This is a genomic window from Helicobacter pylori SA213A (genome assembly GCF_000476275.1).
Lineage (GTDB): Bacteria > Campylobacterota > Campylobacteria > Campylobacterales > Helicobacteraceae > Helicobacter > Helicobacter pylori_CL.
Window position 1 is genome coordinate 57,672 of record NZ_CBOM010000002.1, and the last position, 57,671, is coordinate 115,342.

Below are 57,671 nucleotides of genomic sequence, written 5' to 3' on the forward strand. Positions count from 1 at the left end.
TCAAGCTACAGGATCTCAAACAAACCCCAAATTCGCTAAAGACATCTACGCTTTCGCCCAAAACCAAAAGCAAGTCATCTCTTACGCTCAAGACATTTTCAACCTCTTTGATTCCATCCCTAAAGATCAGTATCGTTATTTGGAGAAAGCTTATTTGAAAATAGCCAATGCGGGTTCAACGCCTACTAACCCCTATATGGCAGTTGTGAATTTGAATAAAGAAGTTCAGACGATTCAAAACAATGTGAGTTATTATGGTAACCGGGTGGATGCGGCTTTAAGCGTGGCCAAAGATGTTTATAACCTAAAATCCAATCAAACAGAGATTGTAACCACTTATAACGACGCTAAGACTTTGAGCGAAGAGATTTCTAAACTTCCCTATAACCAAGTCAATACAAAAGACATTATCACACTACCTTACGATCAAAACGCCCCAGCAGCAGGCCAATACAACTACCAAATCAACCCAGAGCAACAATCCAATCTTTCTCAAGCTTTAGCGGCGATGAGCAATAACCCCTTTAAAAAAGTGGGCATGATCAGCTCTCAAAACAATAACGGCGCAATGAATGGGCTTGGCGTGCAAGTGGGCTATAAACAATTCTTTGGCGAAAGCAAAAGATGGGGGTTAAGGTATTACGGCTTTTTTGATTACAACCACGGCTATATCAAATCCAGCTTTTTTAATTCGTCTTCTGATGTATGGACTTATGGCGGTGGGAGCGATTTGTTGTTTAACTTTCTCAACGATAGTATCACAAGAAAGAACAACAAGCTCTCTGTGGGTCTTTTTGGAGGCATCCAACTCGCAGGGACTACATGGCTTAATTCCCAATACATGAATTTAACAGCGTTCAATAACCCTTACAGCGCGAAAGTCAATACTTCCAATTTCCAATTTTTGTTCAATCTCGGCTTGAGAACCAATCTCGCTATGAAAAAGAAAAAAGACAGCGAACATTCCGCGCAACATGGCATGGAACTAGGCGTGAAGATCCCCACCATTAACACCAATTACTATTCTTTTTTAGGCGCTCAATTGCAATACAGAAGGCTTTATAGCGTGTATCTCAATTATGTATTCGCTTACTGAATGGTTTAAACCCTCTTTTTTAAGGGGGTTTAGAAAAATCGCAACATCAAGCTTTTTATCATTGATGATGAAATCTACAAAACCAACGGTGCGACAACAAACCCTAACGCCACGCTCAAAAACACGACTAAAACCCCAGGGATCAAAAACGTATGATCAAACACATAACGGCCCATTTTAGTGGTGCCGGTGTTATCCATAGCGATCGCTCCTAGTAAAGTAGGGTAAGTGGGTAACACAAACAACGCCGAAACGCTCGCAAAAGAAGCCACGATAATATACAAATGCTCGGTGTGATGAGTGCTAATGCCTAAGGCTGTGATCACGCTTGGGATGAGCGCTTTAGAGGTGGCGGCTTGCGAATACAAAAGCATGGAAGCCAAAAAAAGCGCTACGGCTAATAAAAACGGGTAATCAGCGATCAAAAAAGAAGCGTATCGTTTGATTTCATCTATATGATTGCTCACAAAAGTATCGCCTAGCCATGCCACGCCCAACACGCACACGCACGCTTGCATGCCGGATTTAAACACGCTTGAATGAGCGATTTCATTGGCGTTGATTTTGCAAAAAATCACAATGAGAGTCGCCACGCTCAGCATGAAAGACACAATCGCGTAATCTCTGCCTAAAACCACCGGGCTAATCAAAGCGATATTTTTAGAAATCGCGCTCGCATAAAAAATGATCGCTACAACCCCGCCGATAAAAATCCATAGCGATAATTTCGCGCTTTTTGAAGTTTCTTTTTCTTCTTTGATTTTAGGGGGCGAGATTTTGCCCGCTTTCAAACGCTCTAAATAATGCGGATCGCTGTCTAGCTTTAAATCAGTAAAGCCCATCATAAACGCCGTGAGCATGCATGCTAAAAAAGTCGTAGGGATCCAAACCATTAAAAGGGTCAAGTAATTTGCTCCTAAAGGCTCTAAAATACCGCTCATAAACACCACCGCCGCGCTCACCGGGCTTGCGGTAATAGCGACTTGACTAGAAACGACTGCTAAGCTTAAGGGCGCTTTGGGTTTGATGTTTTGGCTCTGACTCACTTCCACAATCACTGGGATCAAAGAAAAAACCGTATGCCCGGTGCCGGCTAGTATCGTTAAAAAATACGCCACGCTCGGCGCGAGGTAATTGATTTGCTTGGGGTGTTTCCTTAAAATTTTTTCAGCGATTTTGACTAAGTAATCCAAGCCCCCCGCTTTTTGCATCGCACTAATAGCGCTAATGACTGCCATGATGATTAAAATCACATCAAAAGGGATTTTGCCCGGATTTAGCCCCAAAAATAAGCATAAAATAAGCACGCCCAAGCCCCCCGCATAGCCCACTCCCAAGCCCCCTAGCCTTGCTCCTAAAAAAAGCGAAAAAAGTAACACGATAATTTGAAAAAAGGCATCCACAACTAACTCTTTTTAAATTTATTTTAACAACGATTCACTATACTACAAAATCTTTAAATCCTTTTATTTTGTTTGAAGGGGCAAGTCATGGCTAAAAATTTACCCACTATCGTTTTACTAGCGACAGGGGGGACGATTGCCGGGAGTGGTGCGAGCGCGAGTTTGGGCCGTTATAAGAGCGGTGAGTTGGGTATCATAGAGCTTTTGAAGGCTATCCCTAATCATCTCATTAAGATCGCTCGCATTCAAGGGGAACAGATTTCTAACATCGGCTCACAAGACATGACTGAAGAGGTATGGTTCAAACTCGCCAAACGCACCCAAGAATTGCTAGATAATAGCCGCATTCAAGGCGTGGTGATCACGCATGGCACGGACACTTTAGAAGAGAGCGCGTATTTTTTAAACTTGGTTTTACGCTCCACAAAACCGGTGGTGTTGGTGGGAGCGATGCGTAACGCTGCTTCTTTGAGCGCGGATGGCGCTTTGAATTTGTATAACGCGCTGAGCGTAGCACTCAATGAAAAAAGCGCGAATAAAGGCGTGTTGGTGGTGATGGACGATAATATTTTTAGCGCTAGGGAAGTGATTAAAACGCACACCACCCACACTTCCACCTTTAAAGCCTTAAATAGTGGCGCGATAGGGAGCGTGTATTATGGCAAAACGCGCTATTACATGCAACCTTTGAGAAAACACACCACAGAGAGCGAATTTTCCCTTTTAGAGCTCAAAACCCCCTTACCTAAAGTGGATATTATTTACACGCATGCCGGTATGACCTCTGATTTATTCCAAGCGAGCCTAAACTCGCATGCAAAAGGCGTTGTGATAGCCGGGGTGGGTAATGGGAATGTGAGCGCTGGGTTTTTAAAAGCGATGCAAGAAGCGAGCGAAATGGGGGTGGTTATTGTTCGTTCTAGCAGGGTAGGTAGCGGTGAGATTAGTTTAGGCGAGATTGATGACAAGACCTTTATCACAAGCGATAACTTAAACCCCCAAAAAGCTAGGGTTCTTTTACAACTCGCTCTAACTAAAACAAATGATAAGGCAAAAATCCAAGAAATGTTTGAAGAGTATTGAAACGCTCTTTTGAATAGTTTGCAACGCTGAAGCGGTTTTAGGTTTTTATTTTTTGATTGGAATTTTAATCTGGTTGGGGGTAGAAGTCGCCTTTAATCGTAAATCCCACGCTTGGCTGATTACCATTCATGTTGGGTAAGCCTTTAAAACTTAAACTCACTTGCTCTATCACATACTGATAGCCAACATCATTTTTTACATTGCACCTAAATCAAAAGGCGTAATATCAAATGCGGAATTGTTGCTGAATACTGCGGTGTTAAATATGCGTGCTAATATTGACATTTCGCTGTTTTGGTTATAAGTGTAAGCCATGGTTTAATCCTTGTAGGATTTTTAATCGTCTTAATTATACCATACTTCATTAAAATAACAAAAATTGCTAATAATACTTTATACAATACTTAAAAGCTTCTATCCCAAACGCTAAAAGCGTTTAGGATTTCTGCTTAAAGAATTTGAAGCTTTGATAGAGAAAGGGGTGTAATTTAAGCTTTATTTTTCATTTTCGCCATGATCATTGTGATCGTGGTCTTTTTTGCCTTGTTCTTTGCCATGTTTATCATGACCACCGTGTTTGTGGTGTTTATGCATTTTCCCATGCTTGCATGATCTCAACCCAAAATCATCATCCATGTCTTCCATGTTGCCTTTTTTAAGCGCTTCTTTAATGGCTTTTTGGCGGGCTTCAAAATCCGCTACGGTCATGCTGTCTGTGTTTTTAACCGCGTATTCATGCAATTGTTTATGGAACGCCTTTCTCTTGTCTTCAGGCATCTTTTTCATGCGCATTTTCAACTCTTTTGTGTAATCCACAATATCCTGCGGAGCGACAACACCAGCCATTTTAGCCAAATCTTCATCGCTCGTTTTGCTGAAATCCTTGGCATTTAAAGCCACAAACAACAACGCGCTAACAGAAAGTATTTTCAACGCTTTTTTCATATTTTTCCTTTTAAATTAAATTTTATCTCACTTAGGAGAGCAATGTTCGTCTTTTTTCTTAACAGCCCTACACCAAACTTTTCTCGTATCGCCACTGCAAACGCTCACATTAAGTCCTTTTGCCTTGATCTCTTCAGCGCTTAGACCTTTGGTTTTTTCTTCTAATTCTTTACGCACTTCTTCACGCATTTTTTTGAAATCCTCTTCACTCATTTTGGAAAGATTCTTCCTAGCGATCCGGCTGAAATTCGCGCGGAATTTCTTAGCGTCCTCAGCGTTTAAAGCTTTAAGGCGTTTAGACACTTCCATGCGATAATCAATCGCTTCATTAGAAGGCAGAGTTCCTGCTAATTCTAAAAGCTCTTTATCTTTGAGTTGCGAAAAATCCCTAGCGCCTAAAACCTGTAATCCAAGCAAAGCTGATAGGCAAAAAGCCAAACTCCTTCTCATTCCCAATTCCTTGTTGTCTAAATTTTTGCCGCATGACGACAGCAAATTTTGGCATTTTACCATGTTAATTTTAACTTATTCTCAAACGACTCTAAGAGCGCTAAAAAATGGGGTTTTTAAATTTCGCGCAAGCCATTATGTATCATCATTTAACTTTTATTTATAAAGGTCGTTTTAAACCCTAAAATTTTAAAATACCATTTTGAATGATTTGGTTGTATGGCGTTAATAGTTTTTGGCTTATTTTGAGTGAAAGGACTTGAGTAAGATGTTTGTGGTTTTTATAGAAGGTTTTGGTTTGGCTATTTCTTTGTGCGCGGCAGTGGGGGCGCAATCCTTGTTTATTATAGAGCGAGGCATGGCTAGGAATTATGTGTTTTTGATTTGCACTTTGTGTTTTATGTGCGATATTGTGTTAATGAGCATGGGCGTGTTTGGCGTGGGGGCTTATTTCGCTAAAAATCTTTATTTGAGCCTGTCTTTGAATCTATTTGGGGCGCTTTTTACCGGGTTTTATGCTTTTTTAGCGTTAAAAACCCTTTTTCAAACCTTTAAAAAAAAGCAAGTCCAAACCCCCAAAAAACTATCCTTAAAAAAGACTTTATTATTCACTTTAGGCGTTACTTTACTCAACCCGCAAGTGTATTTGGAAATGGTTTTTCTCATTGGCGCGAGCGCTTTGTCTTTTAACCTAGCTCAAAAATTTGTCTTTCTAGCCGGCACTTTATCAGCGGCTTTTTCTTGGCTTTTATTGTTATGCGTTTTGTCCTTACGCTATGGCTATAAACTTTTAAACAACCAAAAAATCTTTATAGGCGTGAACCTCTTTGTAACGGCTATCATGGGGACGCTTAGTATTAATTTATTTAAAGATTTTTTAGCGCTATTGAGTAAAACCTAAAAAGGGGCTAGTTTTAAGTCATTTTGCATTACAATACCCCTAAACAAGTTTAAGGATTAAAACCAAATATGCAAGTTTTAGCGTTAAAATACCGCCCCAAACATTTTAGCGAGCTAGTCGGTCAAGAGAGCGTGGCTAAAACGCTTTCTTTAGCCTTAGACAACCAGCGTTTGGCTAACGCTTATTTATTTAGCGGGTTGAGAGGTTCAGGTAAAACCAGCTCGTCTAGGATTTTTGCAAGGGCTTTGATGTGTGAAAAAGGGCCAAAAGCCGTGCCTTGCGATACTTGCACCCAATGCCAGAGCGCTTTAAACAACCACCATATAGATATTATAGAAATGGACGGGGCGTCCAATAGGGGGATTGATGATGTCCGTAACCTCATAGAGCAAACCCGCTACAAACCAAGCTTTGGGCGTTATAAAATCTTTATCATTGACGAAGTGCATATGTTCACTACCGAAGCGTTTAACGCACTTTTAAAGACTTTAGAAGAGCCACCTAGCCATGTGAAATTCCTTTTAGCGACAACGGACGCTCTAAAATTGCCCGCTACCATACTCAGCCGCACCCAGCATTTTAGGTTTAAAAAAATCCCTGAAAATTCTGTTATTTCTCATTTAAAAACCATTTTAGAAAAAGAACAAGTGCATTATGAAGCAAGCGCGTTAGAAAAACTAGCCCACAGCGGGCAAGGGAGCTTGAGAGACACGCTCACCCTTTTAGAACAAGCCATCAATTATTGCGATAACGCTATCACAGAAAGCAAAGTGGCGGAAATGTTAGGGGCGATTGACAGGAGCGTTTTGGAAGATTTTTTTCAAAGTTTAATCAACCAAGATGAAGCTAAATTGCAAGAGCGTTATGAAATTTTAGAAAATTATGAAACCGAGGGCGTTTTAGAAGAAATGATGCTTTTTTTGAAAGCGAAATTATTAAGCCCTGATGCTTATTCCATCCTTTTGATAGAGCGCTTTTTTAAAATCATTATGAGCAGTTTGAGCCTTTTAAAAGAGGGGGCAAATTCTGGTTTTGTGCTGTTGTTATTGAAAATGAAATTTAAAGAAGCTTTGAAACTCAAAGCCCTAGATGATGCGATTTTAGAATTAGAGCAAAGTAAAGAAAACGCTTTAAAACCTTTAAACCAACACGCTAACGCTATCCAACAAGAAAATCAAACGCTAAAAGCCCCACCACCAAAAGCTCCAATAATAGAAATCCCAGTAGCAGAAGTTCCAATAGCAGAAACTCCACAAACTCCCATGCTTTCAGCTAAAGATCGCATTTTTCACAACCTTTTCAAACAAGTTCAAACATTGGTTTATGAGCGCAATTATGAGTTAGGGGCGGTGTTTGAAAAAAATATCCGTTTCATTGATTTTGACAGCCAGACTAAAACCTTGACTTGGGAGTCTTTAGCCACTGATAAAGATAAAGAGCTTTTAAGAGAACGATTTAAAATCGTGAAAGGTATCGTTGATGGGGTTTTTGGTAAGGGCGAAAATATCAAAATCGCTTTAAAAAATCATTTGGAAAATAAAAGCGCTAGAGAAGAAACTAAAGAGGTTAAAGATTTTAAAATTTCTTCTTTAAGGGAAAAAATCTTACCCAAACCAACCACCGAAACCACGGCTGAAACGAAAGAAAAAGAGGTTCAAAAAAACGAGATTAAAGAAAAAGAAATTAAAGAAAACGACACTAAAGAGGTTCAAGAAACCCAACCAAAACAAGCCCCTACAGCCTTGCAAGAATTCATGGCTAACCATTCTAATCTCATTGAAGAGATTAAAAGCGAGTTTGAAATCAAAAGCGTGGAATTGTTATGAGAGCGAATTTAGACGAGTTAGATAAAGTGGCGGCTGCAATTTTAAAAGATGATTTTAAAGGGGTGGTGCTTTTAAAAGGCGTTGTGGGGAGCGGTAAAACGACTTTAGTTCAAGCGTGCTTGAAACGCTTGGGTTTAGACATTCAAGCGACTTCGCCCACCTTTAGCTTGATGCATGCTTATAGCGAGAGCGTGTTCCATTATGATTTTTACATGCGCGATTTAGAGACTTGCTTGGAGCTTGGCATGTTAGAGTGCTTGTTAGAAAAGGGGATCCATTTTGTGGAATGGGGCGATGAAAAATTAGAAAAAATTTTAAAAAAATACGATTTAGCTATTAAGGTTGTGGAAATCAAAACCGAATCAACTAGCCGTTTTTATACAATAAAGATCGCTTAAAGGGTCGCTTGAATGGATATTTTAAAAGCAGAGCACTTAAACAAACAGATTAAAAAAACCAAAATCGTTTCAGATGTTTCTTTAGAAGTGAAAAGCGGCGAAGTGGTGGGGCTTTTAGGGCCTAATGGGGCGGGTAAAACCACCACCTTTTATATGATATGCGGGCTTTTAGAGCCTAGTGGGGGGAGCGTTTATTTAAACGATGTGAATTTAGCTAAATACCCCTTACACAAGCGTTCTAACTTAGGCATAGGCTACTTGCCCCAAGAATCTAGCATTTTTAAAGAATTGAGCGTGGAAGAGAATCTAGCCCTAGCAGGAGAGAGCACTTTTAAAAACTCTAAAGAGAGCGAAGAAAAAATGGAAAGCTTGCTAGACGCTTTTAATATCCAAGCCATAAGAGAGCGCAAGGGCATGAGCTTGAGTGGGGGAGAAAGAAGGCGTGTAGAAATCGCTAGGGCTTTAATGAAAAACCCTAAATTCGTGCTATTAGATGAGCCTTTTGCGGGCGTGGATCCGATTGCAGTGATTGACATTCAAAAAATCATTGAAAGCTTGATTGGATTAAATATCGGCGTGTTGATTACTGATCACAATGTGCGAGAGACTTTGAGCGTGTGCCATAGGGCGTATGTGATTAAAAGCGGCACGCTTTTAGCGAGCGGGAACGCTAATGAAATTTATGAAAACGCTTTGGTGCGTAAGTATTATTTAGGGGAAAATTTTAAGGTGTGAATATGGCGATCTTACGCGCAAACCTTAGCCCCAAAAACAAATTAAACGCTACCTTAAAAGGGTGGCTCCCCATTTTACAAAGCGAGCTTGAAGATTTAGAAGAAGTGTTGAAACAAAACGCCCTAGATAACCCCTTAATCAAAATTGAAAACAAACGCATCAAAAATTTTAGCGATCGTTTTAGCGCTAAAAAGAGCAGCGATCATTTAGAAAATTTCGCAATCGCATCTAAAAGCCTTTTTGAAACTTTAGAATCTCAAATCATTCCCCCTCTCTTTCCCACTGAAACCTCTCAAAAAATCGCTATGGATATTATCAGCGGGCTGGATAGTGAAGGGTATTTTGAAGAAAACATTGAAGAAAGGGCTAGAATTTTAGGGGTAGAGAGCGAAGTTTATGAAAAAGTGCGCAAGCGTTTTAGTTACCTTAATCCCGCTGGCATTGGCACTAGAGATGTGAAAGAGAGCTTTTTATTCCAGTTAGAGAGTAGGGAATTAGACGATAATGAGCTTTATGAAGAAGCGCGAAAAATCATTTTAAATTTAGAAAAACACCATGAATTTTCTAAAGATTTTTATTATGAAAAGGCTTTAAAGATTTTAAAATCCTTTAAAAACCCCCCAGCCATTGAGTTTTTAGAAAAAGAAATAGAAGTCATTCCTGAACTTTTTATTGTAGAAGTGGATAATGAAATCATCGTGCGTTTGAACGATGAGAGCTACCCGACGATCAGTTTAGAAGAAAATCGCTTTAAGGATAGCGATTATTTAAAAGACAAATTAAAAGAGGCTAAAGATTTGATTGACGCGTTAAATTTAAGAAAGGCCACGATTTATAAAATCGGTCTGATGCTTTTGGAGTATCAATACGATTTTTTTAAGGGTAAGGAATTACGCCCTTTAAAGCTATTAGATTTAGCCAATGAGTTTAACCACTCTGTAAGCACGATTTCAAGGGCCATTTCTAATAAATATTTGGCATGCGAAAGGGGGGTTTTCCCTATTAAACATTTCTTTAGCATTGCCTTAGACAATAGCGAGACTTCAAACGCTGTGATTAAAGACTATCTTTTAGAATTGATTAAAAACGAGGACAAAAAAGAGCCTTTGAGCGACGCTAAGATTTTAGAACTCATTGAAGAAAAATTCCACTTGAAAATGGTGAGAAGAACGATCACCAAATACCGACAATTACTCAATATCGCTTCATCAAGCGAAAGGAAAAAGCTCTATTTGATGCGCGCTTGAAATTTTAAACATGATTTTTTAAGATTTATTTATTCTTATTCAATATCATTTGCCCTTGTATGCGTGTGAGTTCGAACTCTTGGGATATTTTAGCGAGTTGGTATAAGCTTTCTGTATTGCGCATGTCTAAAGTCTTAATGTAAGCTTCTTTTTGCTCTTTGGTAATCACAAATGGCACTAAATTTTGCTCTAATACGCTATAAAAGATTAGCATTCTGCCTACCCTACCATTGCCATCGCTAAAAGGATGGATTTTTTCAAACAAAATATGTTGTTCTAAAATAGCTTTTAATTTCTCTTCTTTATCTTGTAGGGCATGCATCTTATAATTGAGATTGTCGCACCATTCTTTCATAGCCATAGGCACTTGAAAATGGGGTGTCGTTTCAAAACTGGCTCCTAAAATGATGATATTATCAGTCGTTTTAAAAGCCCCCTTGTTAGGGAGTAAAAAATTCATTAAAATCCCATGCAACTCTCTTATAAAAAAGCTATCAACACTTTGTCCTCTATTCAGGTTTTCTAATAGAAAAGGGAGCATATTTTGATAGTTTTTCACTTCAAAAAAGGCTCTTTGAGGCATTTCTCTAGGAATGTATTCAGTGGTTAAAATGCTTATGGTTTCAGCAAGGCTCAAAGGATTGTTTTCAATAGCGGTGCTATGGTGCGCCATGCGAATCGTTAAATCCATAGCGTAATCGTTAAATTCCAGTAATTCTTTGTAGTGCATCATTAAATTCTTTTTCGCATATTTATAATCAAATACTGCTAACTGAATTTTTATAGTCTCAAAACTTTGTTTTGTTTAAAACTTATTTTTAAATTTATAATTAACAATATATTAGAATAAAACCTAAATGACTTCAAAAACTATTTAAAATTCCTAAACAATTTCCCTAAATCCACACCAAGTATTTGAGCGTGGGATCGCAATTTTAAAAGATTTTCTGCCCCTTTGATCAAATCGCTGCTAGAAATGCCATGAGAAAGAGAGATTTTAGCTTCTAAAAACGCGCTCAAATGATCGCACACCTTTAAAAGCTCCCCACAAACCCCTTGATAGGTGTCGTGGTTAAAAAAAGTGAATAATTCTTCAGCGTCTTTAGTGAAAACGATTTGATGGGATTTGTCTTTATAGCGGTTTTTGAATTCGTTTTCGGTGAAGTATTTTAAATCTTCTTGAACGCCCAAAGAAACAAAGGAATAGACCTTGTTTTGCATTTCCTTTTTTTCAATCTCTTTAATGCAATGATCAAGCCCTGCAACGCTTTGTTTGATAGGCGTGATAATGTCTCTAGTTAGAATCTCGGGTAAATCATGGAAAAGCCCGCCCAAAAAATGATTGATCCGCATGCTTTTACAAGCTTTTAAATCAAAACTCAATAAATACCCCATAAGCGCCACGCATAAGGTATGCCCTAAAACACTAGTTTGTGGCACTCGTGGGGTTTGACTCCAACGCTTTTGGAAACGCAACTGCCCAAACATGCTCACCAGTTTTTTCAAATCTTCTTTTTCCCCAAAAAGCCCTTCAAACAAATGCTCGTTATTGTGGAGTTGCTTGTCAATCTTTTCTTTAATCTCTTTCACGCCATACATGTTGGGGTTAAAATGATAAATAATATCAAACTCCCATTTAGACGCATAAAAATGCGCGCTCTCTAAAATTTGGGTTTCTAAAATTTGGGGTTTGTGGCTTAAATACTCTTCTAATTCTTGTAAGGAAAAATACACGCCAATTTCATCTTGCAAAATTTGCACAACATAGGAGGCTAATTCCTTGCTATGGGTTTGTTGGAGAGCGTAAAAAATAGGGGGTTTAATATCGGTTAAAACCAAGCGTTCCAAAAATTCAAAGCAAAAATACTTGATTAAAAGATCTAAATCTAAGTCATTGCCCCTATCTTTTAAATCTTTAGCGAGTAAATAAGCGATCATCGCTTTATGGGCTTGTTTGTCTAATTCTACAAAATCCAAAGGACATGCTTGGTCATTCCAGCGCCTAATAGACGCACCCACAAACACACGCCTTAAAAATTTAGTTTTGAGTTTAGGGGTTTTTAGGGGTTTAATAGGATGAGCCGCATACATGACTTTCTTTCTTATATTATTTTGAATATTAAAGCTATGAGCTTATTAAGAAATATTGATTTGATCGCACAAACTTGAAAGCTCTTAGTGCATCGCTATCAATATTAACTTAAATCTTATTATACGAAAAAAAGACAAAAATAAGGCTTTTATTTAAAAAAACATTATTTCTGTCAATGGATTTTGCGCTTAATGGATTTTATATTTAAAAAATCCACCCGTAATTAAAAAACACCTTAAAATGGCCAGCCCCTTCATTGAAAACAAAAGAGTTTGTATAATCGCCGTTAGTAGAAACGACGCTAGCTTTTCTTTGGATTAAAGGAATGCTAATACCTACAGAATATTTAGAATGCTTATGGCGGTAATTCAACCCGGTAGCCACATCTAAATTACCGCTCCCTTTGACTTTGTTTAACACATAGTAGCTGTTATACAAGCCCCTTAACCCACCAAAGATACCAAAAGATGAAGAAAAATTTCTTTTAACCAAAATATCGTTTTGGTTTTTATTGGTATAAGTAGTGATAAAATCAAGCAATAAATCCACCCCACCACCATAGCTTAATTGTTGGACTTTTTCACTGCTCGCTTTAGCGTAATTGTATTTGATAATGCCATAATACGCTAATCCTATAAAATCATTAAAGTAGTTTTGATAACCTATCTTAGCGTTAACCCCTAAAATAGGGCTTCTAAAATTTTGTGAAGAGCTTGAAGCGTGGTAATTGGTAACGCTAGAAGTTACAAAAGTTTTTTGAATGGTGCTGAGCATGGAATTGGCTAAATCTTGCGTGTTTAAAGTAGCGTTTAGATTGTAGTTTTTTTGAGAGCTCAAATTAGCGTAATCAATGGGTAGGGCGTTTTGATTGATGAGCTGCTGCCAAACCGCCGTTGTAACCCCCACAAACCCAGCCGGGACATCTGCACAATTGTGATAGATAGAATTAGGGTAGTTGCTAGGGAAAGCGGGCTGATTTGGACCATTGAAACGAGAACACACATTATAGGGGAGGCCATCAGTATCCTTTGGCTTGCCATTATTATCCTTTTCAACTTGACCATCTTTCATCACCGGCACTCTTTGATAGGTCATGTTCCCATTATGGGTATAGCCTTTAGTGTGGCTAAATTCATGCAAAATGACTCTTAAATCTTGTAAATTGATGGTCTTAAGGTTATCGCCAAAGAGTTTTTTAGGTTCTAAAGCAGAAGCTACTACCCCTAACTGGCCATAACGCTTACCATCATCATTATTGCTAGGAGTAATATCGTTCCCAAGTCCTAAAACCCCTGAACTCTTTAGAACAACTACACTAAGATCCGTTTTGCTTCTAAAATTATCAACAATGCCTTGTTTGTTTAACACATATTGTTGGTCGGTTCCAGAATTGACAACCCCATTTGTTCCGGGATTCACGCAATCATTCTCCTCGCCAGTATCGCATTCTCCTCCACCTTTATTAGTGAACTCAAAAGGAGCGTTTAAAATCGCATCTCCCCAAGATTGGGAGTCTAAGACAGCGATCATGTTCAACATTAAATTAGTGAATTCTTTTGCGGTTTCTGGGGTAAAATTTTGCCAACAATCATCTTTACTTTGATTGCTACAATCATTAGTAAATGGGTTATTGTCTAAATACTTCATCATAAAATTTGTCTGAATATTATTGAGCGTTTCAAACACCCTCTGCGTGTTAGCGTCAGAAGCTTGGGTGCTAGAAACTTCAATTTGTTGAAAAATATAAGGACCAATTTGTTTGAGTCCATCAAATAATTTTTCAGGTAAAACGATTTTAGAGTGTTTGGGGATAGTCTCTATCACGCCTAGATCAATGATATTACCTTGAGCGTCTTTAAGGCTAAGCTTAACATTGCTTAGATTATAAGGCAGAAAGTTTTCTATAGTTAGACTGCCATTAAGCATGCTCGCACTCGCTCTAACGGGGGATAAAGATGAAAATTTCAATTGTGATATAGATTTAGCGTCTGTGAACAGATTAGCCGCTCTTTTTAAAACGGCGTCTGTGGGTAAATAATCGTAAGTTGCATAAGTGTTTTTCGTGGTGGTGTATCTTTTTTCTTGCGTCTGTGTGCCTTCTAATAGCCCGGTTTCAAACCCCGCTTCTATAAAAAAGCCATTTTTTTGGTTAGATTCTAAAATACTGAACAATAAAAGTGAAGTGAATAGTTTTTTCATGATTATCCTTTGTTAGTTTATAGTATTTTCATTATACCATTTAAGGGAATTGTTTGTTTATTTTCTTCCAAAAATTAAAGTTTTAAAAGGGTTTAAAAAGAGTTTTATGTTTCAAATAGAAACAAATTTTTAAAAACAAGCGTTCGTTTTAGGGCTAATTTACCATTAATTAGGCTATTTTAATAAAAACTTGACACTCAAAACTTTTAAACCCCCTAGCAAAAACCCACTCGTATTTAGCGGTTGGAACGCTTCACCCCTTCATTTTTCTAAAAAGCGCTTTAATTAGTGCATTTTTTCGCTTCAATATTCCATTCTGCGCCAGATTTAATTTTGTGTTTTTGCGCGAAATTATCCATATTGAGTGCCACAGAAACATTCAACAAGCTGTTAAGATAGACCAAGGGCTGGCCTTCTGGCACATTACCAAAGCTTGCAACATACGGCATTTTCCCTTCGTATTTTTTCTCAGAACCTTTAAAAATCGTTACACACAGCGTGTCGTTGAGTCTGATCCCTGCTTGATTTAGTAATTTGGCGCTGATATTGCTCCAAACATTACCATATTGAATATCTAAAATCGGGATATTACCTTTCACCTCCCCTTTTGTCGCTTTGGCTTTTTGATAGGGGAGTTCAACAACTTTTGAAGGGAGTTTTGGCCCGACCTGCTCAAATGTGATCGCTCCAGAAGCTAGGCGTGCACCGGTGTAGGCATACACATCACGGCCATGGAAAGTGTAGGATTTTTCAGAACCTTTCAAGCGGTTAGCTTTTTCATCAATTTCTCGCACGCTATCAATCCCCAAAGTTTGCGCCACTAAAGTCAGCGTGCCGTTATCTGGCGAGACGAAATACTGATTGTTTTTAGTTTTCAATACCACCGATTTACGCTTAGTGCCTACGCCCGGATCAACCACGCTCACAAATACCGAACCCTCTGGCCAATAACTAGCGGTTTGATACAAGCGGTAAGCGCCTTCCCAAATATTATACGGAGGGATTTCATGCGTTAAATCAAAGATCTTAAGGTTATGATCAACGCTAAAAGCAACGCCTTTCATCGCCGAGACCGCCCCATCTTTTAGGCTAAAATCTGTTTGCAAAATCAAAGCGTTATTGGCATAAACAAACCCTATCTGCGTTGCTAAAAACAACGCTAAAATCGTTTTCCTCATCTGTATTCCCTTATTTGATGCTGCTTTGTGTGTAACGCTGAACGATAAAGATGAAGCGAATATTTTCTCATGGTTTCTCCTTGATTAACTTTTATGGGATTTTAGTTTGCTTTATTATACCATTTAAGGGGGACTCTGTTTTTCTAAAAATCAAGGGTTTAAAAAGATTTATTATTTTATGTTAAAACAAATTTAAAAAAGCGTTCGCTTAGGGTGTTTTGGTGGTGTTTTTGTTCGTTTAATTACTCTTTAATGTTTCTAAAAATAGGGTTTTAGTGGCTTTGTTTTGTTTGATGCAAAGCGCTTTGATGTTTGATTGAAAAATGTTTTTGGTATTTTTTGCATTAAAACGCAATATCGCCAATATTTTCACTATTCTCTATGTAGTATTTAAAGCGCTCTTTTTCTAATTCGTTTTTTAGGATTTGTTGTTCTTCTAAAAGCAGGCGTTTTTGGTCTTCTAGGGCGTTGATTTTACGGCTGATGTAATAAATATTGTTGCTCAAATAGATTTTTGGCGCTAACAAGGCTAAAAACGTGCCCCCAAAAACCAGCACCCCTATTAAAGCCATTAAAGAAAGGCCATGCGAATTTTCATTTGCAGTCCCATCAAATAATTCTTTCTTTTCACTCTCTTCTATACGCACAAAGCGTTCTTTTTCATTTAAAAGATGGTTTTGCATGTTCATGGCTTACTCATGGCTTGAATTGAAACGCCCTCATTTTAGCGCTTCGTGAACGCCTGTTGCGTTTGATTTCTTCTGGGCTTGGAGTGATGGGCTTTTTGGTTAAAATTTCGCCTAAAGCGTGGTTGTTAGAGCAAGTGCATTTGAAACTTAAGGCATCGCAAATGCAATTTTTAGCGTAATCTTTAAAAGCGTTTTTCACTAACGCGTCTTCTAAAGAATGGAAAGAAATCACGCACAAAATCGCCCCCTTAAGGTTTCTAGCGTTTTGTAAAAACTCTTTTAACTCTTCTAATTCGCTATTGACTTCTATGCGAACGGCTTGAAACACTAGTGTCGCTGGATGGATTTTTTTATTTTTAGAAAAGGAGCTTAAAAAATCGCTCAAATCCTTAGCGTCTTTAAAGGGTTTTTTAGCGCGCCTTTCTGCAATTTTATGGGCGATTTTTTTGTATTCTTTGATCTCGCCATAGTCTCTAAAGATTTTTTCTAACGCTATTACAGGATAAGAGTTGATGACTTTTTGAGCGTTCAAATCGCTCTCTAAATCCATGCGCATATCCAGAGCGTGCGAGTGGAAATTAAACCCTCTGTTATCATCATCAAGCTGTAAGGAGCTCACCCCTAAATCCACTAAAACCCCCTTGATTTGATCGCCATGAATTTCTAGGGCTTCTTTAAAGCGTTTGGCAAAACCTCCGCTTAAGAGATGATAACGCCCTTCAAAGGCTTTCAATCGTTCTTTAGCGATTTCTTGAGCGAACTTATCCTTATCAATGCCAATGAGTTTCAGGTGCTGTTTTTGGGATAGAAGGGCTTTAGAATGCCCCCCTAACCCTAAAGTGCAATCAATCAAAACCCCTTCTTCTAAAGGCGTGAACGCTTGCAAAACTTCTTGCAACAAAACGCTTTGATGCAAACTCTCTATTTCTTGCAAACAACCCCCTTAAAACCCCTAGATGAATTTTCCAAACGCTCACTCAATGGTGTTGGTTTTGTTGGTTACGCTCAAAAGTTTCTTTATAATCAATCTTAGCTTTTTAAGATGCAAAAACCCAAACTAAAATCCCTTTTATAAAGACTAAAAAGGGCTTAAAGACACCCTTTTAAAGGGTTTAAAAAGTGTAGTTATACCCTAAATAAAGCGAATAATCCCGTTTCAAATGGTAATAAAGATTAGTAGCGTTAGGACCCGCGCTCAAAAACTTGTTGATGAGTAGGGGTACTCTCACGCCAAACTCTACGCCATTATGCTTGTAGATATTGGCTCTCACGCCAAAATTCAACCATACTTGAAAGGCGACGGTTGAAGTTTTGGTGCTATAAGGAGCGTTAGGGTTACAATAAGTAGGGGTACAAACATCAGGACCTTTAGCTTCAATGATTTGCTCTTTCCAATAGTTTGCCGCTGAGCTTTTCCAAGTGTTACCGCCGATAGCGACCCCACCAAAAACACCAAAAGAAGCGTTATCGTTATCAATAATATCAGCTAACAAATCGCTCCCCACACCCCAAGAGACCATATCCAACTGGATTTTATTGGGTGCATAAACTTGCTTGCCTAAAGTGGCATGCCCGTAATCAAAAAGCCCATACACTCTAAAACCAAACCACTTGCTTGTCATATCAAAAGACTTGAATTGGAAAAACTTCTTATAACCCACATTCAACCCAAGACCATTCAAAGCCCCATTAGCGTATTTAGCATGCCAGTTGATATTGGTGTGTCCTGGATTATACTTATTAGCGGTAAGACCTGGTGGGCAACCTACAACACTCCCTGTGCAATCCCCTGTGTTATAAATATTACTATTCAAACGGGCTTGTCCAAGTTGATAATTAGTCCCTATATAAACACCATCACCTTCGGCTAACAACGAAGAGCTTAAAACTGCGGATAGAAGCCCTAAAGCTACAAACTTTTTCATAAATTCCATTCCTTTACATTCCTATCTTTAAAATTGTCTCATAAAATAATAGCATGTTTATCCTTAATCAAGCAAATATTTTTAACTCTTATGAATAAGAAATGATAATAAAACCATTCTTTTTTGAAGTATAATAGCTCCTTTTAATCCATTTTCTTATTTTAAGGAAACTCTTGCAACATAAAACCATTATGGATAAGATCATTATTCAAGGGGCTAGGGAAAATAATCTCAAAAATATTTTTTTAGAAATCCCTAAAAACCAATTTGTTGTTTTTACCGGATTGAGCGGATCGGGTAAATCCACTCTGGCGTTTGACACTTTATACGCTGAAGGGCAAAGGCGTTATTTAGAGAGTTTGTCTAGCTATGCAAGGCAATTTTTAGACAAAGTGGGTAAGCCTAATGTGGATAAAATTGAAGGGCTAACCCCTGCGATCGCTATTGATCAAAAGACCACTTCTAAAAACCCTAGATCCACGGTGGGGACAATCACTGAAATCTATGATTATTTAAGATTATTGTTTGCAAGGATTGGGGAGCAATTTTGCCCCACATGTTTAGAGCCTATAACTTCCATGAATGCGAGCGATATTATTTCTCAAATCTGTCATTTAGAAGAAAATTCTAAAATCATTATTCTAGCCCCTATCATTAAGGATAAAAAAGGCGCGTTTAATGATAAATTAGAAAGCTTGCGTTTAAAGGGGTATGTGAGGGCTTTTGTTGATGGGGTGATGGTGCGTTTAGATGAGGAAATCCATTTGCACAAAACCAAAAAACACACCATTGAAGCGGTGGTGGATAGGGTGGTTGTCAATAATGAAAACGCTTCACGGATCGCTAGCGCGGTAGAAAAAGCCCTTAAAGAAAGCTATGGGGAATTAGAAGTGGAAATCTTGCAAGAGAATGCCCCAAGTATCAGGAAGCATTACAGCGAGCATAAGGCATGCTTTAAGTGTAAGATAAGTTTTGAAGAATTAGAGCCTTTGAGTTTTTCCTTCAATTCGCCTAAAGGGGCGTGCGAGAGCTGTTTGGGTTTGGGGACAAAATTTAGCTTGGATATTAGTAAGATTTTAGATCCTAACACGCCTTTAAATCAAGGAGCGATTAAAGTCATTTTTGGGTATAACCGCAGTTATTACGCTCAAATGTTTGAAGGCTTTTGCGAATATAATGGCATTGATACCGCGCTTTGTTTCAATGAATTGAATAAAGAGCAGCAAGACGCTCTGTTATATGGGAATGGCACTGAAATCAGCTTTCATTTTAAAAATAGCCCTTTAAAACGCCCTTGGAAAGGCATTATCCAAATCGCTTACGACATGTTTAAAGAGCAAAAGGATTTGAGCGATTACATGAGCGAAAAAACCTGCCCTTCGTGTAAGGGGCATCGTTTGAAAGCCTCCAGTTTGAGCGTTCAAGTTGCTGGCTTGAAAATGGCGGATTTTTTAGATAAACCCATTGAAGAAGTCTATCACTTTTTCAACGATCCCACGCATTTTAGCTACCTTAACGAGCAAGAAAAAAAGATTGCTGATCCCATTTTAAAAGAGATTTTAGAAAGGGTGTTTTTTTTATACGATGTGGGGTTAGGGTATTTGACTTTAGGGAGGGATGCGCGAACGATTAGCGGAGGGGAGAGCCAAAGGATACGAATCGCTAGTCAAATCGGGAGTGGCTTGACAGGGGTTTTGTATGTTTTAGACGAGCCTAGCATTGGCTTGCATGAAAAAGACACGCTCAAACTCATCAACACCCTTAGGAATTTACAAAAAAAGGGGAACACGCTCATTGTCGTAGAGCATGATAAAGAGACGATTAAGCATGCGGATTTTGTTGTGGATATTGGGCCAAAGGCTGGAAGGCATGGAGGCGAGGTGGTTTTTAGCGGGAGCGTGAAAGAGTTATTGCAAAATAACCATTCTACCGCCTTGTATCTCAACGGCACTAAAAAGATTGAGCGCCCTAAATTTGAACCCCCTAAAGAAAAGCATTTTTTAGAAATTAAAAATGTCAATATCAATAACATTAAGAATTTGAGCGTTCAAATCCCTTTAAAACAATTGGTGTGCATTACTGGGGTGAGCGGGAGCGGTAAAAGCTCGCTGATTTTACAAACCCTTTTACCCACCGCTCAAACCCTTTTAAACCACGCTAAAAAAATTCAAAGCTTGAATGGGGTGGAGATTGTAGGGTTGGAATATTTGGATAAAGTGATTTATTTAGATCAAGCCCCCATAGGCAAAACCCCACGAAGCAACCCCGCCACTTACACGGGAGTGATGGATGAAATCAGGATTTTATTTGCCGAGCAAAAAGAAGCTAAAATTTTAGGCTATAGCGCGAGCCGTTTCAGCTTTAATGTGAAAGGGGGGCGGTGTGAGAAATGCCAAGGCGATGGGGACATTAAAATAGAAATGCACTTTTTGCCTGATGTGTTAGTCCAATGCGATAGCTGTAAGGGCGCTAAATACAACCCTCAAACTCTAGAAATCAAGGTGAAAGGCAAATCCATTGCTGATGTGTTGAACATGAGCGTGGAAGAGGCTTATGAATTTTTTGCTAAATTCCCTAAAATCGCCGTGAAGTTAAAAACGCTTATAGATGTGGGCTTGGGCTATATCACTTTAGGGCAAAACGCTACGACTTTAAGCGGGGGGGAGGCTCAAAGGATCAAATTGGCTAAAGAATTGAGTAAAAAAGACACAGGCAAAACCCTTTATATTTTAGATGAGCCTACCACCGGTTTGCATTTTGAAGACGTGAATCACCTTTTACAGGTTTTGCATTCTTTAGTGGCGTTAGGCAATTCCATGCTAGTGATTGAGCATAATTTAGACATCATTAAAAACGCTGATTACATTATAGACATGGGGCCTGATGGGGGGGATAAGGGCGGGAGAGTCATTGCGAGCGGCACGCCTTTAGAAGTCGCGCAAAATTGCGAAAAAACTCAAAGCTATACGGGAAAATTTTTAGCTTTGGAATTGAAATAGCTTGCATGGAGAAGGTTAGCGGCAATAATAGCCACTTGATCATGCAAGAGTTAGCAAAGAAGCCATGCCTTTAAAATCCTCGCATGAAAGTTTGAAAGAACGGCTTTATTATCATTAAGTGTTAATCATAAATTATAAAAAATGCTAAAAAACATTTTTTATAATCAATAGTAAAGAGCCTGATTTTAATGGGGCGATAATTTTTGTAGCGCGGTTTTAGGGTTTAAAAAATGACTTTTAATTTAAAAAATAAGAAGATTAAAATTCAACAAGATTTTATTTATTATTGTTTTCCATCCGCATGATAATCGCCCAAATGGGATCTTTGCCGAGGAGGTTGCCAAACAGAGGCCCCTCAACAACTCGTAAAACACCCTGCTTGTTATTCTAACGGCTGTCTTCTTTGAGTCTTTAAGATATTTGGGGAATTGCATTTTAACTTCTCTATCAATCATAGACCCCCACTTTTTATAGCGGAATTTGATCGCAAATTCCGTTCCTTATATCCGCTCTACCTTGCAACTCCTAAACCCAACCCCCAAATACTTCCTCATCAACCACTCAATGTTGTAAGGCCCTCTATCCAAAAAACGCCTGATATTTGCAGAATTAGCTTCATAATATATTGCAGGCCCGCCATTTTCAAGAAAATCAGCAAGAGTGGTGTTGTTATTATCAATCATAGGGGGTGCAAAAACCCTAAACACTCATCAACCCCTAATTTTTTAACGATAAACAATCTGCAATTGATAAAATCACCATCCTTATCGTTAAGAACATCAATGATTTTATAAGAGCTACCATACCCGTAATAGATCGAGTTAGATTTCTGTGATTCTTTATTAGCCTTTAATCCATTAAATTCATCAAAAATACCCGCCATGAGATCATCATTATTTGCTAAAGCGGTCTTGCTATTCAATCTAACCATCGTTTCCTTATTCAACTGGACAATAACTTCGTTATCTCTTTATCCGCTCCAACACCAATCACTCTATAGCCAAATCTATCCACTCTTTTACTCAATTTGTTACACAACAAACCATGCAATTCCTTGTTTTTTAATTTCTTAACCATAAAATCATCCGCTAACATAAAAACTCCCCATTAATTGAACCCCAATCTTTAAACCCCTTTAAGCAAAAATCCCAAATTAAGCGTTTCTAATAAACGCTTTTTCTAATGACCCTATGAAATTATAGCGTGATCACTCAAACTTATTAAACTTATCTGGTTGCAGATGGTTTATAAAGAAGCCCTACAAACTACCTTTCCAAAAACAAATCTTTTTCTTGGATTTCTGCTCCTTCGCTTAAAATCGCCGCTCTTTCCACGACGCCTAAAAGCTCTCGCACATTCCCATGCCAAGAATATTCTAAAAGGCGTTTTGCGGCGTTTTTTGAAAAAGATTTTGGCCCCAAATGATACGCATCGCACACTTCTTTAAGCTTGATTTCAGCAATGGGCAAAATCTCTTCTACCCTCTCTCTTAAAGGCGCAATAGTTATAGGCACGATTTGCAAGCGGAAAAACAAATCTTCTCTAAATTCTTTTGAAGCGATTTTTTCTTTCATGTTAGCGTTGGTAGCGGAAATGAAACGGACATCAATTTTAACGCTCTTATTATCCCCAAGGCGCGTGATTTCTTTTTCTTGAACCACTCTTAAAAGTTTGCTTTGCAATTGAAAGGGCATTTCAGCGATTTCATCTAAAAAGATCGTGCCTTTATTCGCACTCTCAAAAAGCCCCATTTTAGGGGCTGTGGCGTCCGTGAACGCCCCTTTTTGATACCCAAAAAGCTCGCTTTCTAATAAATGCTCTGGGATAGCGGACATGTTGATCGCTACAAAAGGGTGTTTAGAGCGTTGCGAATGCTGGTGGATGAAATGAGCAAAAACCTCCTTACCCACCCCGCTTTCGCCCAATAGCATGACATTAGCGTCCGTGCTTGCGACTTTTAGGGCCTGCCGTTTGCTCTCTTCTAACGCTTTTGAGACGGCTAAAAAGCTGTGTTTGTGTGGTTTCTTTAAAGGTTTTTCTAAAGGGTGTTTTTTTTGAAATTCTAAAACTTTTTTGGTGCGATAGATGGACTCTAAAAGCAATTCTGGTTTAAAAGGCTTTTGGAAAAAGTCTTTCACGCCTAAACGAATGGAATCAATGGCTTTATTCAAAGTCGCATTACCGGTAATCACAATGGATTCGTATTTGCCTTCTAAAAGGCGTAAAAATTCCAAGCCGTCCATATGGGGCATATTAATATCCGTGATGACTAAATCAAAGCTTTCATCAAGTTTGGCTAAAGCATCTTTAGGGTTTTTAAAACTCACAATTTCTAAATCGTCTTGAAGCTCAAAAAAAAGCTCCAGGCTTTTACGCATGTTGATATCATCTTCTACAATGGCGATTTTCATTCTTCTTCCTTTCTAAAAATATCTAAAAACAACGCATCTCCTACTAAACTCGCTCTAACGCTTAAGGCTTTGAGATTAAGAATGCTTGTGGTAGTGGTGCCGTTTTTATAGCTATGATCATAATGCGTGATAGCGACTTGGCTTTTTAAAATGCAGTCTATGACTCGCTCTTTTTCTTTTTTCAACGCTATTTCTAAAAGGAAGCGTTCTAACTTTATTTGGAGCAAGGGGTTTTTCAAATCGGGTAAGTTGCTAGTAATAATAGAGCAATGATAGTCTAAGACATAGGGGGCTGTTTTGATGCGGCTAACGATAGGTTTAGAGACAGAATACTCTTCGCCCATCACTCTAGAATCAACGATTTTCAAGCGATACGAAATTAAAAATTCTTGTTCTTCTAGGGGGCTTAGGGCATGCAAAGAAACCCCTAAAAAATAAAATAAAAAATAAAAGAATGAAAAGAAACGCATCACTCAAATAAATTTTGCGCCGAAGAGATTTCTAAATTTTCTGGCTCTTCTTCTTTAGGGCAAGAATTGACATACATGACTTTATCGGCGGTGTTTATGAGCTTTACCCCACTAGCATTTCTTCCGGTTTCTCTAATATCTTTAATAGAAACTCTGATCATTTTCGCGCTTGCAGTAAGGATCATCAAATCCAAATTTTCATCATCCACGCTGATAACGCCCACTAGATTGCCGGTTTTTTGAGTGAGCTTCATGCCAATAACCCCCTTACCTCCACGAGATTGCTCTCTATACGCTTCGGCTAAAGTTTGCTTGCCAAGCCCGTTTTCACTCACGCTCAAAAGCTTGTTGCCATCATCGTTAATAACGACCGCGCCGACAACAAAATCGTTTTCATTCAGCCTAATCCCTATAACCCCACGAGCATTCCTTCCGATCTCTCGCACATCTTCTAAAGGGAATTTAATGAAAATACCCAAATGCGATGCGATGAGCAAATGCTTAGCGTTTTTATCCACAACTTTTGCGCCCACTAATTCATCGCCTTCATCTAAAACAATCGCTCTGATACCGCTATAACTCCTATTACCGCCAAATTCGCTCAAATTGGTGCGCTTCACCACGCCTTTTTTGGTGAAGAAAGCTAAAGAGCGTTCATCGCTAAAGTCTTTAGTGCTTAGAGTCGCCATGATCTTTTCATCCGGAGCGAGCGAGATTAAATTCACAATAGCTTTACCCATAGCGATCCGGCTCGCTTCTGGGATTTTATAGACTTTCAAATGATACAATTGCCCCTTATTGGTGATAAAGAGCAAAATATCATGCGTGTTAGCCACAAAAAAGTTTTCAATGAAATCGTCTTCATAAGTGCTGCCTGAAAGCTTGCCCTTACCGCCACGATTTTGCTTTTCATAAGCTTTTAAATCCACTCTTTTCACATAGCCCTTATAGCTCATGCTCACCACCATAGGCTCATTAGCGATCAAATCTTCTATGTCAATATTTTCATACGATTCTTGAATTTCAGTGCGCCTTGGAGAAGAAAACTGCTCTTTGACTTCTAAAAGCTCTGTTTTGACGACTTCATTCAAGCGTTCTTCGCTCTTTAAAATGCCATTGAGATCATCAATAAGCTCTAATAAGTTTTGGTATTCTTCTTTGATCTTATCCCTTTCAAGGCCTGTTAAGCGTTGCAAACGCATTTCTAAAATGGCTTTGCTTTGGATTTCGCTCAAAGTGAAACGCTCCATTAAGGCGTTTTTAGCCGCTTCTGGGCTTGGGCTTGTTTTAATGAGCTGCACGATTTCATCAATATTGTCTAGTGCGATCAAATAACCCTCTAAAATATGCGCTCTAGCCTTAGCCTTTTCTAATTCAAAAATCGTGCGTCTTATAATAATGGTTTTTCTGTGGTTTAAGAAAAGGCGCAACAACTCTAAAAGCGTGAAAATCTTAGGCTCTTTATTGTAAATAGCGAGTAAAATGATGCTAAAAGTGGTCTCCATAGTGGTGAGTTTGTAAAGGTGGTTTAAGACAATTTCACTCATCGCGTCTCTTTTTAATTCAATCACCACTCTAATGCCCTCTCTATCGCTCTCATCGCGCACTTCGCTAATGCCTTCAATTTGTTTTTCTCGCGCTAAATCGCTGATTTGTTCCACTAATTTGGCTTTATTGGTTTGGAAAGGCATTTCATCTAAAACGATGATTTCTTTATTTTTCGTCTTTTCCACATGCACTTTGGCCCGCACTTTCACGCGCCCTCGCCCCGTTTTATAGGCTTCAATAATACCCGCCTTGCCATAAATGATCCCACCAGTAGGAAAGTCAGGCCCTTTGACAAATTCCAAAATTTCATCTAATTCAGCGTTAGGGTTTTCTAAGACATGCGCTAAAGCGTCTATGATTTCATCCATCCTGTGGGGGGGGATAGAAGTCGCCATTCCTACAGCGATCCCATTAGCCCCATTGACTAAAAGGTTAGGCAGACGGCTTGGTAGAATATCTGGCTCTTTTAAGGTGTCATCGTAATTAGGCACAAAATCAATGGTGTCTTTATCAATATCCCTTAAAATTTCTTCACTCGCCTTAGTCATTCTGGCTTCAGTGTAACGCATCGCTGCAGCGTTATCGCCATCAATAGAGCCAAAGTTACCCTGCCCATCCACTAATTCCAAACGCATAGAAAAATCTTGCGCCATTCTCACTAGCGCATCATAAACCGCATTATCGCCATGGGGGTGGTATTTACCAATCACATCACCCACGATCCTAGCGCTTTTTTTATAAGCGACTTTGGAAGTAAGGCCTAATTCATGCATCGCATACAAAATACGCCTATGCACAGGCTTTAAGCCATCTCTAGCGTCCGGTAAAGCGCGCCCTATGATCACGCTCATGGAATAAGCTAAATAGCTCTCTTCAATAGAAGAATCAATCCCCACTTCTACAATATTTTTTGTTTCATTGACTGAATTATCTTGCATGTGTCTCCCTAAAATTTAATTACTTCAAATAAAGCGTTAAAAGATAACGCCCCCAAATCAAAGCCCAAAAAATAAGCCCTATCAGTTGGGCTGAACTGGCCATGTCTTTAGCCTTTTTGGCTAAAGGGTGGAACTCTGTGCTGGTAAAATCCACAGCCTTTTCAATAGAGCTATTGATGAGTTCAACCACCACTGATAAAAAACAAGGTGCAATCAATAGCCCCCATTCTAAAAAATCTTTAGCTAGATAGCTCGCTAGAGTGATACAAAAAAGAGCCAAGATGACAATTTGCCTGAACGCGCTCTCTTCAGCCCATGCACATTTAAGCCCGTCTTTAGAATAAAAAAGGGCTTTAAAAAGGCGTTTAAACCCTTTGGCTTTGGGGGGGACTTTGAAATCACTCATGGCTTATTTTGTAGGATTGAAAGAAATTCACGCTAAGGCTTTCCAATAGGGCGTTAAAAGTCAGCTTGGCGTTGTCTTTAGCTTGGGCGTTAAGAGCGATTTGGGATCGTTTGTCTTTAGCCATAGAAACAAAGGCTTGCAACAATCCTTTAAAATTTTGTTGGAGAACGGTATTGTCTTTAAAACGGGATTGGAACAAGGTCATAAAATAGTTTTCTAAAGAAGATAATGCGCTTTCATAAGAGACGCTAGGGGTTTGAGATCGCAAGCTAAAATAAGGGGAAAAAAAGCCCAAACTCTCTTTATTTTGGTAATAAAAGGCTTCCAAAAGGTTTTTAAGATGGCGCGCTTGGATAGAAACGCTCAACTTTGGCGCTAAAAAACGCAGTTTGTCTTGCAACTCTTCTATGGCTTTAGCGTCTTTAGAACTCAAGGTTTTAAAAATATTTTTAAGGGATAGATTTTCTTGCGCCTCCATTAAACCCTCTTGAAAAAAAGTGTAAGCAAGGATATTTTCCGCATTAGTCAAATCGCATTTTAAGTTGTCGTTTAAGGTTTTTTCATCTAAAGCGTTGAATTTTAAAGAGCAATTCAAGCGCGTGGGTTTCATTTTTTCCAATAAGGCATTCAAGTCTTTTAGGGGGATTTGGCTGATTTTTTGCTGAATATCTTGTTCTAAAATAGGGGATTTGATTTGAGAATGGATAGAAAGGATAAGAGAGCTTTTATCTAAAGAATTGAGCTTAATACTCAAATTTTTAAAATCCATAATAGGGGAGTTTTGAGAATCTAAAAAACTGAGCTCTTTAGAAGTGCATGCAATTTTAAAAAACCCTTCGCATTCAAAAGGAACGCCTACAATCCCCATGCCCTTAATATGGGGGCGTTGATCTAAATAAGCGTTAAGATAAGCGCTTAAAGATTTTTTAACCGACATGCTGGTGAAGAAGATAAACACCCCTAAAAGCACGCAAATTAAAGCCCCAATAACCACCATCCAAGACATGAATTTTTTAGTCAAAAAAACCCTTTATTCTATTGAAAGCATAGTGATAGAACCCATAAAATGCGTTTTCTTATTTTGAGAAATACTGACAATATCCTGCAGTAATTTTTCACAATTTTCTTCTTCCCAAGTGTGGTTTCGCTGGTGTACAAGGATAGAAAATATCGTGTTTGTTAGGACAAAAAAGTCGTTAGCAATGCCTTGTGTTACTTTCATAGCTTTTCCTTGTTAGATGGAATTGAAATTATACCTAGTATTAAATCAAAAAAAAGAAAAAGAGCTTAAAATTTTGAAAAAGTCCTAATTTGTGGCTGAATTTGTTGGGATTGAAAGAATTTGCTTGAGTTGAATTAACCCAAGCTTTTTAATGCGTCAAAGAGGCATAAAGCCTCTTCATAAAAAGGATTGAGCGATTTTAGCGTCTTTCTGGGGGCTGTATGCCTAGCCAATCTTTATAAAACACCTCTATATCAGGCTCAAAATCATGGATCACAGGATACCAAGGAGTTGGGGCTTCAACATCTAAAAGGATGCCGCAATCCGGGCAAATATACTCCCGATACACTTGCCAATTAGTATCACTGGCTAAGAGTTTAGGATACACCTCTTCCATTTTTTCTGCTGTATCGCGCACATAGATGTTTGCATGCAATTTCCAATTCTCCTCTGGAGCGCAAAACGCATGACCGCATGAACACTTAATAACCCACTTCTTTTGAGGATCTTGCACCACAAACAAATGCGGCCCCAAGGGTAAAACGATTTTGTCATCAAAATCTACCTTATCTTGCAACACCTTCAGATACATTTGGAATCTTTCATGATCTTTAGGCATGCTCAGCATTTTTAAGACAGTATTCCAATCCAAGTTCCCCTCTACCAAATTTTTAATTTGTTCTTGTGTGTATTTTGGCATAACCATTCTCCTTTCTTTATTTCTCATCAACCAACAGAACTGTGCGCACATCAGGCAATTTGCTCAAATCCATCCTGTATTTAGATCCATAGGTGAATACACCAAGCTCATCTTCTTTCATGCTCCAGCTCTTTGGCAAGTTCCAGAATGTTTTAAAATCGCTTAAAAACTTAGGTGAGAGATCAAAGCTAGTCGCATACATGTGCTTAACCTGTTTGGAAGCCTCTTTTTCAAGGATAGCGTTTCTTTCTTGCTCCATCCATTCTTTTACCGGTATGGATCTAGCCTTTCTGTTTTCAAGAATTTCTTTTCTTCTGGCTTTCGTTTTGGCTTCATCGCCGACCCACACGCCGTCTTTATTTTGACTCACCACCGCGCCATAAACCTTGTAAGCGTATTCTGGCAATAGCTGTTTGCTGTTGAGATCTTCTAAAATCGCATTCAAATCCCTTTCAATCGGATCGCCAAATCCAGGACCGCCTTTGATGTAGTTCAAATACAAGTCATAATTGTCAAAGCAATTTTCTGTGGTGATGCATTGCTTATCCCTTTTGACTTGAGACGCATGAGAAATGTGCTTTTCATAATCTCGATCAGTTGGGTTAAAATCGCCTCCCAAAGGCAAGCTGGCGTTATTTTTAATCCTGTTTTTTAAATCGGTGTTGTGCGCTTCAAACCTATAACCACTAGCCGCTGGATAGCCCCCCATCATACCCCAATCGCTATTCATATAGCCATTACCCATAAAGAACATGGTCCAATCATGTGCACCCCAAACCATTCTTAAGGTTTCAAACCCGTTACCGCCTCGATATTTCCCATACCCACCGGTATTGGCTTTGACATTCCTGCCTAAATAAAGAAGAGGCTCTGCCATTTCCCAAATTTCAACATCGCCCATATCGCCTTCTGGGTTCCAAATAGCCGCTGCGTGATTTAGGCCGTCTTTTATCGCGCAAGCTCCAGTCCCACAAGAACTCGTCTCAAAGCTATTCACCGCATGGATTTCTCCATCCTGGTTGATACCACCGCCTTGCAGCCAATTGGAAGTGTTAGCGTTTCCAGAATTGACCTCTTCTAAATACCCTCGGCTGTAATACGCTTGAGACAAACCTCTCCACAAAGCGCTCCAGCCTGATACCAAGAAATGCCACGCATAAGCATGCCCGGTGCGCCTGTCATCTGGATTCATCCAAGTCCCTTTTTTGAGTCTGAATTGAGTCGCGAAATAAGCACCATCATTGATGCGAGAAGTGGGTATCAGCGTTTGAGTCATCATCACCCAAATACCGCTAGTGAAAGACACTTGGTTGCAATTGAAAGAGTGCCATCCCCACCTAGACGCGCCATCAAAATCTAATTTCCATGTAGCGTCTTTATTGATAGTGATTTCCACAGGAGAGTGCATGATCGTGTCTAGCTTAGCAAATTCAGAGCACACGCCAATATCTTTATGCGCATAAGGCACATCCACAAACGCTACCTTTCTATACTTGCCTGGTATGGTCATGGATTTGATCCTAGAGATAAGGCCTCTTCTTCCCTCTTCAATCACCTCATCAACAAATCGCATGTAAGAATCAATGCCGTCTTCTTTAATGACCTCCATCACTAAATCCCTAATCATATGGCATCCTGCAATCCTAGTCCTTTCATCTAGAATCCAATATTTAGGCGTGCGAACCGATCTTTGAGATTCATGCAACCAATCTTTAAAGCTTTCATCATTCGCCCCTGTCTTACGGCAAGTGATCATGTATCCATCCCCAAATCTTTGAACCTGCCCGGTACTCATCGATCCTGGAGTAACCGAACCGGTATCAATCACATGCGTAACACCGCCTACCCACCCAATCAATTTTTCATCGTGAAAAATAGGCACAAGAGTCATAATATCGCATGGGTGCACATTCCCAATCGCGCAATCGTTATTGGTGAAAATATCCTTGTCATTGATGCCTGGGTTGTCTTCCCAATTATTCTCTACCATGTATTTGATAGCCGATCCCATAGTGCCTACATGGATAATGATACCTGTAGAAGTCAGCACGCTATCGCCCACAGCGTTATAAAGCGTGAAGCACAATTCCCCCTCTTGCTCAACAATAGGGCTTGCAGCAATCCTTTTAGCCGTTTCTCTGGCATGCACGATACCGCCTCTTAATTTAGAGAACATTTTCTCATAACCGATCGGATCTCTTTCTTTAAACTCTAGTTTTTTGAGACCATTGTAATGCCCTGTTTTTTCTGTCCTGGCTAGGATTTCATCTCTAGCTTGTTTTAAAGTTTTGCCGTTTTTCAATAAATTTGCCATTTTGAACTCCTTTATTTAATTTCTTTCAAGTGGAACAATCGGTGTTTGTCTAGTCTTGTCGCAAAGCCTTTGGGTATCACGAAAGTGGTCGCATCTGATTCCACGATCGCAGGCCCTATGACTTCATTTCCAGGCAATAATTTTTCCATTTGCCACACATCTGCATCCACCCATTTTTTATGCCGATAGAATTTTCTAACGCCTATTTTGGCTTCTTTTGGAGGCGTAGCGCCATGCTCTTTTTCAACCGGAATCACAGGTTTTTGCGTAGCCACAACACCACGCATGATCACGCCAGTCACGCTAAAACCAAGCTCTGGAGAACACGCTGATTCAGAATAAACACGAGCGTAGGTTTTTTCATATTCTTTGACAATCTCTTCCCAATCAGCCACGCTTGCAGCCTTTGACACAGGAGAAGTGATCTCTAAATCATTCAATTGCCCCATATACTGCATCCTGTATCCAGGTCTTAAGATCACATCTTTTTGAGAAAATCCATTGATCTTGAACTCTTCAATCACTTTAAGGGTCAATTCATCCCATGCGTCTTGAATGATTTTGCATGCTTCTATTTTGGACTTGTCTGAAGAATACTGCGGAATGGCAATATCCACGCTCTTGTCGTATCTGTATTCAAAATCAGCGCAAGCGCAACCAAAAGCGCTAAATCCAGCCGCCCACGCAGGCACTACCACATCCTTAAACCCTAAGCCTTCTGTATAGCCATAGGTATGCACAGGCCCCGCACCACCATATGAAAAGCACACAAAATCAGACGGGCTATACCCTTTAGCGCTAATATTGGATCGCAAGTATTCTTTAAGATCCAAATCAAGCAACTCAATCACACCTGCAGCCGCATCTTCTACGCTAATACCTAGCGGATCAGCGATTTGCTCTTTAATGTGTTTTTTAGCCCTATCCACATCTAATTTGATCAAACCGCCTAAGAAATTATCCGGGTTCAAATAGCCTAAAACAATATGGCAATCGGTTACTGAAACCGTGTCTAAACCGCTGTCTTTCCAGCAAGTGCCAACTCTATACCCCGCGCTATCAGGCCCTAGTTTAACCGATTGGCTGTGCGGATCAATGCGCACAAAACTCCCAGCGCCCGCGCCAACGGAATCCATAGCCACAAGTGGTAGAGATAAAACAAGGCGCGCCATATCAGGGTCAGAAGCGATGTTAAAATTGCTCTTAACGATAAGCGCCATATCAAAGCTCGTGCCGCCAATATCGCTGCATGCAATATTGTCATAACCAAGCGTTTCGCCTAGCAATTTAGATCCAATCACGCCTCCAATAGGACCGCTCACAATCGTCCTAGCGAGCTCTTTAGCCTTCCAGCTAATGGTGCCTCCATGCGTTGCCATCACACGAAGATCGAATTTAGCGCCATGCTCTTTGAAGCGGTTGCTGACTTTAGAGAGGGTTTGCCTGCTTGGCTCAGCCGCATAAGCTTCTAAGATAGTGGTGTTCATTCTGTGGCTTTCTTTTCTTTGAGGGTAGTAATCCACCGAAGCGAACACAGGAATATTTTTACCCAATTTTTCAATTTCTTTTAACGCTATATCTCTAACAATCCGCTCGCTTTCAGCGTTTTTATGAGATTGCAACAAACAAATCACAATGGCTTTTGCGCCTGCTTCTAAAAGCTCCTTAACAGCAACTTTAACCTCTTCTTGGCGCACTGGGATAACCACTTGCCCCTTGACATCGGTTCTTTCTGTAACGCCTCTAATCCTTTTTAAAGGAATCAGCGGATCATCATACTTGTGCGTGTTGATATGCAACCTTTCTTCTAGCGCATACCCCAAGTAGGATTGCAACGCTCTGCCCATAGAATGCATTTGCTCAAAACCCTTATTGCAAATCAGACCCACTTCCATTCCGCGCCTTTGGACGACCCGATTGAGCATCGCCGTGCCTGAATACACGCAAGTGACCAACTCTGGATAAACCTTACTGACATCTGACTTCCAATGCGATAAAGCGTCTTGCGAGCTATTATAAATAGCTAAACTCTCATCTTCTGGGTTGCTTTGGGCTTTACCAACTACGAAACTGCCATTTTCTTTCACAAAAAATGTGTCCGTCATGGTGCCACCGGCATCAATACCCATCACCTGAACTCTTGCGTCTTTCATTTTTTAGACTCCTTGTATTAAAGTGTTGCTCGAGGTAACCTATCAAGGTAACCTGTTTGAATTATAGGACAGATTTTAAAATGGAAATCGTTTTTTTTTTTTAAAGCCAATCAGTGAAAATTTAGTGTGTGAAGTGAAGAATAGTAATAAGTTCATTCAAAAAAATATCATATAGGAGTAAAAATATTAAACCTATATTAAATCAAAAGGCAAAATTCAATTCTAAAGTGCCGATTTGATGGTGTTTAGGCTGGGATTGAAAGGTTTTACTAATATCAGTAATCGTAAAAGCCACCCTAAAGCTACGCCACATCATCGCCGCTCCTATTTCACTGGCATAAACAAAGTATTCCAAATTAGCAATGCCCCTAGTTTCAGGGCTATTGCCTTGAATGAAGATGTTAAGGGGTTGGAAGCGCCCAAAAGCCCCTACAAAAAAATAGATGGAAAATTTATCGCTATAAGGCATGCCTCCATCAAAAGCGGTATTGACCTTATTGACACCATAATCAGCGTCCAGGTTATACCCAGCCCTAAAGAGCGAGCCAAGTTGGAAATAATCCCTCGCATTGCCCAGCTCCACATTAAACCCAGGCATTAACTCCATAGAAAAAAAACGAGTCTTTAAAAGGGGGACTTTTTTGAGCAATTGGTAGTGCAATTCAAAGATAAATTCGTTTTTGAGCTGCGTGTTCCAGCCATAAAATTGGGGGTCATGACCCCATTTATGAATGAGACGCTGCGTTTGAGCGGCCAAAGAATCTTGCCCTGTCGTGCCTAAAGAAAGCGTGAATAATTCCATAAAAGTTTGATGGCGGTTATACACATTCAAATTCACCCGTAAATACCCCCCATAAGGGTGGTTGTCATGCAAATGCACCAGTTTTCTGTTTTTAAGTGAGGGGGTATACATGTCTTGGGCGAGGGAAATACCAAAACGAGTAACCCTAGGGCTTTTATTGAAAAACCCTAAATACGAAGTCCATTTCATCGCTTTATTTTTAGAAAAATCAAACTCTTTAGTAGAAAAGCCTATTTGATTGCCTGCCGTGTAATACTCATCAATATAAGGATTGATATAACCATCATTTTCAGTCATCAAATTGATAGAATAGCGTTTAGAGGGCGTTAATGGGGTAGGAATATCCTCTTTTGCCCATGCAAACATTCCTAATAATAAATATAAAATAAATTTGAAAAACAAAACACTTCCTTAGGTTATTATGGGATTATTGTAACGAAATAAGTCTTAATTACAAGAGCGTTTAAAGGGTAAAAAGAGAAAACTTTACCCCAAAGAGCGTGGTTTTAGGCATAAAAAACTCACACTAAAAAATAAAACACCCCACACACGACTAAGCCTACAAAAATTAAAGTCAAAACGCAATAGCCCATAATATCTTTAGCGCCCAAACCCGCAATGGCTAAAGCGGGCAAAGCCCAAAAAGGCTGTATCATATTCGTCCAAGCGTCTCCCCAAGCGATAGCCATAGAAACCACGCCCGGATCCACCCCCAAGCTTTGGCCAGCTGGGAGCATGATAGGAGCTTGAATCGCCCATTGCCCTCCGCCTGATGGAATAAAAATATTGACAATCCCTGCGCTCAAAAAAGTCATGAGCGCGAAAGTTTTTTCATTAGCGATGTGCGTGAAAGCTAAAGAAAGCATTTGCGCTAAAGAATGACCTCCCACGCTATGGCTTGCCATCATCCCCATAATCCCGGCATAAAAAGGGAATTGCAATAAAATCCCAGCCACGCTCCTAGCGGAATAATTGATCGCTTTCACATAAGCCAAAGGGGTTTTATGCAACAAAATCCCTAAAAAAAGGAAAATCGTATTGACAATGTTTAAACCAAGCCCTCCTCCTTTAAAAAAATAAATACCCAAATACCCAAAACCCAAAAAAACCAAAAGATAAGAAAGCAAAGCGCTGTTTTCTAAAAAATGTGCGATCGTTTTGTCTTGTTGGTGGTCAATGAGTTCAATCTCTTTGTATTCGTCTTTTAAAAGCTTTGAATCAATCTCAACGATTTCTTCTTTTTTAGGGTGGATCATTGCCATTAAAAAGGGTAACCCTACAAGAATGATCCCTATAATGATCAAATTATAAGTGGAAAAAATCGTTTCGCTAATGGGGATAGCTTTCTCAATCACCCCGGCGCTGATTTTAGACAAATTCTCATTTTGGGTGGCAACGCTTAAAGGGATAGAGCCTGATAAACCCCCATGCCAGATGACAAAACCCGAATAAGCGCTAGCAATAAGCAGCCTGTAATCCACCCCTTTAACATTTTTGGCGATCTCTTTTGCAAAAATCGCGCTAATCACCAAGCCAAAACCCCAATTGATCCAATTAGCGATTAACGATAGAAAAGTAACCAACCATAAAGCCGTATAATACCTTTTAGGTAAAGACGCTAGATATTTTAAAAGTTTTTGGACTAATTTAGCGCTAGCTAGAGCTTGACCCAACACCAAAATAAGGGCCATTTGCATAGAAAAACCTAAAAGCGTCCAAGCGCCATTCCCCCAACTAGAAATGACAGACGAAGCGTCTTGCCCTGTCAAGCAATAAACAAGAACAAACACGATAAACGATAAAAGAGTGACCAAGATAAAGGAGTCCGGCAAACATTTAGACGCTAAAAACACGCACGCTGAAGTCAAATGCCTTAATAAAAACATAAACACCCCCTTTTATAAGCTATAGATGCGTTTCAAATTCAGCTTCTGTTTTTTCTTTCACTTGATCAAGGCTGACCCCCTCTTGCAATTCCACTAATTTCATGGCGTTATTGGAAAATTCAAACACCGCTAAATCCGTTATCAATTGATGCACCACGCCTTTTCCTGTTAGGGGCAATGAGCATTCTTTTTTCACTTTAGACTCCCCATATTTGTTGCAATGCTCCATGATGACAATCACTTTTTTAGCGCCATGCACCAAATCCATGGCCCCTCCCATGCCCTTTATGAGCTTTTTAGGGATCATCCAATTAGCCAAATCCCCATTTTGTGAGACTTCCATCCCCCCTAAAATCGCTAAATCAATATGCCCCCCACGAATCATCGCAAACGAATCCGCGCTGTTGAAAAACGAAGCGCCCGGCACCACAGTTACGGTTTCCTTTCCTGCGTTGATGAGATCCGCATCAACGCTCCCCTCTAAAGGGTAAGCACCAATCCCTAACAGCCCGTTCTCGCTCTGGAAAACGATGCTCATCCCGCTCACTTCATTAGCCACCAGCGTGGGCAAGCCTATCCCTAAATTCACATACATGCCCTCTTTTAATTCCTTTGCCGCTCTTTTAATGATAGCCTCTCTCATTTCGCGCTCCTTGTCGTGATTTTTTCTATCCGTTTTTCAAATTTCTCGCCCTTATAGATGTGTTGCACATAGATTCCTGGCAAGTGTATTTCATCTGGGTCTAATTCCCCGGCCGGGACAATTTCTTCCACTTCAGCAACGCATATTTTTGCCGCCATCGCGCACAAGGGGTTGAAATTTCGGGCCGTTTTTCTAAACACCAAGTTCCCAAGAGTGTCGCTTTTATAGGCTTTAATAAGCCCGTAATCGCCTGTTATCGCTCTTTCTAAAATATACTCTTTGCCGTTAAATTCCCTTGATTCTTTGCCTTGAGCGATCAAAGTCCCAACCCCTGTTGGGGTGTAGTAAGCGGGTATCCCAGCCCCTCCAGCACGCAAGTTTTCAGCCAGCGTGCCTTGCGGTGTCAAAACGACTTCAATTTCTCCATTCAGCATTTGCGATTCAAAAATCTTATTCTCCCCCACATACGAAGCGATAATCTTTTTAATCTGTTTTTTTTCCAAAAGAATACCCAACCCAAAGTCATCAACGCCGCAATTATTGCTCACGACAATCAAATCCTTGATTCCTTTCTTATAAATGTAATCAATGGCGTATTCGGGTATCCCGCATAGCCCAAAACCGCCCACTAAAATAGTATCCCCATCTTTTAACCCGCTCAACGCTTTGTCTAAATCGGTTATAACCTTGTTCATCTCATTCTCCTTATTTTTGTTCAACTACCACTGATAGCCCTTGACCGCCACCCACACACAATGACGCACAGCCCACGCCATGCCCACTTCTTTTCATTTCATGCAATAAAGTGACTAAGATCCTAGCACCGCTTGCGCCAATAGGGTGGCCAATGGCTATTGCGCCTCCATTCACATTCACGATATTGGGGTTTAATTCAAGCTCTTTTAACACGGCTAGGCTTTGCGCGGCGAAAGCTTCATTGAGTTCAAAAAGATTGATGTCATTGAGATTCATTTTGACATTTTTAAGGTTGTTTTTAATCGCAATACTAGGGCATATACCCATTATATCCGGACTGCAACCACCCAAGCCAAACCCCCTGATAGTTGCCATTGTTTTTAACCCCAATGTTTGTGCTTTTTTAGTGCTGCATAAAATGATAATACTCGCGCCATCATTGATCCCTGATGAATTTCCTGCCGTTACCGATCCGTCTTTTTTAAAAGCGGGTTTGAGCTTTGCAAGGGATTCTAGCGTCGTTTCTCTAGGGTATTCGTCCTCTTTAAAAACCACCACGCCTTTTTTATTCGCTATTTCAATAGGCGTGATTTCTTCTTGGAATTTCTTTGCATTAATGGCGGCTCTTGCTTTGAGTTGCGATTGGAGCGCGAAACTATCTTGCTCTTCTCGGCTTATGTGGTATGCTTGAGCGACATTATCAGCGGTGATCCCCATGTGGTAATCATTGAACGCATCCCACAATCCATCATGTATCATGGAATCTATCATGTTCGCATTCCCCATTCTTTTCCCCTCTCGCATGTCAAACGACAAATAGGGTGCTTTGCTCATGTTTTCCACGCCACCGCACACCACCACCTCATCGCGCCCAAGCACGATGCTGTCATGCGCTAACTGGATAGCTTTCATAGACGATCCGCAAACCATATTGACGCTGAAAGCGTTTTTGTCATTAGGGATGCTAGCGTCTAGTTGGATCTGCCTAGCGATATTTTGACCCAAACCAGCGCCTAAAACATTGCCTAAAATGACAGAATCCACATCGCTAGGCTTAAGGCCGCTCGCCTTCAAAGCGTCTTTAAGCACGCAAACACCCATTTCTCTAGCACCCACGCTCTTTAGAGAGCCTAAAAAACTCCCTACAGCACTCCGCTTTGCCGCCACTATAACCACTTCATTCATGTCTTTGCCTTTAAGTTGATTTATTAGTCATAGTATCACTTTTAGGTGATTGACACCCTAACAGGTTGGATTTTGTTTTAGGTTTTGTTTGAGATTGAGAGCGATCCGTTTATTTTTTTCACAAAAATATTATTCTTATCGTTCAATGATTATTGCACAATATAGCTTTGAGTAGGGATCTAAAATCAAGCAGATATGCACTTTAGACTCATGTTTCTCTAACGCTTTAAAAAATTTCTTTCTAAGCAGTCTTTGCCTAGTTTCAAGGTTTTAATAGAATTTTAAGCAAACTCCCTAATTTCTTTCTCTAAAGCGTTAATAAAAACGCTTGAATAGGATTTTTCCTTAGGGAATTTGGCTAAAAAATCATTCAATAGCCCAAGGTATTGCTCCTTATTTAAAGCCCCTTTCAGCACTTCGTATTTTAAAAAAAGCCAATAAGTGTTAAGCACATCGCTTTGGCAATAGCCATCAATAATCTCTTTTTTCTCTTTTTGGCTTAAATTAGGGTTGTAATAAATCGCATGCACTAAATCCCCACTCACATCAAATTTACCAGGAATATTCATCATAGAGCAAATGCCATTTAGATTCAACCCCCTAACGGATCCATAATGACTCAAGCTATCCATTAAATCCAAGTGGAACTGCTCGCTATAACGCGCGCGGTAATTCTCCCATTTGTTTTCTTGGCTGTAAAAAGCGTCTAAGGTTAAATTGTATTTAAGGGCTTTGAGCGTGAGTAGGGGCATATCAAAACCTCTGCCATTGAAGCTTATCAAACGCGGTTGCTTTTCGTTAAAGTATCTAAAAAAATCTTCTAAAAGCTCTTTTTCGCTTGTAAAACCCTCTTTATTTTCGTGTTTTTGACCAAAATTCCCCACTTTGATAAATTGCCCGTAATCATCGCCAATGACCGCTGCAATAGAGATGATTTCATGCAAATAAAGAGGCAAAAACTCGCTCCCGCTTTTTTCTTTTTGCTTTTCAAAACTCCGTTCACAGATTTTTAGCGCATCATTTTCTTCTAATTGAAAATGCTCTTTACACAAGCTCACGCTAGGAATGGTTTCTATATCAAACACGCACAACATCACACGCTCCTTTCGCATTTTAACATTCTTGTCTCGCTTTTATTATATAACAATTAGTCTTATAGCGCTATAGTGCTGACTTTTAATCTAAAAACGATATAACTAAAAATTAAAAAAATTTATTTGGAGAATTGGAAGTGAAAGAAATCATTGTCGCTCTTGTGGGCCAGCCTAATGTAGGGAAATCATCTCTTATTAACGCTTTAAGCAACGCCCATTTGAAAGTGGGGAATTTTGCCGGGGTTACCGTGGATAAAATGGAAGTGAGTTTGATCCACAAAGAGCATCAAATCACTATCATTGATTTACCAGGCACTTACGCGCTCAATGACTTCACCACTGAAGAAAAGGTTACTAAAGATTTTTTAGAAAAAGGGCAATACGATCTCATTCTTAATGTAGTGGATTCCACCAATTTAGAGCGCAATCTAGCCTTAAGCGCGCAATTACTAGAAACGAATCAAAAAATGCTGCTCGCGCTCAACATGTGGGATGAAGCGCAAAAAGAAGGGATTAAAATTGATACAGAAAAGCTTTCTCAAGAATTAGGGGTTGTGTGCGTGCCTACGAGCGCAAGATCTAAAGAAGATCGCTTGAATACAGAGCTTTTATTAGATGAAATTGTCAAACTTTATTCTCAAAAGACTACCGATAATGAAAACATAAAAGTCCCGTCTCAAAGCTTTAAGGAGTCTTTAAAATACAGCCAGAGCGCTCAAAGAATCGCTAAATTAGTGATCCGTGAAAACCAACAAAATGCGAGCTTTGAACACACTTATAAGATTGATAAGATTTTGATGCACAAGCGTTATGGGATTTTGATTTTTTTAGGGTTTATGTTTGTCATTTTTTCTTTGAGTTTTTTAATAGGGGGAGGGTTGCAAAAATTGCTAGAAGAAGGGTTTAAATTTTTAAGCGATAGCATTAAGGAAAATGTGGCTAATGAAGATTTAGCGTCTTTGGTGGGCGATGGCATTATTGGGGGAGTGGGGGCGACGGTTTCATTCTTGCCGTTAATTGTGGTGTTGTATTTTGGGATTTCTTTACTAGAAACGACAGGCTATATGAGTAGGGTGGCGTTTTTACTAGATGGGATCTTGCATAAATTTGGCTTGCATGGGAAGAGCTTTATCCCTTTAATCACCGGTTTTGGTTGCTCTGTGCCAGCTTACATGGCGACAAGGACCTTGCAAAATTACAACGAACGATTGATCACGCTTTTTGTGATCGGGTTTATGAGTTGCTCAGCAAGACTGCCTATTTATGTGTTATTTGTAGGATCGTTTTTCCCCTCTTCAAGCGCGGGGTTTGTGTTGTTTTGCATTTATATTTTAGGAGCGGTTGTGGCGTTAGTGATGGCTAAACTATTAAAATTAAGCGTGTTTAAAGGACAAACGGAATCCTTTATTATGGAGATGCCTAAATACCGCCTACCTAGTTCTAGAATGATTTATTTTAGCATTTATACCAAATCGCTTTCTTACCTCAAAAAAGCTGGGACTTATATTTTAGTGGGAGCGATTTTAATCTGGTTTATGTCTCAATACCCTAAAAGCGATGCAGCCATGAAAGCTTATAAACAAGAAAGTTTATTGGTGAATAAGGACACTACTCTTTCAAGCGAAGCTAAAGAAGAAAAATTAAAAGAATTAAAAGCAGAATTGGATAAAAAGAATTTAAAAAATAGCATCGTAGGGAGAGGGGGGGCGTATTTAGAGAAAGTCTTTAGCCCTATGGATTTTGATTGGCGTTTGAGCGTTTCGCTTGTAACCGGGTTTATGGCTAAAGAAGTGGTCGTTTCTACTTTAGGAGTGTTGTTTTCTTTAGGGGATCAAAATGAAAAATCTGACGCTTTTAGAGAGGTGATCAGAAAAGAAGTCAGCGTGCCTAGCGGGATCGCTTTTATCGTGTTTGTGATGTTTTATATCCCTTGTTTTGCAGCGACCATTACTTTTGGTAGGGAAGCTGGGGGGATAAAATTTGTAGCGTATTTATTCATTTTTACAACCGTTGTGGCGTATTTCTTTTCACTGATAGCTTTTTATGCGACTAAAATCTTTTTTTAAAGATTAGTGATTAAAGGGTTTTTAAAACCCTTTAAATGTTTAAAAATCCATCTCATTCTTAAAAAAATATTAAAAAATTTTTATTTTTCTTCATATTCCAATCCTTTCCATAAATGTTCGCACCAATCGGTATTCTTTATTAAAAAAGCCATTAATTTTTATTTAAATAATAATTATCTCAAAATTTAAGCTAAAAATAAGAATAGTTATTATAAATTACGCCTTGTTGTAAAAAGGAACATTTCTTATAAAAGGTGGTAAATGAAAAGAATCTTAGTCTCTTTGGTTGTTTTGAGTCATGGCGTGCATGCGATGAAAACTCACAATTTAGAAAGGGTGGAAGCTTCAGGAATAGCTAATGATAAAGAAGCGCCCTTGAGTTGGAGGAGTAAGGAAGTTAAAAACTATATTGGTTCTCGCACGGTTATTTCTAACAAACAACTCACTAAAAGCGCGAATCAAAGCATTGAAGAAGCTTTGCAAAATGTGCCAGGCGTGCATATTAGAAACTCTACAGGTATTGGAGCTGTGCCTAGCATTTCTATTAGGGGGTTTGGTGCGGGAGGTCCAGGACACTCCAATACGGGAATGATTTTAGTCAATGGAATCCCCATTTATGTCGCTCCCTATGTTGAAATTGGCACGGTTATTTTTCCTGTAACCTTTCAATCTGTGGATAGGATTAGCGTAACCAAGGGGGGAGAGAGCGTGCGTTATGGCCCTAATGTTTTTGGCGGTGTGATTAATGTGATCACTAAGGGCATTCCTACCAAGTGGGAGAGTCAGGTGAGCGAGAGGGCCACTTTTTGGGGTAAATCTGAAAATGGGGGGTTTTTCAATCAAAATTCTAAAAACATTGATAAAAGCTTAGCCAATAACATGCTTTTTAACACCTATTTAAGAACAGGGGGTATGATGAATAAGCATTTCGGGGTTCAGGCTCAAGTCAATTGGATCAAAGGGCAAGGGTTTAGATACAACAGCCCTACAGATATTCAAAACTACTTGCTAGATTCGTTGTATCAAATCAATGATAGCAATAAAATCACGGCTTTTTTCCAATACTACAGCTATTTTTTGACAGACCCCGGGTCTTTAGGTATAGCTGCCTATAATGAAAATCGTTTTCAAAACAACCGCCCTAACAATGATAAGAGCGGGAGAGCGAAGCGATGGGGGGCTGTGTATCAAAACTTTTTTGGGGACACGGATAGGGTAGGGGGGGATTTCACTTTCAGTTATTATGGGCATGACATGTCAAGGGATTTTAAATTTGATTCTAACTATTTAAATGTCAATACCAATCCTAAATTAGGCCCTGTTTATACGGATCAAAATTATCCAGGATTTTTTATTTTTGATCATTTAAGGCGTTATGTGATGAACGCTTTTGAGCCGAATTTGAACTTGGTTGTTAATACCAATAAGGTTAAGCAAACTTTTAATGTGGGCATGCGTTTTATGACGATGGACATGTTCATTAGATCCGATCAAAGCACATGCGAAAAATCAGACATTATTGATGGGGTGTGTCATATGCCTCCTTATGTCCTTTCTAAAAAACCCAGCAACAATCAAGAAATGTTTAACAACTATACAGCGGTATGGTTGAGCGATAAGATAGAGCTTTTTGATTCTAAATTAGTGCTAACTCCAGGGCTTAGATACACCTTTTTAAACTACGATAACAAAGAGCCAGAAAAGAACGATTTTTCCGTATGGACCAGTAAAAAACAGCGTCAAAACGAATGGAGTCCGGCCTTTAATATTGGCTATAAACCTATGGAAAACTGGATATGGTATGCGAACTACCGCCGTAGTTTTATCCCCCCACAACACACAATGGTGGGCATTACTAGGACTAATTACAACCAAATTTTTAATGAAATTGAAGTGGGGCAACGCTATAGCTATAAAAATCTATTGAGCTTCAATACCAATTATTTTGTGATTTTTGCCAATCGTTACTATGCGGGAGGCTATAGCCCACAGCCCATTAACGCTAGGAGTCAAGGGGTGGAATTGGAATTGTATTATGCGCCAATTAGGGGTTTGCAATTCCATGTGGCTTACACTTACATTGATGCGCGCATCACTTCTAACGCTGATGATATTGCTTATTATTTTACAGGCATTGTCAATAAACCCTTTGACATTAAAGGGAAGCGTTTGCCTTATGTGAGTCCTAACCAATTCATATTTGACATGATGTATACTTACAAGCACACGACTTTTGGTATTAGTAGCTATTTTTATAGCCGCGCTTATAGCTCCATGCTCAATCAAGCCAAAGATCAAACCGTGTGCTTGCCCTTAAACCCAGAATACACGGGGGGGCTAGAGTATGGTTGTAATTCAGTGGGGTTATTGCCTTTGTATTTTGTATTGAACGTTCAAGTAAGCTCGGTTTTATGGCAAAGCGGTAGGCATAAAATCACAGGAAGCTTGCAAATCAATAACCTTTTTAACATGAAGTATTATTTTAGGGGGATTGGCACAAGCCCTACAGGGAGAGAGCCCGCGCCAGGGAGATCCATTACAGCGTATTTGAATTATGAGTTTTAAACTGGTTTCAAGCTTTTATAGCTTGATTGTTTGATATCAAACCATTTTAAAACTCGCTACTAAATTTTCGGTCAATAAATTAAACCCATCTACCAGAATAAACACTAAAATTTTAAAAGGTAAAGAAATCATTACAGGCGGGAGCATCATCATGCCCATCGCCATTAAAATAGAGCTGATGACCATATCAATCACCAAAAAAGGCAAGTAGAGTAAAAAGCCGATTTGAAACGCTGTTTTCAACTCGCTTATCATAAATGCCGGGATTAAAACGCTCAAACTCACCTCATCAGGAGTTTTAGGGTTAGGGAGGTTTCTGATCCTAAAAAAAAGCGCTAAATCCTTTTCTCGTGTGTTTTTAAGCATGAATTCCTTGAAAGGCAGAGCGCTTTTTTCAAACGCTTCGGTGTAAGAAATCTTTTTATCCATATAAGGCTTAATCCCTGTATCATAAGCCTTTTTCAAGCTAGGTTCCATGATGAAAAAAGTCAATATCAAAGAGAGCGAAACTAAAATTTGAGTGGGTGGGGTTTGTTGCGTGCCTAAAGCGGTCCTTAAAAAAGAAAACACCACGATCAAACGGGTGAAACTCGTCATCACTAAAATCAATGACGGGGCTAAAACTAAAAGCGTGAGCAGGGCGATGACATTAAGGGTGGTTACAAGCTGTTTAGGATCATTAGGAGCGTTTAAAGAGAGATTGACGCTAGGCAACGCGCTATCAGCACTCATTAAAGGGCATATTAAAGGGCAAATGAGAATGAAAAAAATGAAAAAACGCAAAATTCTAGCCTTAAATCTTTGATGAAACGAAGTCAAATTATAAGATAAGGCATGTTAAAATTCCCTAAAAAAAGGATTTTAATGCTTTCTGTAATCATACTAGCCGCTGGCAAAGGCACTCGCATGCATTCTAGCCTGCCTAAAACTTTACACACCCTTTGTGGGGAGCCTATGTTATTTTACATTTTAGAAACGGCTTTTTCAATCAGTAATGATGTGCATCTTATCTTACACCACCAACAAGAACGCATTAAAGAAGCGGTGTTGAAGCGTTTTAAGGGCGTAATCTTTCACACTCAAATCGTGGAAAAATATTCAGGGACAGGTGGGGCTATCATGCAAGAAGATAAAACGCCTATTTCTACGAAACATGAGCGGGTTTTGATTTTGAATGCGGACATGCCTTTAATCACTAAAGACGCTCTCACTCCCTTATTAGAAAGCAAGAATAACGCTATAGGCTTACTCCATTTAGCTGACCCTAAAGGTTATGGGCGCGTTGTTTTAGAAAACCATCAGGTTAAAAAGATTGTAGAAGAAAAGGACGCTAATGATGAAGAAAAAGAAATTAAAAGCGTGAATGCTGGCGTGTATTTTTTTGAAAGAAAGTTTTTAGAAAAATACTTGCCCAAGCTTAATGACCAAAACGCCCAAAAAGAATACTACCTCACGGATTTAATCGCTCTAGGAATCAATGAAAACGAAACAATTGACGCTATTTTCTTAGAAGAAGAGTGTTTTTTAGGGGTGAATAGCCAAACAGAAAGGGCGAAAGCTGAAGAAATCATGCTAGAAAGACTGCGAAAAAACGCCATGGACTTGGGGGTAGTGATGCAATTACCAAAGAGCATTTACTTAGAAAAAGGCGTGAGTTTTAAGGGGGAGTGCGTTTTAGAGCAAGGGGTGCGTTTGATTGGGAATTGTTTGATAGAAAACGCGCGCATTAAGGCTTATAGCGTGATAGAAGAAAGTCAAATTATTAATAGTAGTGTGGGGCCGTTTGCCCATGCGCGCCCTAAAAGCGTGATTTGTGATAGCCATGTGGGGAATTTTGTAGAGACTAAAAACGCCAAACTTCAAGGCGCTAAAGCAGGGCATTTGAGCTATTTAGGGGATTGTGAGATAGGGAAAAACACAAATGTAGGGGCTGGCGTGATCACTTGCAATTACGATGGTAAAAAGAAACACCAAACGATCATCGGTGAAAATGTCTTTATAGGGAGCGATAGCCAGCTAGTCGCCCCCATAAATATCGGCTCTAATGTCTTAATCGGCAGCGGCACCACCATCACTAAAGACATTCCTAGCGGGTCGTTGAGCCTTTCACGCCCCCCTCAAACCAACATTGAAAACGGGTATTTTAAGTTTTTTAAGAAATCTTAATTTGCTTCAATAATGAAAAATCCTAAAATATTATAATCATTTACTTTAATCCTGTAATTTGAGTAGAAATAAAACGCTTATTGAGATTTTTGTGATATTTAGCTGATTTGTAACAATGATTTTAAATAGGGTTGTGGTATAAATATTCTTATCAAGGTGTGCCAAACATGCCTTGAATCTCAATTTTTGAATCTCAATTTTATGAAAGGATTTGTTATGAGTGGATTAAAAGCATTTAGTTGTGTAGTGGTTTTATGCGGTGCAATGGCTAATGTGGCTATAGCTAGTCCTAAAATAGAAGCAAGGGGTCAGCTTGGTAGAGATATAGGAGGTGGTGTTGGAGCTGGAATGGGTGGTGCAATGGGTGGAATGATTGGGGCTCTTGGAGGTCCGTGGGGTACTGTGTTTGGTGCAGGCATTGGTGGTGGAATAGGGGCATATTCTGGGGCTGAAATAGGCGATAGGGTAGAAGATTTTATCCGTGGCGTTGATAGAGAGCCACAAGCCCCAAAAGAACCTATCCGTGATTTTTATGATTACGGCTATAGTTTTGGGCATGCTTGGTGATCTTAAATGAGCCAAGGTGATGGGGGGAAAGAAAATAACATGGATACTACAAAAGAGAACTTGAATGGCTCAAAAGAGCGTTTGAGCGATTGGGAATATCAATGGGCAGTGGCTCTAGTCTATACGATATGTATCTCCATAAACGCTAGGATTTTTTATGACATAGATGGTTCAGCTAGCAATCCGCTTTTTGACCCTAAATACAGCTATTATATGTGGCTAGTGGGTCTAATAGCGGCTTTGTTGTCTAATCTCTTGTTTAATCCTAAAGGCAGGTCGGTAGGTTATTTAATGATTGAAACTTGGCAAGGATTCCCCAAGTTTTTTAAAGCCATTTTTAAGGTTAGGTTTTTTGGCGCGTTTTATGACGCTGTGTTAGGAGCGAGACTAAGGGATTTTTATGTGATGCTTTTAACGATACCCTTTATTATCGCTATGCATGAGATTTCGGCGTATTGTGGGCATCCTAGCAACTTCTTTGTAGAGGGTTTGGTCATTTTAGGGTTTCAAGGTTTTCTTAAGTTTTGTGCTAAATGGAGGTGGTGATTTAACCCAAATGTCATTAAATGGAGGGGGTATAAAAAATTAAAAAATTTTAAAACCCATTCTTATTATTGAAAATGGGTATTTTAAGTTTTTTAAGAAACCTTAATTTGTTTAAATAATGAAAAATCCTAAAATATTATAATCATTTACTTTAATTCTGTAATTTGTGTAGAAACAAAACACTTATTGAGGTTTTTGTAATATTTTACTGATTTGTAACAATGCTTTTAATAGGGTTGTGGTATAAATATTCTTATCAAGGTGTGCCAAACATGCCTTGAATCTCAATTTTTGAATCTCAATTTTATGAAAGGATTTGTTATGAGTGGATTAAGAACATTTAGTTGTGTAGTGGTTTTATGCGGTGCAATGGCTAATGTGGCTATAGCTGGTCCTAGAATAGAGGCAAGGGGTGAATTAGGCAAACTTATAGGGGGTGGTGTTGGGGGTTTTGTTGGTGATAAAATTGGAGGAGCAATTGGGGTTCCTGGAGGTCCAGTGGGTATTGGATTAGGGAGATTTCTTGGTAGCACAGCAGGAGGATATATTGGGTCTGAAGTAGGCGATAGGGTAGAAGATTTTATCCGTGGCGTTGATAGAGAGCCTCAAGCTAAAGAGCCACAAAACAAAGAACCGCAAGCCCCAAGAGAACCTATCCGTGATTTTTATGATTACGGCTATAGTTTTGGGCATGCTTGGTGATCTTAAATGATCCAAGGTGATAATAACATGGATACTACAAAAGAGAACTTGAATGGCTCAAAAGAGCGTTTGAGCGACTGGGAATATCGATGGGCAGTGGCTATAGTCTATGCGGGATGCATATCCACAATTCCTTATAGCCTAGGCGCTGTCGATCCACTTTTTAGCCCTAAAGATAGTTATTATGCATGGCTAACAGTCTTAATAGCGGCTTTGTTGTCTAACCTTTTATTTGACCCACGAGGCAGGGATCGTTATAAATCCTTCCAAGTAAGATACCCTAGGTTTCTCAAAGCCATTTTTAAGGCTAGGTTTTTTGGTGCGTTTCATGACGCTGTGTTAGGAGCGAGACTAAGAGATTTTTATATGGCGCTTTTAACGATACCCTTTATTGCCGCTATCCATGAGATCTCGGCGTATTGTGGGCATCCTAGCAATCTCCTTATAGAGGGTTTGGTTATGCTTGGCTTTCTTGTGTGTTTTGGGATTTGTTCTAGGCTTTGCGCTAAATTAGGGTGGTGATTTAACCCAAATGCCATTAAATGGAGGGGGTATAAAAAATTAAAAACCTTAAAACCCATTCTTATTATTGAAAACGGGTATTTTAAGTTTTTTAAGAAACCTTAATTTGCTTCAATAATGAAAAATCCTAAAATATTATAATTATTTACTTTAATCCTGTAATTTGTGTAAAAACAAAACACTTATTGAGATTTTTGTGATATTTTATTGATTTGTAACAATGCTCTTAATGCGATTGTGGTATAAATATTCTTATCAAGGTGTGTCAAACATGCCTTGAATCTCAATTTTATGAAAGGATTTGTTATGAGTGGATTAAGAACATTTAGTTGTGTAGTGGTTTTATGCGGTGCAATGGCTAATGTGGCTGTAGCTAGTCCTAAAATAGAGGCAAGGGGTCAGCTTGGTAGAGATATAGGAGGAGACATTGGTTCAACAATGGGAGCGGTCAGAGGGCCGTTAGGGGCTGCGATTGGGGGTCAGCTTGGTCGGGAAATAGGCGATAAGGTAGAAGATTTTATTCGTGATTTCATAGACAGAGAGCCTCAAGCTAAAGAGCCTCAAACTAGAGAGCCACAAGCCCCAAGAGAACCTATCCGTGATTTTTATGATTACGGCTATAGTTTTGGGCATGCTTGGTGATCTTAAATGAGCCAAGGTGATGGGGGGGAAGGAAATAACATGGATACTACAAAAGAGAATTTGAATGGCTCAAAAGAGCGTTTGAGTTATACTGAATACAATGTGGCAATGGGTTTAGTTGCTATAATTTGTTACTCCATAGTTTTTAGAACAGCTCTTTATCGCTCAGATGTTGGTGATCCGATTTTCAACCCTAAAGATAGTTACTATGTGTGGCTAACGATTCTAATAGCGGCTTTGTTGTCTAACCTCTTGTTCAACCCAAAAGGCAGGTCGTCAGGTTATTTCATTATTGAAACTTGGCAAGGATTCCCCAAGTTTTTTAAAGCCATTTTTAAGGCTAGGTTTTTTGGCGCGTTTTATGACGCTGTGTTAGGAGCAAGACTAAGGGATTTCTATATGGTGCTTTTAACGATACCTTTTGGTATCGCTATGCATGAAATTTCGGCGTATTGCGGGCATACTAGCAACTTCTTTGTAGAGGGTTTGGTCATTTTAGTGTTTCAATATTTTCTTAAGCTTTGCGCTAAATGGGGGTGGTGATTTAACCCAAATGCCATTAAATGGAGGGGGTATAAAAAAATTAAAAAACTTTAAAACCCATTCTCATTAATAGAACAGATCCAACTTGAACTTTTCTTTTTCTTAAGTTTTTTATTGATACAATTCCAAATTTAAAAAACAAACGATTTAATTCAAATTTAAGGAAAAATTTTGATTACGGTGGTTAAACGGAACGGGCGCATTGAGCCTTTGGACATTACCAAAATCCAAAAATACACTAAGGACGCTACGGATAATTTAGAGGGCGTGAGCCAAAGTGAGCTGGAAGTGGATGCGAGGTTGCAATTTAGGGACAAGATCACTACTGAAGAAATCCAACAAACTTTGATTAAAACCGCTGTGGATAAGATAGATATTGACACGCCTAATTGGAGCTTTGTCGCCTCAAGGCTTTTTTTGTATGATTTATACCATAAAGTAAGTGGTTTTACAGGGTATAGGCATTTGAAAGAGTATTTTGAAAACGCTGAAGAAAAGGGCCGCATCCTTAAGGGCTTTAAGGAAAAATTTGATTTAGAGTTTTTAAATAGCCAAATCAAGCCTGAAAGGGATTTCCAATTCAATTATTTAGGGATTAAAACCTTGTATGATCGCTATTTGTTAAAAGACGCTAACAATAACCCTATTGAATTGCCCCAACACATGTTTATGAGCATTGCGATGTTTTTAGCGCAAAACGAACAAGAACCCAACAAAATCGCTTTAGAATTTTATGAAGTTTTAAGCAAGTTTGAAGCGATGTGCGCGACCCCCACTCTAGCGAACGCCCGCACCACCAAACACCAACTCAGCTCATGCTATATTGGCAGCACGCCGGATAATATTGAAGGGATTTTTGACAGCTATAAGGAAATGGCGTTGTTATCCAAATACGGTGGGGGGATTGGCTGGGATTTTTCTTTAGTGCGCTCCATCGGGAGCTATATTGACGGGCATAAAAACGCAAGCGCTGGCACGATCCCCTTTTTAAAAATCGCTAATGATGTGGCGATTGCAGTTGATCAATTAGGCACACGAAAGGGTGCGATTGCGGTGTATTTGGAAATCTGGCACATTGATGTGATGGAGTTCATTGATTTAAGAAAAAATAGCGGCGATGAAAGAAGAAGAGCGCATGATTTATTCCCGGCTCTTTGGGTGTGCGATTTGTTCATGAAAAGGGTTTTAGAAGACGCGATGTGGACTTTATTTGACCCTTATGAGTGCAAGGATCTCTCTGAACTTTATGGGCAAGAGTTTGAAAAACGCTACTTAGAGTATGAAAAAGATCCTAAAATCATTAAAGAATACATTAACGCTAAAGATTTATGGAAAAAAATCTTGATGAATTATTTTGAAGCCGGCTTGCCTTTCTTGGCTTTTAAAGACAACGCCAATCGGTGCAATCCAAACGCTCATGCAGGAATTATTCGATCGTCTAATTTATGCACGGAGATCTTTCAAAATACCGCGCCTAACCACTATTACATGCAAATAGAATACACCGATGGCACGATGGATTTTTTTGAAGAAAAGCAGTTGGTAACCACAGATAATAACATCACTAAATGCGCTAACAAGCTCACTAGCACGGATATTCTTAAAGGCAAACAAATCTATATCGCTACTAAAATCGCCAAAGACGGGCAAACGGCGGTGTGCAATTTAGCGAGCATCAATTTAAGCAAAATCAACACTGAAGAAGACATTAAAAGAGTCGTGCCGATCATGGTCAGGCTTTTAGACAATGTGATTGATTTGAATTTCTACCCTAACCGCAAAGTCAAAGCCACTAATTTGCAAAATAGAGCCATAGGGTTGGGGGTTATGGGTGAAGCGCAAATGCTCGCAGAACACAAAATCGCTTGGGGATCTAAAGAGCATTTGGAAAAAATTGACGCTTTAATGGAGCAAATCAGCTACCATGCGATTGACACGAGCGCGAATTTAGCGAAAGAAAAAGGGGTTTATAAAGATTTTGAAAATTCAGAATGGAGTAAGGGGATTTTCCCTATTGACAAAGCCAATAAAGAAGCCTTAAAACTCACTGAAAAAGGGCTTTTTAACTACGCTTGCGATTGGCAGGGTTTGAGGGAAAAAGTCAAAACTTTTGGCATGCGTAATGGCTATTTAATGGCGATCGCTCCTACTAGCTCTATTTCTATTTTAGTAGGCACAACTCAAACCATTGAACCCATTTATAAGAAAAAGTGGTTTGAAGAAAATTTGAGCGGGCTAATTCCAGTCGTTGTGCCTAATTTAAGCGTAGAAACTTGGAATTTTTACACATCAGCCTATGATATTGACGCTAAAGATTTGATTAAAGCCGCAGCGGTGCGTCAAAAATGGATCGATCAAGGCCAAAGCATTAATGTGTTTTTGCGCATAGAAAACGCTAGCGGTAAAACCTTGCATGAAATCTACACGCTCGCTTGGAAATTAGGGTTAAAATCCACTTATTATTTGCGCAGCGAAAGCCCTAGCATTGATGAAAAAAGCGTTTTAGATCGCTCGGTTGAATGCCATAATTGCCAATGATATAAGCTTAAATAAGCTAATCTTTGCTAAAATGAGATTTAAAATGATTTAAGGAAGATGAATGCTTTTTGCTATGATTGGTTCAGGGGGGTTTATCGCTCCCAAGCACTTGCAAGCGATTAGAGATACAGGGCATTTTTTGGATTGCTCTTTTGATATTCATGATAGCGTGGGGGTTTTAGATGAGTATTTCCCGCAATCAGAGTTTTTTACAAACATTGAAGATTTTGAAAAGCATTTAGAGCAATCTAGGGCTATGGGTAAAGAAATCAACTATTTGAGCGTTTGCACGCCCACGCACACGCATTTTGATCACATCCGTTTCGGGTTAAGAAACGGCATGCATGTGATTTGTGAAAAACCCTTAGTTTTAGACCCTGGCGAAATACAAGAATTGAAAGATTTAGAGGTGAAACACCAAAAAAGGGTGTTTAGTCTTTTACCTTTGCGCTTGCATTGCGACACGCTGGCTTTAAAAGAAAAAATTCAAAGCGAATTGGAAAAAAACCCAAGCAAGGTTTTTGACATCACGCTCACTTATATCAGCGTTCAAGGGAAGTGGTATTTTTCTTCATGGCGAGCGGATGTGAATAGGAGTGGGGGGTTAGCCACTCAAATGGGAGTGAATATTTTTGACACTTTATTGTATTTGTTTGGAGGCGTTAAAGACAAGGTTATCAATAGAGAAGAGCCTGACTGCGTGTGCGGGATACTCTTTTTAGAGCATGCCAAAATAAGATGGTTTTTTTCCATCAATCCAGAACACATGGGAGTGGCTAAAGAAAAAGTTTATCATAAAATGATTCTAGAGGGCGAAGAAGTCAATCTCACGCAGAGCTTTGATAACCTGTATATAGAAAGCTACAAACAGATTTTAGCTCAAGGGGGGTTTGGTTTAGATGAAGCTACGGCGTCTATTAAATTGGCTTATGAATTAAGAAATCTCTCAGTCAGCGAACCCAATGAAGATTCGCATGCTTTGTGTTGCAAAAACAAAACAGACCAATAAAAGCACCACTTTTAAAAGCGTTGTTTAGGGGGGTTTGGTTATTTGCATTTGATTAGAATAGGGTTGTTTTTAATTTTCTTTTAAGAGGGGGTTTTACTTTTTTAAGGGTTTTTATGGATATTTATGCGTTATACATAGCGATAGGGCTTTTTACTGGCATTCTATCAGGGATTTTTGGCATTGGTGGGGGGTTGATCATTGTCCCTATCATGCTCGCAACCGGGCATTCTTTTGAAGAATCCATTGGTATTTCCATTTTGCAAATGGCGCTTTCATCGTTCGTGGGATCTGTTTTGAATTTCAAAAAAAAATCGCTTGATTTTTCTTTAGGCTTGTTGATAGGGGCAGGGGGGCTGATAGGGGCGAGTTTTAGCGGATTTGTTTTAAAAATCGTTTCCAGTAAAATTTTAATGGTTATTTTCGCGCTTTTAGTCGTGTATTCTATGATCCAATTTGTTTTGAAACCCAAAAAAAAAGATTTTATAGCGGATACTAAACGCTACCATTTGCAAGGTTTAAAATTATTTTTAATTGGCGCGCTCACAGGGTTTTTTGCCATCACTTTAGGGATTGGTGGGGGGATGCTCATGGTGCCTTTGATGCATTATTTTTTAGGGTATGATTCTAAAAAATGCGTGGCGTTAGGGTTATTTTTTATCTTGTTTTCTTCCATTTCAGGAGCTTTTTCTTTAATCTATCATCACATCATCAATAAAGAAGTGCTTTTAGCAGGGGCGATTGTGGGATTAGGCTCTGTTATGGGCGTGAGCATTGGGATTAAATGGATCATGGGGCTTTTGAATGAAAAAATGCATAAAATTTTGATTTTAGGGGTGTATGGTTTGTCGCTGCTGATTATTTTATACAAACTCTTTTTTTAATTGATGGTTTTATACCACTACTATTTTAAGACCCCTAAGAGTTTCCCTTTAGAGTATTTGCATTTGTGCGCTAATGAGAGCCATTTGTTGAGATTGGATTTTGATACGACCAATTTTTCTCATAATACCCCTATGAATACCCCATTAAAACTCAGCGTTCAAGCCTTAGAACGTTATTTCTTGGGACAACTTTTTGAATTTGATGCGCCTTTAGATTTGATAGGGACTTCTTTTCAAAAACAAGTTTGGTCTGCGTTAATGGCTATCCCTTATGGCAAGACAAAAAGTTACGATGAAATCGCAAAACTCATTAATAACCCTAAATCTTGCAGAGCGATTGGCAACGCTAATCATAATAACCCTATTTCTTTGATCGTGCCTTGTCATAGAGTGGTGCGTAAAAATGGCGCTTTAGGGGGGTATAATGGGGGCATAGAAGTCAAAAAGTGGCTGTTAGAATTTGAAAGCAAAATTTTAAATGAGCGAGCTAAAAATTTTTTAATTTCTTAAAAATGGGGGTTTAGTTGTTTTATGGTAAAAATCATTTTTTTAAGGGAGTAGGGGGGTGTTTTTTAATTTTCTTCCCAAATGCTCGCCGCTTCTTCTAAACGCTGTTTGTCAAAATGCGTATAAATCCTACTCGTATTCAAGCTCGCATGCCCTAGAGCTTCTTGGACTAAAATCAAATCATGGCGTTTTTGATAAAGCAAGGTCGCAAAAGAATGCCTTAACATGTGCGCCCCATTTTTTTCTCGCCTGAGTCCTGCAAAATTGATGATGCGCTCCACTTGCTTATACAAATAAGCTTGCGTTAAAGCCATGCCTTTTTGGTTGCAAAACAATAAATCGTTTTTAACAGGATACAATTCCCTTTCTATGAGCCATTCTTTTAAAAGGCTCTCAATGTGGAAAGCTTTGAGCATCACCGCTCTGTATTTATCGCCCTTACCTTTAATCAAAATCGTGTAACAGCCATTTTCTAAAGTGAAATCCTTTATTTTAAGCTGCAAGGCTTCATTAGAACGCATGCCTGTAAAAACGATGATTTTAATGAGCAGGCGGTTTCTGGCACGCACTTTAGCGGACATTTCTATTTTATCAATGCTCTCTAAAAATGTTTCTAATTCTTCATTGTTTAAATGAGTAGGGAGCTTGTTGCCTGCGCTTTGATTCACTCCGCTGATGTTTTTAAGCGTGATATTATAGATATAAGATTTTTCATTTTCATCTTGATTTTGCTTGTCTATGTAGCTAAAAAGCCCGAGTAGGGCGATCCTGTAATTTTTCTTAGTGGCTAAACTCAAACCCCCGGTATAAACGCTCAAAAATTCAGCCAACATGACTTCATCTATGCTTTTGAGCGATTTTAAAGAAAGCTTTTGAGCGTATTCGTAAAATTTGAGTAGGGGCAGTGCGTAGGTGTTGATACCTAGTAATCCAACATTACGGGCTTTTTTGCAAACTTTTTCTAATTGGCTTGAGCTGACGAACGCATGATTTAGTTCGTTCAAGCATTCAAAAACCTTGTTTTGGTCTTTCACTTGGGAATTAGATAGGCTTGTGCATTTGTAACGCAAAAAGCGCCCAATCCATAGCAAAAGATTTTCTACAGGGTCTTTTAATTCTTCTAGGGGGTGTTTCATTGGGGTTTAACTTTATTCTTTCAAGTGTGTGTCAAGAATAAAAGAGCCTTCTCTAACATGACGCGCTAAAGAACCGTGGCTATGATTTTTTTCAACAAGCCGATCAATATTCTCTAGATCCAACGCTTCTCTAGGCACTTCAATAATAAATTCTAATTTTTCATCTAAAAAGTTAACAATATCAAAGATAAAATGGAATGTATTATAGTTGAAATTATATCGAATTTTTCTTATTAACGCATAAGTGATAATTGGCGGTTGATGTGGTTGAAACGATAATTGATAGTTTAAAACCTCAATAATATGATTCGATAGATCTGCTTTATTTTGTGATAATTTTTGTAACAATTGCATCTCTAGACTCTTGGGAGTTAAAATATTAACAATGGTTTTATTTTGTATAATATAAAAACCTTTGCGGACACAAGATTTCAGTATGGATTGAATTTTCAAATATGAGTGTGATTCTCTTGTTCTCATCTTAGGTAGTCTCATATCTCTCAACTTTTTTCTAGGCACATTGACAATTAATTGATGAGAATTGTCAATGTCGAAGATAAAATAGAATGCATCATCAAGCAAATTATATTCAATTTTAATTTGATTTATTTCAATGATAATATCGTTTAATAGATCTTGTTTATATTGCACTAATTGTGTCTCTAAATCCTTAGGATCTATGAAACAATAGCTAGAACCTGTATATTCCTTGCTTGCATAAGATAAAGCATTGCTGATAATTTTTTCACCGACTATCTTACCACTTTTTAAATTCTCAGCGATTTCATTGATCTTAAAGTTTTGTGCAGAGCTTTGCTTATATGTCTCATTCTTTTCTTTTTGCTGATCTCTTTCTTCAATCACTCGTGCCTTTAGTTTATTTATTGTTTCACTTGGTAGGGTTTCAGAATAGTCAAGCAAAAATGTCTCACGAAACCGCTTATAGTGCGACTTAATATCTTCCATGTGTTTTTCAAAAGTTGAGTTTATGCGAAAATCACTACTTGAATATTTATTGTCTACAAAACAATCATTATGGGGATACAATGTTATGGAGATACGATCATTTATTATTTTTTTATTTTTTATTAAAAAATCTTTATAATCTTCAATTGGATTCTCATCTAATACAAAAGAATAAAACTCATTCCTCAACTCCAAAAGAGAATCCCAAAAAGTCTTGGGGTTTGAAATTCCAATTTTAACTTTTGTAGATCCGAATTCTTTCCCAAAAAAATGCGTTCTTGTTCTTAGGAATTTTATCTCTTTTGTGTCAGTGTTTTGTGCGTCTTGCTTGTTTTCGCAATAACAAATCGCTTGTTGGATTACACAATGTATTTTGGCTAACACCAACAAGTAGTTTTTTAAATTAAATGTTGCACTCGGCTCGTTTTCATATACAAAAAACAAGCTTTCGCTAGGTCCAATAATAATCTCAACAAACCCTATAAATTCACGCTTATTTATTAAGAAAGATCTTATCTGATCTTGCTTTGTTGGTTCAGAAGAAAGGTAGCCACTCCTCATCACGTTTTCAAAATGCGATAGAATTGGTCCAATGAAAGTGATAACCCCAAAAGGCGAGCCATTATTGATTTTGTTAAAAAGCATTTGCCATTCTCCAGAATTATTGTTGTGATCAAATCT

52 protein-coding genes and 2 pseudogenes (2 of these 54 cut by a window edge) are annotated in these 57,671 nt (G+C 39.0%); 22 read left to right on the forward strand and 32 right to left on the reverse strand.

Going from position 1 to position 57,671, the window contains the following annotated elements; translation table 11 throughout:
• Positions 1–1,096: the 3' portion of a Hop family adhesin SabA/HopD gene (gene sabA / locus QT74_RS01505; RefSeq protein ID WP_033764086.1), read on the forward strand. 854 nt of this gene lie to the left of the window's left edge; only the last 1,096 of its 1,950 coding nucleotides appear in the window; the start codon falls outside the window, past its left edge; its stop codon occupies positions 1,094–1,096.
• Positions 1,097–1,170: 74 nt separating this feature from the next.
• On the opposite strand, the gene QT74_RS01510 is transcribed toward sabA, so the two are convergent.
• A complete protein-coding gene (locus QT74_RS01510) occupies positions 1,171–2,499 on the reverse strand; it encodes an anaerobic C4-dicarboxylate transporter (RefSeq protein WP_033764087.1) in 1,329 nt (442 codons plus the stop codon).
• A 57-nt stretch (positions 2,500–2,556) separates the two neighbouring features.
• Here QT74_RS01510 and QT74_RS01515 point away from each other — a divergent pair, with 57 nt between their 5' ends.
• The gene (locus QT74_RS01515; protein ID WP_267864245.1) at positions 2,557–3,582 is read left to right on the forward strand and encodes a type II asparaginase; all 1,026 of its coding nucleotides are present in this window, start codon (positions 2,557–2,559) and stop codon (positions 3,580–3,582) included.
• A 495-nt stretch (positions 3,583–4,077) separates the two neighbouring features.
• Here QT74_RS01515 and QT74_RS01520 read toward each other — a convergent pair whose 3' ends face one another.
• Together QT74_RS01520 and QT74_RS01525 are read right to left on the reverse strand one after the other, a co-directional pair.
• A complete protein-coding gene (locus QT74_RS01520; RefSeq protein ID WP_033764088.1) occupies positions 4,078–4,527 on the reverse strand; it encodes a sialic acid-binding protein in 450 nt (149 codons plus the stop codon).
• A gap of 27 nt (positions 4,528–4,554) precedes the next feature.
• Positions 4,555–4,977, reverse strand: a complete 423-nt coding sequence (locus QT74_RS01525; protein WP_033764090.1) for a DUF1104 domain-containing protein — start codon at positions 4,975–4,977, stop codon at positions 4,555–4,557.
• Between the two features lie 268 nt (positions 4,978–5,245).
• Between QT74_RS01525 and QT74_RS01530 the strand changes: the two genes are divergently transcribed.
• The 5 genes from QT74_RS01530 (at position 5,246) to QT74_RS01550 (ending at position 10,084) form a co-directional block, all read left to right on the forward strand.
• Positions 5,246–5,878 carry a LysE family transporter gene (locus QT74_RS01530; protein WP_033764092.1) on the forward strand — a complete coding sequence of 211 codons (633 nt, stop codon included), beginning with the start codon at positions 5,246–5,248 and terminating at the stop codon, positions 5,876–5,878.
• A gap of 68 nt (positions 5,879–5,946) precedes the next feature.
• On the forward strand, positions 5,947–7,704 hold the full coding sequence (locus QT74_RS01535) for a DNA polymerase III subunit gamma/tau (RefSeq protein ID WP_033764095.1): 1,758 nt from the start codon (positions 5,947–5,949) through the stop codon (positions 7,702–7,704).
• Positions 7,701–8,102: a tRNA (adenosine(37)-N6)-threonylcarbamoyltransferase complex ATPase subunit type 1 TsaE gene (gene tsaE / locus QT74_RS01540; RefSeq protein WP_033764097.1), complete on the forward strand. Its 402-nt coding sequence runs from the start codon at positions 7,701–7,703 to the stop codon at positions 8,100–8,102. Before QT74_RS01535 ends, tsaE begins: the two co-directional genes overlap by 4 nt.
• 12 nt (positions 8,103–8,114) lie before the next feature.
• Complete coding sequence (lptB, locus tag QT74_RS01545) at positions 8,115–8,837, forward strand: LPS export ABC transporter ATP-binding protein (RefSeq protein WP_000353241.1); 723 nt, start codon at positions 8,115–8,117, stop codon at positions 8,835–8,837.
• A 2-nt stretch (positions 8,838–8,839) separates the two neighbouring features.
• Complete coding sequence (locus QT74_RS01550; RefSeq protein ID WP_033764100.1) at positions 8,840–10,084, forward strand: RNA polymerase factor sigma-54; 1,245 nt, start codon at positions 8,840–8,842, stop codon at positions 10,082–10,084.
• A gap of 25 nt (positions 10,085–10,109) precedes the next feature.
• On the opposite strand, the gene QT74_RS01555 is transcribed toward QT74_RS01550, so the two are convergent.
• The 6 genes from QT74_RS01555 to rsmH all read right to left on the reverse strand — a co-directional run bounded on the left by QT74_RS01555 (position 10,110) and on the right by rsmH (position 17,176).
• Positions 10,110–10,814: a Fic family protein gene (locus QT74_RS01555; RefSeq protein ID WP_033764170.1), complete on the reverse strand. Its 705-nt coding sequence runs from the start codon at positions 10,812–10,814 to the stop codon at positions 10,110–10,112.
• A 140-nt stretch (positions 10,815–10,954) separates the two neighbouring features.
• Complete coding sequence (locus QT74_RS01560; protein WP_033764102.1) at positions 10,955–12,175, reverse strand: HD domain-containing protein; 1,221 nt, start codon at positions 12,173–12,175, stop codon at positions 10,955–10,957.
• Positions 12,176–12,380: 205 nt separating this feature from the next.
• Entirely contained in the window at positions 12,381–14,375 is a 1,995-nt protein-coding gene (locus QT74_RS01565) for a porin family protein (RefSeq protein WP_033764104.1), read from the reverse strand.
• Positions 14,376–14,656: 281 nt separating this feature from the next.
• A complete protein-coding gene (locus QT74_RS01570) occupies positions 14,657–15,553 on the reverse strand; it encodes an SAM hydrolase/SAM-dependent halogenase family protein (RefSeq protein ID WP_033764106.1) in 897 nt (298 codons plus the stop codon).
• Between the two features lie 344 nt (positions 15,554–15,897).
• Entirely contained in the window at positions 15,898–16,242 is a 345-nt protein-coding gene (locus QT74_RS01575; RefSeq protein WP_033764108.1) for a hypothetical protein, read from the reverse strand.
• Between the two features lie 7 nt (positions 16,243–16,249).
• Positions 16,250–17,176 (reverse strand): 16S rRNA (cytosine(1402)-N(4))-methyltransferase RsmH, encoded by a 927-nt coding sequence (gene rsmH / locus QT74_RS01580; protein ID WP_033764110.1) that lies wholly within the window; start codon positions 17,174–17,176, stop codon positions 16,250–16,252.
• Between rsmH and QT74_RS08785 the strand changes: the two genes are divergently transcribed.
• Positions 17,153–17,275 (forward strand): hypothetical protein, encoded by a 123-nt coding sequence (locus tag QT74_RS08785; RefSeq protein ID WP_267864630.1) that lies wholly within the window; start codon positions 17,153–17,155, stop codon positions 17,273–17,275. The genes rsmH and QT74_RS08785 overlap by 24 nt on opposite strands.
• A 79-nt stretch (positions 17,276–17,354) precedes the next feature.
• Here QT74_RS08785 and hopE read toward each other — a convergent pair whose 3' ends face one another.
• Positions 17,355–18,176, reverse strand: coding sequence for a Hop family outer membrane protein HopE (gene hopE / locus QT74_RS01585; protein ID WP_000395404.1), 822 nt, complete (start codon positions 18,174–18,176; stop codon positions 17,355–17,357).
• A 164-nt stretch (positions 18,177–18,340) separates the two neighbouring features.
• On the opposite strand from hopE, the gene uvrA reads away from it, so the two are divergent.
• Entirely contained in the window at positions 18,341–21,166 is a 2,826-nt protein-coding gene (uvrA, locus tag QT74_RS01590; protein ID WP_195742333.1) for an excinuclease ABC subunit UvrA, read from the forward strand.
• Between the two features lie 500 nt (positions 21,167–21,666).
• Here the strand turns inward: uvrA and QT74_RS08080 are convergent, their stop codons facing one another.
• From QT74_RS08080 to QT74_RS01670, 18 genes are all read right to left on the reverse strand, one after another.
• The gene (locus QT74_RS08080) at positions 21,667–21,849 is read right to left on the reverse strand and encodes a hypothetical protein (protein WP_229261558.1); all 183 of its coding nucleotides are present in this window, start codon (positions 21,847–21,849) and stop codon (positions 21,667–21,669) included.
• A complete protein-coding gene (locus QT74_RS08650; protein ID WP_050579209.1) occupies positions 21,846–22,097 on the reverse strand; it encodes a hypothetical protein in 252 nt (83 codons plus the stop codon). The genes QT74_RS08080 and QT74_RS08650 overlap by 4 nt, the downstream gene beginning before the upstream one ends.
• A gap of 11 nt (positions 22,098–22,108) precedes the next feature.
• On the reverse strand, positions 22,109–22,261 hold the full coding sequence (locus tag QT74_RS08485; RefSeq protein WP_001915516.1) for a hypothetical protein: 153 nt from the start codon (positions 22,259–22,261) through the stop codon (positions 22,109–22,111).
• Positions 22,262–22,431: 170 nt separating this feature from the next.
• Positions 22,432–23,577, reverse strand: coding sequence for a transcriptional activator FlgR (gene flgR / locus QT74_RS01600; RefSeq protein WP_033764112.1), 1,146 nt, complete (start codon positions 23,575–23,577; stop codon positions 22,432–22,434).
• Positions 23,574–24,047, reverse strand: a complete 474-nt coding sequence (locus QT74_RS01605; protein WP_033764113.1) for a hypothetical protein — start codon at positions 24,045–24,047, stop codon at positions 23,574–23,576. The genes flgR and QT74_RS01605 overlap by 4 nt, the downstream gene beginning before the upstream one ends.
• Positions 24,047–26,533, reverse strand: a complete 2,487-nt coding sequence (gyrA, locus tag QT74_RS01610) for a DNA topoisomerase (ATP-hydrolyzing) subunit A (RefSeq protein WP_033764114.1) — start codon at positions 26,531–26,533, stop codon at positions 24,047–24,049. The genes QT74_RS01605 and gyrA overlap by 1 nt, the downstream gene beginning before the upstream one ends.
• 19 nt (positions 26,534–26,552) lie before the next feature.
• Entirely contained in the window at positions 26,553–26,939 is a 387-nt protein-coding gene (locus tag QT74_RS01615) for a diacylglycerol kinase (protein ID WP_033764115.1), read from the reverse strand.
• Positions 26,932–27,945, reverse strand: coding sequence for a hypothetical protein (locus QT74_RS01620; protein ID WP_033764172.1), 1,014 nt, complete (start codon positions 27,943–27,945; stop codon positions 26,932–26,934). The genes QT74_RS01615 and QT74_RS01620 overlap by 8 nt, the downstream gene beginning before the upstream one ends.
• Positions 27,946–27,969: 24 nt before the next feature.
• Positions 27,970–28,161 carry a DUF262 domain-containing protein gene (locus tag QT74_RS01625; protein ID WP_033764116.1) on the reverse strand — a complete coding sequence of 64 codons (192 nt, stop codon included), beginning with the start codon at positions 28,159–28,161 and terminating at the stop codon, positions 27,970–27,972.
• A 199-nt stretch (positions 28,162–28,360) separates the two neighbouring features.
• A complete protein-coding gene (locus QT74_RS01630; RefSeq protein WP_033764117.1) occupies positions 28,361–28,861 on the reverse strand; it encodes an acetone carboxylase subunit gamma in 501 nt (166 codons plus the stop codon).
• 16 nt (positions 28,862–28,877) lie between these two features.
• On the reverse strand, positions 28,878–31,175 hold the full coding sequence (locus tag QT74_RS01635) for a hydantoinase B/oxoprolinase family protein (RefSeq protein WP_033764118.1): 2,298 nt from the start codon (positions 31,173–31,175) through the stop codon (positions 28,878–28,880).
• Positions 31,176–31,186: 11 nt separating this feature from the next.
• Entirely contained in the window at positions 31,187–33,328 is a 2,142-nt protein-coding gene (locus QT74_RS01640) for a hydantoinase/oxoprolinase family protein (protein WP_033764120.1), read from the reverse strand.
• A gap of 202 nt (positions 33,329–33,530) precedes the next feature.
• The gene (locus tag QT74_RS01645) at positions 33,531–34,532 is read right to left on the reverse strand and encodes a lipid A deacylase LpxR family protein (protein WP_033764121.1); all 1,002 of its coding nucleotides are present in this window, start codon (positions 34,530–34,532) and stop codon (positions 33,531–33,533) included.
• A gap of 119 nt (positions 34,533–34,651) precedes the next feature.
• Positions 34,652–36,016, reverse strand: coding sequence for a TIGR00366 family protein (locus QT74_RS01650; protein ID WP_033764122.1), 1,365 nt, complete (start codon positions 36,014–36,016; stop codon positions 34,652–34,654).
• 19 nt (positions 36,017–36,035) lie between these two features.
• Complete coding sequence (locus QT74_RS01655; RefSeq protein WP_033764123.1) at positions 36,036–36,659, reverse strand: 3-oxoacid CoA-transferase subunit B; 624 nt, start codon at positions 36,657–36,659, stop codon at positions 36,036–36,038.
• Entirely contained in the window at positions 36,656–37,354 is a 699-nt protein-coding gene (locus QT74_RS01660) for a CoA transferase subunit A (RefSeq protein ID WP_001045174.1), read from the reverse strand. Before QT74_RS01660 ends, QT74_RS01655 begins: the two co-directional genes overlap by 4 nt.
• A gap of 10 nt (positions 37,355–37,364) precedes the next feature.
• A complete protein-coding gene (locus QT74_RS01665) occupies positions 37,365–38,540 on the reverse strand; it encodes an acetyl-CoA C-acetyltransferase (RefSeq protein WP_033764126.1) in 1,176 nt (391 codons plus the stop codon).
• Between the two features lie 281 nt (positions 38,541–38,821).
• Entirely contained in the window at positions 38,822–39,634 is an 813-nt protein-coding gene (locus QT74_RS01670) for a 3'-5' exonuclease (protein ID WP_033764127.1), read from the reverse strand.
• A gap of 137 nt (positions 39,635–39,771) precedes the next feature.
• On the opposite strand from QT74_RS01670, the gene feoB reads away from it, so the two are divergent.
• Both feoB and QT74_RS01685 read left to right on the forward strand, forming a co-directional pair.
• Positions 39,772–41,700 carry a ferrous iron transport protein B gene (feoB, locus tag QT74_RS01675; protein ID WP_033764174.1) on the forward strand — a complete coding sequence of 643 codons (1,929 nt, stop codon included), beginning with the start codon at positions 39,772–39,774 and terminating at the stop codon, positions 41,698–41,700.
• Between the two features lie 261 nt (positions 41,701–41,961).
• Positions 41,962–44,265: a TonB-dependent receptor family protein gene (locus QT74_RS01685; protein ID WP_033764129.1), complete on the forward strand. Its 2,304-nt coding sequence runs from the start codon at positions 41,962–41,964 to the stop codon at positions 44,263–44,265.
• Between the two features lie 36 nt (positions 44,266–44,301).
• On the opposite strand, the gene fliP is transcribed toward QT74_RS01685, so the two are convergent.
• On the reverse strand, positions 44,302–45,048 hold the full coding sequence (gene fliP, locus QT74_RS01690; RefSeq protein WP_001210273.1) for a flagellar type III secretion system pore protein FliP: 747 nt from the start codon (positions 45,046–45,048) through the stop codon (positions 44,302–44,304).
• A gap of 35 nt (positions 45,049–45,083) precedes the next feature.
• A pseudogene (locus QT74_RS08820) lies at positions 45,084–45,173 on the reverse strand (flagellar biosynthesis protein flip); the annotation flags it as partial.
• Between QT74_RS08820 and glmU the strand changes: the two are divergent.
• The 11 genes from glmU (at position 45,130) to QT74_RS01745 (ending at position 54,891) form a co-directional block, all read left to right on the forward strand.
• Positions 45,130–46,431 carry a bifunctional UDP-N-acetylglucosamine diphosphorylase/glucosamine-1-phosphate N-acetyltransferase GlmU gene (gene glmU / locus QT74_RS01695; protein WP_033764177.1) on the forward strand — a complete coding sequence of 434 codons (1,302 nt, stop codon included), beginning with the start codon at positions 45,130–45,132 and terminating at the stop codon, positions 46,429–46,431. The pseudogene QT74_RS08820 and the gene glmU sit on opposite strands and share 44 nt — an antisense overlap.
• A 201-nt stretch (positions 46,432–46,632) precedes the next feature.
• Entirely contained in the window at positions 46,633–46,998 is a 366-nt protein-coding gene (locus tag QT74_RS01700) for a hypothetical protein (RefSeq protein WP_033764179.1), read from the forward strand.
• 39 nt (positions 46,999–47,037) lie between these two features.
• Complete coding sequence (locus QT74_RS01705) at positions 47,038–47,544, forward strand: hypothetical protein (protein ID WP_033764181.1); 507 nt, start codon at positions 47,038–47,040, stop codon at positions 47,542–47,544.
• Between the two features lie 321 nt (positions 47,545–47,865).
• Entirely contained in the window at positions 47,866–48,246 is a 381-nt protein-coding gene (locus QT74_RS01710) for a hypothetical protein (protein ID WP_033764133.1), read from the forward strand.
• 27 nt (positions 48,247–48,273) lie between these two features.
• Entirely contained in the window at positions 48,274–48,768 is a 495-nt protein-coding gene (locus tag QT74_RS01715; protein WP_033599332.1) for a hypothetical protein, read from the forward strand.
• 306 nt (positions 48,769–49,074) lie between these two features.
• Entirely contained in the window at positions 49,075–49,410 is a 336-nt protein-coding gene (locus QT74_RS01720; protein WP_033764136.1) for a hypothetical protein, read from the forward strand.
• A gap of 39 nt (positions 49,411–49,449) precedes the next feature.
• Positions 49,450–49,953, forward strand: a complete 504-nt coding sequence (locus tag QT74_RS01725) for a hypothetical protein (protein WP_033764138.1) — start codon at positions 49,450–49,452, stop codon at positions 49,951–49,953.
• Positions 49,954–50,124: 171 nt separating this feature from the next.
• The gene (locus QT74_RS01730; protein ID WP_033737777.1) at positions 50,125–52,491 is read left to right on the forward strand and encodes a ribonucleoside-diphosphate reductase subunit alpha; all 2,367 of its coding nucleotides are present in this window, start codon (positions 50,125–50,127) and stop codon (positions 52,489–52,491) included.
• Between the two features lie 61 nt (positions 52,492–52,552).
• Complete coding sequence (locus QT74_RS01735; protein WP_033764140.1) at positions 52,553–53,500, forward strand: Gfo/Idh/MocA family protein; 948 nt, start codon at positions 52,553–52,555, stop codon at positions 53,498–53,500.
• Positions 53,501–53,613: 113 nt separating this feature from the next.
• Positions 53,614–54,381 carry a sulfite exporter TauE/SafE family protein gene (locus QT74_RS01740; protein ID WP_000355976.1) on the forward strand — a complete coding sequence of 256 codons (768 nt, stop codon included), beginning with the start codon at positions 53,614–53,616 and terminating at the stop codon, positions 54,379–54,381.
• 3 nt (positions 54,382–54,384) lie between these two features.
• Positions 54,385–54,891 (forward strand): methylated-DNA--[protein]-cysteine S-methyltransferase, encoded by a 507-nt coding sequence (locus QT74_RS01745; protein ID WP_033764142.1) that lies wholly within the window; start codon positions 54,385–54,387, stop codon positions 54,889–54,891.
• Between the two features lie 62 nt (positions 54,892–54,953).
• Here the strand turns inward: QT74_RS01745 and xerH are convergent, their stop codons facing one another.
• Both xerH and QT74_RS08880 read right to left on the reverse strand, forming a co-directional pair.
• Positions 54,954–56,024, reverse strand: a complete 1,071-nt coding sequence (gene xerH, locus QT74_RS01750) for a tyrosine recombinase XerH (protein ID WP_033764144.1) — start codon at positions 56,022–56,024, stop codon at positions 54,954–54,956.
• A gap of 1,151 nt (positions 56,025–57,175) precedes the next feature.
• Positions 57,176–57,671 (reverse strand): annotated as a pseudogene (locus tag QT74_RS08880) (hypothetical protein); its annotated part runs 9 nt beyond the window's last position; the annotation flags it as partial.

Excerpts from the sequence above, each read along its gene's own strand:
- QT74_RS01740 (WP_000355976.1), top strand. The coding sequence starts at position 53,614 with ATGGATATTTATGCGTTATACATAGCGATAGGGCTTTTTACTGGCATT.
- QT74_RS01560 (WP_033764102.1), bottom strand. The coding sequence starts at position 12,175 with ATGTATGCGGCTCATCCTATTAAACCCCTAAAAACCCCTAAACTCAAA.
- QT74_RS01685 (WP_033764129.1), top strand. The coding sequence starts at position 41,962 with ATGAAAAGAATCTTAGTCTCTTTGGTTGTTTTGAGTCATGGCGTGCAT.
- QT74_RS01605 (WP_033764113.1), bottom strand. The coding sequence starts at position 24,047 with ATGCGTTTCTTTTCATTCTTTTATTTTTTATTTTATTTTTTAGGGGTT.
- QT74_RS01670 (WP_033764127.1), bottom strand. The coding sequence starts at position 39,634 with ATGTTGTGCGTGTTTGATATAGAAACCATTCCTAGCGTGAGCTTGTGT.
- QT74_RS01550 (WP_033764100.1), top strand. The coding sequence starts at position 8,840 with ATGGCGATCTTACGCGCAAACCTTAGCCCCAAAAACAAATTAAACGCT.
- QT74_RS01555 (WP_033764170.1), bottom strand. The coding sequence starts at position 10,814 with ATGCACTACAAAGAATTACTGGAATTTAACGATTACGCTATGGATTTA.
- QT74_RS08650 (WP_050579209.1), bottom strand. The coding sequence starts at position 22,097 with ATGGTTAGATTGAATAGCAAGACCGCTTTAGCAAATAATGATGATCTC.
- lptB (WP_000353241.1), top strand. The coding sequence starts at position 8,115 with ATGGATATTTTAAAAGCAGAGCACTTAAACAAACAGATTAAAAAAACC.
- flgR (WP_033764112.1), bottom strand. The coding sequence starts at position 23,577 with ATGAAAATCGCCATTGTAGAAGATGATATCAACATGCGTAAAAGCCTG.
- QT74_RS01520 (WP_033764088.1), bottom strand. The coding sequence starts at position 4,527 with ATGAAAAAAGCGTTGAAAATACTTTCTGTTAGCGCGTTGTTGTTTGTG.
- QT74_RS01705 (WP_033764181.1), top strand. The coding sequence starts at position 47,038 with ATGGATACTACAAAAGAGAACTTGAATGGCTCAAAAGAGCGTTTGAGC.
- QT74_RS01630 (WP_033764117.1), bottom strand. The coding sequence starts at position 28,861 with ATGCCAAAATACACACAAGAACAAATTAAAAATTTGGTAGAGGGGAAC.
- QT74_RS01650 (WP_033764122.1), bottom strand. The coding sequence starts at position 36,016 with ATGTTTTTATTAAGGCATTTGACTTCAGCGTGCGTGTTTTTAGCGTCT.
- QT74_RS01735 (WP_033764140.1), top strand. The coding sequence starts at position 52,553 with ATGCTTTTTGCTATGATTGGTTCAGGGGGGTTTATCGCTCCCAAGCAC.
- QT74_RS01625 (WP_033764116.1), bottom strand. The coding sequence starts at position 28,161 with ATGAAAGTAACACAAGGCATTGCTAACGACTTTTTTGTCCTAACAAAC.
- QT74_RS01620 (WP_033764172.1), bottom strand. The coding sequence starts at position 27,945 with ATGTCTTGGATGGTGGTTATTGGGGCTTTAATTTGCGTGCTTTTAGGG.
- glmU (WP_033764177.1), top strand. The coding sequence starts at position 45,130 with ATGCTTTCTGTAATCATACTAGCCGCTGGCAAAGGCACTCGCATGCAT.
- QT74_RS01710 (WP_033764133.1), top strand. The coding sequence starts at position 47,866 with ATGAGTGGATTAAGAACATTTAGTTGTGTAGTGGTTTTATGCGGTGCA.
- QT74_RS01655 (WP_033764123.1), bottom strand. The coding sequence starts at position 36,659 with ATGAGAGAGGCTATCATTAAAAGAGCGGCAAAGGAATTAAAAGAGGGC.
- hopE (WP_000395404.1), bottom strand. The coding sequence starts at position 18,176 with ATGGAATTTATGAAAAAGTTTGTAGCTTTAGGGCTTCTATCCGCAGTT.
- QT74_RS01635 (WP_033764118.1), bottom strand. The coding sequence starts at position 31,175 with ATGGCAAATTTATTGAAAAACGGCAAAACTTTAAAACAAGCTAGAGAT.
- QT74_RS01700 (WP_033764179.1), top strand. The coding sequence starts at position 46,633 with ATGAAAGGATTTGTTATGAGTGGATTAAAAGCATTTAGTTGTGTAGTG.
- QT74_RS01575 (WP_033764108.1), bottom strand. The coding sequence starts at position 16,242 with ATGAACATGCAAAACCATCTTTTAAATGAAAAAGAACGCTTTGTGCGT.
- QT74_RS01745 (WP_033764142.1), top strand. The coding sequence starts at position 54,385 with ATGGTTTTATACCACTACTATTTTAAGACCCCTAAGAGTTTCCCTTTA.
- QT74_RS01570 (WP_033764106.1), bottom strand. The coding sequence starts at position 15,553 with ATGAGGAAAACGATTTTAGCGTTGTTTTTAGCAACGCAGATAGGGTTT.
- QT74_RS01640 (WP_033764120.1), bottom strand. The coding sequence starts at position 33,328 with ATGAAAGACGCAAGAGTTCAGGTGATGGGTATTGATGCCGGTGGCACC.
- QT74_RS01715 (WP_033599332.1), top strand. The coding sequence starts at position 48,274 with ATGGATACTACAAAAGAGAACTTGAATGGCTCAAAAGAGCGTTTGAGC.
- QT74_RS01725 (WP_033764138.1), top strand. The coding sequence starts at position 49,450 with ATGGATACTACAAAAGAGAATTTGAATGGCTCAAAAGAGCGTTTGAGT.
- QT74_RS01615 (WP_033764115.1), bottom strand. The coding sequence starts at position 26,939 with ATGAGTGATTTCAAAGTCCCCCCCAAAGCCAAAGGGTTTAAACGCCTT.
- QT74_RS01530 (WP_033764092.1), top strand. The coding sequence starts at position 5,246 with ATGTTTGTGGTTTTTATAGAAGGTTTTGGTTTGGCTATTTCTTTGTGC.
- QT74_RS01665 (WP_033764126.1), bottom strand. The coding sequence starts at position 38,540 with ATGAATGAAGTGGTTATAGTGGCGGCAAAGCGGAGTGCTGTAGGGAGT.
- QT74_RS01535 (WP_033764095.1), top strand. The coding sequence starts at position 5,947 with ATGCAAGTTTTAGCGTTAAAATACCGCCCCAAACATTTTAGCGAGCTA.
- tsaE (WP_033764097.1), top strand. The coding sequence starts at position 7,701 with ATGAGAGCGAATTTAGACGAGTTAGATAAAGTGGCGGCTGCAATTTTA.
- QT74_RS01720 (WP_033764136.1), top strand. The coding sequence starts at position 49,075 with ATGAGTGGATTAAGAACATTTAGTTGTGTAGTGGTTTTATGCGGTGCA.
- QT74_RS08485 (WP_001915516.1), bottom strand. The coding sequence starts at position 22,261 with ATGTTAGCGGATGATTTTATGGTTAAGAAATTAAAAAACAAGGAATTG.
- QT74_RS01525 (WP_033764090.1), bottom strand. The coding sequence starts at position 4,977 with ATGAGAAGGAGTTTGGCTTTTTGCCTATCAGCTTTGCTTGGATTACAG.
- QT74_RS08785 (WP_267864630.1), top strand. The coding sequence starts at position 17,153 with ATGCAAACTCTCTATTTCTTGCAAACAACCCCCTTAAAACCCCTAGAT.
- gyrA (WP_033764114.1), bottom strand. The coding sequence starts at position 26,533 with ATGCAAGATAATTCAGTCAATGAAACAAAAAATATTGTAGAAGTGGGG.
- QT74_RS01660 (WP_001045174.1), bottom strand. The coding sequence starts at position 37,354 with ATGAACAAGGTTATAACCGATTTAGACAAAGCGTTGAGCGGGTTAAAA.
- QT74_RS08080 (WP_229261558.1), bottom strand. The coding sequence starts at position 21,849 with ATGATTGATAATAACAACACCACTCTTGCTGATTTTCTTGAAAATGGC.
- xerH (WP_033764144.1), bottom strand. The coding sequence starts at position 56,024 with ATGAAACACCCCCTAGAAGAATTAAAAGACCCTGTAGAAAATCTTTTG.
- QT74_RS01565 (WP_033764104.1), bottom strand. The coding sequence starts at position 14,375 with ATGAAAAAACTATTCACTTCACTTTTATTGTTCAGTATTTTAGAATCT.